Annotated in this window: 55 protein-coding genes, 2 tRNA genes and 2 rRNA genes; 35 read left to right on the forward strand and 24 right to left on the reverse strand. The window is 32.4% G+C overall.

Going from position 1 to position 57671, the window contains the following annotated elements:
* The 4 genes from SHI72_RS18475 to SHI72_RS18490 all read left to right on the forward strand — a co-directional run.
* A 23S ribosomal RNA gene (locus tag SHI72_RS18475) occupies nt 1-109 on the forward strand; the annotation flags it as partial.
* 167 nt (nt 110-276) lie between these two features.
* A 5S ribosomal RNA gene (gene rrf / locus SHI72_RS18480) occupies nt 277-386 on the forward strand.
* Between the two features lie 68 nt (nt 387-454).
* Nucleotides 455-527, forward strand: a tRNA-Phe gene (locus SHI72_RS18485).
* 7 nt (nt 528-534) lie between these two features.
* Nucleotides 535-620, forward strand: a tRNA-Leu gene (locus SHI72_RS18490).
* 487 nt (nt 621-1107) lie between these two features.
* Here the strand turns inward: SHI72_RS18490 and SHI72_RS18495 are convergent.
* Together SHI72_RS18495 and SHI72_RS18500 are read right to left on the reverse strand one after the other, a co-directional pair.
* The gene (locus SHI72_RS18495) at nt 1108-1815 is read right to left on the reverse strand and encodes a LytR/AlgR family response regulator transcription factor (protein ID WP_039117622.1); all 708 of its coding nucleotides are present in this window, start codon (nt 1813-1815) and stop codon (nt 1108-1110) included.
* A gap of 3 nt (nt 1816-1818) precedes the next feature.
* Entirely contained in the window at nt 1819-2859 is a 1041-nt protein-coding gene (locus SHI72_RS18500; RefSeq protein WP_323490983.1) for a histidine kinase, read from the reverse strand.
* A gap of 221 nt (nt 2860-3080) precedes the next feature.
* Between SHI72_RS18500 and SHI72_RS18505 the strand changes: the two genes are divergently transcribed.
* Nucleotides 3081-3878, forward strand: a complete 798-nt coding sequence (locus SHI72_RS18505) for a DUF5694 domain-containing protein (protein WP_323490984.1) — start codon at nt 3081-3083, stop codon at nt 3876-3878.
* 282 nt (nt 3879-4160) lie between these two features.
* Here SHI72_RS18505 and sucC read toward each other — a convergent pair whose 3' ends face one another.
* On the reverse strand, nt 4161-5354 hold the full coding sequence (gene sucC, locus SHI72_RS18510) for an ADP-forming succinate--CoA ligase subunit beta (RefSeq protein ID WP_035622256.1): 1194 nt from the start codon (nt 5352-5354) through the stop codon (nt 4161-4163).
* 415 nt (nt 5355-5769) lie between these two features.
* Between sucC and gltB the strand changes: the two genes are divergently transcribed.
* The 16 genes from gltB to SHI72_RS18590 all read left to right on the forward strand — a co-directional run bounded on the left by gltB (nt 5770) and on the right by SHI72_RS18590 (nt 23190).
* Nucleotides 5770-10284 carry a glutamate synthase large subunit gene (gltB, locus tag SHI72_RS18515; protein WP_323490985.1) on the forward strand — a complete coding sequence of 1505 codons (4515 nt, stop codon included), beginning with the start codon at nt 5770-5772 and terminating at the stop codon, nt 10282-10284.
* Nucleotides 10285-10393: 109 nt separating this feature from the next.
* Nucleotides 10394-11848, forward strand: coding sequence for a glutamate synthase subunit beta (locus SHI72_RS18520; protein WP_039115557.1), 1455 nt, complete (start codon nt 10394-10396; stop codon nt 11846-11848).
* Nucleotides 11849-12315: 467 nt separating this feature from the next.
* Entirely contained in the window at nt 12316-13539 is a 1224-nt protein-coding gene (gene lysA / locus SHI72_RS18525) for a diaminopimelate decarboxylase (RefSeq protein ID WP_039117618.1), read from the forward strand.
* Between the two features lie 387 nt (nt 13540-13926).
* Complete coding sequence (locus SHI72_RS18530; protein WP_323490986.1) at nt 13927-14391, forward strand: hypothetical protein; 465 nt, start codon at nt 13927-13929, stop codon at nt 14389-14391.
* Nucleotides 14392-14449: 58 nt separating this feature from the next.
* Nucleotides 14450-15625, forward strand: a complete 1176-nt coding sequence (locus tag SHI72_RS18535) for a hypothetical protein (protein WP_323490987.1) — start codon at nt 14450-14452, stop codon at nt 15623-15625.
* Nucleotides 15626-15679: 54 nt separating this feature from the next.
* Nucleotides 15680-16342, forward strand: a complete 663-nt coding sequence (locus SHI72_RS18540) for a hypothetical protein (RefSeq protein ID WP_323490988.1) — start codon at nt 15680-15682, stop codon at nt 16340-16342.
* A gap of 83 nt (nt 16343-16425) precedes the next feature.
* Nucleotides 16426-16977 carry a hypothetical protein gene (locus SHI72_RS18545; RefSeq protein WP_323490989.1) on the forward strand — a complete coding sequence of 184 codons (552 nt, stop codon included), beginning with the start codon at nt 16426-16428 and terminating at the stop codon, nt 16975-16977.
* A 59-nt stretch (nt 16978-17036) separates the two neighbouring features.
* Nucleotides 17037-17561 carry a GNAT family N-acetyltransferase gene (locus SHI72_RS18550; protein WP_323490990.1) on the forward strand — a complete coding sequence of 175 codons (525 nt, stop codon included), beginning with the start codon at nt 17037-17039 and terminating at the stop codon, nt 17559-17561.
* A 400-nt stretch (nt 17562-17961) separates the two neighbouring features.
* Nucleotides 17962-18711 (forward strand): hypothetical protein, encoded by a 750-nt coding sequence (locus SHI72_RS18555; protein ID WP_323490991.1) that lies wholly within the window; start codon nt 17962-17964, stop codon nt 18709-18711.
* Nucleotides 18712-18796: 85 nt separating this feature from the next.
* Nucleotides 18797-19141, forward strand: coding sequence for a hypothetical protein (locus tag SHI72_RS18560; protein ID WP_323490992.1), 345 nt, complete (start codon nt 18797-18799; stop codon nt 19139-19141).
* Nucleotides 19142-19444, forward strand: coding sequence for a hypothetical protein (locus SHI72_RS18565; protein WP_323490993.1), 303 nt, complete (start codon nt 19142-19144; stop codon nt 19442-19444).
* 84 nt (nt 19445-19528) lie between these two features.
* Nucleotides 19529-19924, forward strand: a complete 396-nt coding sequence (locus SHI72_RS18570; protein ID WP_323490994.1) for a hypothetical protein — start codon at nt 19529-19531, stop codon at nt 19922-19924.
* 37 nt (nt 19925-19961) lie between these two features.
* Complete coding sequence (locus SHI72_RS18575; RefSeq protein WP_323490995.1) at nt 19962-20588, forward strand: DUF2947 family protein; 627 nt, start codon at nt 19962-19964, stop codon at nt 20586-20588.
* A gap of 192 nt (nt 20589-20780) precedes the next feature.
* Nucleotides 20781-21149, forward strand: coding sequence for a hypothetical protein (locus SHI72_RS18580; protein WP_039115537.1), 369 nt, complete (start codon nt 20781-20783; stop codon nt 21147-21149).
* 197 nt (nt 21150-21346) lie between these two features.
* Nucleotides 21347-21742, forward strand: coding sequence for a VOC family protein (locus tag SHI72_RS18585; protein WP_323490996.1), 396 nt, complete (start codon nt 21347-21349; stop codon nt 21740-21742).
* 266 nt (nt 21743-22008) lie between these two features.
* Entirely contained in the window at nt 22009-23190 is a 1182-nt protein-coding gene (locus SHI72_RS18590) for a hypothetical protein (protein ID WP_039115535.1), read from the forward strand.
* A gap of 62 nt (nt 23191-23252) precedes the next feature.
* On the opposite strand, the gene SHI72_RS18595 is transcribed toward SHI72_RS18590, so the two are convergent.
* The 7 genes from SHI72_RS18595 to SHI72_RS18625 form a co-directional block, all read right to left on the reverse strand.
* A complete protein-coding gene (locus SHI72_RS18595; protein ID WP_323490997.1) occupies nt 23253-24056 on the reverse strand; it encodes a cytochrome c biogenesis protein in 804 nt (267 codons plus the stop codon).
* Nucleotides 24057-24111: 55 nt separating this feature from the next.
* Nucleotides 24112-25359, reverse strand: a complete 1248-nt coding sequence (locus SHI72_RS18600) for a cytochrome c biogenesis protein ResB (protein WP_323490998.1) — start codon at nt 25357-25359, stop codon at nt 24112-24114.
* A gap of 85 nt (nt 25360-25444) precedes the next feature.
* On the reverse strand, nt 25445-26938 hold the full coding sequence (gene nrfA / locus SHI72_RS18605) for an ammonia-forming cytochrome c nitrite reductase (RefSeq protein WP_323491099.1): 1494 nt from the start codon (nt 26936-26938) through the stop codon (nt 25445-25447).
* A gap of 60 nt (nt 26939-26998) precedes the next feature.
* Nucleotides 26999-27619, reverse strand: a complete 621-nt coding sequence (nrfH, locus tag SHI72_RS18610; RefSeq protein WP_086895555.1) for a cytochrome c nitrite reductase small subunit — start codon at nt 27617-27619, stop codon at nt 26999-27001.
* A gap of 364 nt (nt 27620-27983) precedes the next feature.
* Nucleotides 27984-29606, reverse strand: a complete 1623-nt coding sequence (pafA, locus tag SHI72_RS18615; RefSeq protein WP_039115526.1) for an alkaline phosphatase PafA — start codon at nt 29604-29606, stop codon at nt 27984-27986.
* A 125-nt stretch (nt 29607-29731) separates the two neighbouring features.
* Nucleotides 29732-30199: a DUF1456 family protein gene (locus SHI72_RS18620; protein ID WP_039115525.1), complete on the reverse strand. Its 468-nt coding sequence runs from the start codon at nt 30197-30199 to the stop codon at nt 29732-29734.
* A 70-nt stretch (nt 30200-30269) separates the two neighbouring features.
* A complete protein-coding gene (locus SHI72_RS18625; protein ID WP_323491000.1) occupies nt 30270-31280 on the reverse strand; it encodes a dipeptide epimerase in 1011 nt (336 codons plus the stop codon).
* 50 nt (nt 31281-31330) lie between these two features.
* Here SHI72_RS18625 and SHI72_RS18630 point away from each other — a divergent pair, with 50 nt between their 5' ends.
* Nucleotides 31331-31741, forward strand: coding sequence for an excinuclease ABC subunit B (locus SHI72_RS18630; protein WP_323491001.1), 411 nt, complete (start codon nt 31331-31333; stop codon nt 31739-31741).
* Here the strand turns inward: SHI72_RS18630 and uvrB are convergent.
* From uvrB to trmD, 11 genes are all read right to left on the reverse strand, one after another.
* On the reverse strand, nt 31738-33729 hold the full coding sequence (gene uvrB, locus SHI72_RS18635) for an excinuclease ABC subunit UvrB (RefSeq protein ID WP_039115520.1): 1992 nt from the start codon (nt 33727-33729) through the stop codon (nt 31738-31740). The two genes, SHI72_RS18630 and uvrB, sit on opposite strands and share 4 nt — an antisense overlap.
* Nucleotides 33730-33973: 244 nt before the next feature.
* Entirely contained in the window at nt 33974-34912 is a 939-nt protein-coding gene (locus SHI72_RS18640; protein ID WP_323491002.1) for an alpha/beta hydrolase, read from the reverse strand.
* Nucleotides 34913-35041: 129 nt separating this feature from the next.
* Nucleotides 35042-36004 carry a 23S rRNA (adenine(1618)-N(6))-methyltransferase RlmF gene (rlmF, locus tag SHI72_RS18645; RefSeq protein ID WP_323491100.1) on the reverse strand — a complete coding sequence of 321 codons (963 nt, stop codon included), beginning with the start codon at nt 36002-36004 and terminating at the stop codon, nt 35042-35044.
* A 189-nt stretch (nt 36005-36193) separates the two neighbouring features.
* The gene (locus SHI72_RS18650) at nt 36194-36856 is read right to left on the reverse strand and encodes a thiamine diphosphokinase (RefSeq protein ID WP_323491003.1); all 663 of its coding nucleotides are present in this window, start codon (nt 36854-36856) and stop codon (nt 36194-36196) included.
* Between the two features lie 363 nt (nt 36857-37219).
* Nucleotides 37220-37678, reverse strand: coding sequence for a RidA family protein (locus SHI72_RS18655; protein ID WP_323491004.1), 459 nt, complete (start codon nt 37676-37678; stop codon nt 37220-37222).
* Nucleotides 37679-37818: 140 nt separating this feature from the next.
* Entirely contained in the window at nt 37819-38301 is a 483-nt protein-coding gene (locus SHI72_RS18660; RefSeq protein ID WP_323491005.1) for a GyrI-like domain-containing protein, read from the reverse strand.
* Nucleotides 38302-38309: 8 nt separating this feature from the next.
* Nucleotides 38310-39131 carry a DUF4249 domain-containing protein gene (locus tag SHI72_RS18665; protein WP_323491006.1) on the reverse strand — a complete coding sequence of 274 codons (822 nt, stop codon included), beginning with the start codon at nt 39129-39131 and terminating at the stop codon, nt 38310-38312.
* A 36-nt stretch (nt 39132-39167) separates the two neighbouring features.
* On the reverse strand, nt 39168-41549 hold the full coding sequence (locus SHI72_RS18670) for a TonB-dependent receptor (protein WP_323491007.1): 2382 nt from the start codon (nt 41547-41549) through the stop codon (nt 39168-39170).
* A 128-nt stretch (nt 41550-41677) separates the two neighbouring features.
* The gene (locus SHI72_RS18675; protein ID WP_323491008.1) at nt 41678-43906 is read right to left on the reverse strand and encodes an NADP-dependent isocitrate dehydrogenase; all 2229 of its coding nucleotides are present in this window, start codon (nt 43904-43906) and stop codon (nt 41678-41680) included.
* A gap of 278 nt (nt 43907-44184) precedes the next feature.
* Complete coding sequence (gene rplS / locus SHI72_RS18680) at nt 44185-44535, reverse strand: 50S ribosomal protein L19 (RefSeq protein WP_039115571.1); 351 nt, start codon at nt 44533-44535, stop codon at nt 44185-44187.
* A gap of 390 nt (nt 44536-44925) precedes the next feature.
* Nucleotides 44926-45606 (reverse strand): tRNA (guanosine(37)-N1)-methyltransferase TrmD, encoded by a 681-nt coding sequence (trmD, locus tag SHI72_RS18685; RefSeq protein ID WP_035622360.1) that lies wholly within the window; start codon nt 45604-45606, stop codon nt 44926-44928.
* Nucleotides 45607-45996: 390 nt separating this feature from the next.
* On the opposite strand from trmD, the gene SHI72_RS18690 reads away from it, so the two are divergent.
* The 13 genes from SHI72_RS18690 (at nt 45997) to SHI72_RS18750 (ending at nt 55134) form a co-directional block, all read left to right on the forward strand.
* Nucleotides 45997-46128, forward strand: a complete 132-nt coding sequence (locus SHI72_RS18690; RefSeq protein WP_323491009.1) for a hypothetical protein — start codon at nt 45997-45999, stop codon at nt 46126-46128.
* 25 nt (nt 46129-46153) lie between these two features.
* Complete coding sequence (locus SHI72_RS18695; RefSeq protein WP_323491010.1) at nt 46154-46726, forward strand: hypothetical protein; 573 nt, start codon at nt 46154-46156, stop codon at nt 46724-46726.
* Between the two features lie 53 nt (nt 46727-46779).
* A complete protein-coding gene (locus tag SHI72_RS18700) occupies nt 46780-47646 on the forward strand; it encodes an archaemetzincin (protein ID WP_323491011.1) in 867 nt (288 codons plus the stop codon).
* 108 nt (nt 47647-47754) lie between these two features.
* Nucleotides 47755-48609: a class D beta-lactamase gene (gene blaOXA / locus SHI72_RS18705; RefSeq protein WP_323491012.1), complete on the forward strand. Its 855-nt coding sequence runs from the start codon at nt 47755-47757 to the stop codon at nt 48607-48609.
* Between the two features lie 132 nt (nt 48610-48741).
* The gene (locus SHI72_RS18710; RefSeq protein ID WP_323491013.1) at nt 48742-49422 is read left to right on the forward strand and encodes a TIGR02117 family protein; all 681 of its coding nucleotides are present in this window, start codon (nt 48742-48744) and stop codon (nt 49420-49422) included.
* Nucleotides 49423-49452: 30 nt separating this feature from the next.
* Entirely contained in the window at nt 49453-49845 is a 393-nt protein-coding gene (gene yiaA / locus SHI72_RS18715; protein ID WP_035622373.1) for an inner membrane protein YiaA, read from the forward strand.
* Nucleotides 49846-49962: 117 nt separating this feature from the next.
* Entirely contained in the window at nt 49963-50661 is a 699-nt protein-coding gene (locus SHI72_RS18720; RefSeq protein ID WP_039115501.1) for an aspartate/glutamate racemase family protein, read from the forward strand.
* A 13-nt stretch (nt 50662-50674) separates the two neighbouring features.
* The gene (locus SHI72_RS18725) at nt 50675-51211 is read left to right on the forward strand and encodes an NADPH-dependent FMN reductase (protein ID WP_323491016.1); all 537 of its coding nucleotides are present in this window, start codon (nt 50675-50677) and stop codon (nt 51209-51211) included.
* Nucleotides 51212-51230: 19 nt separating this feature from the next.
* Complete coding sequence (locus SHI72_RS18730) at nt 51231-51581, forward strand: cupin domain-containing protein (RefSeq protein WP_323491017.1); 351 nt, start codon at nt 51231-51233, stop codon at nt 51579-51581.
* Between the two features lie 30 nt (nt 51582-51611).
* A complete protein-coding gene (locus SHI72_RS18735) occupies nt 51612-52484 on the forward strand; it encodes a sugar phosphate isomerase/epimerase (RefSeq protein ID WP_323491018.1) in 873 nt (290 codons plus the stop codon).
* A gap of 131 nt (nt 52485-52615) precedes the next feature.
* On the forward strand, nt 52616-53746 hold the full coding sequence (locus tag SHI72_RS18740; RefSeq protein WP_240474767.1) for an MFS transporter: 1131 nt from the start codon (nt 52616-52618) through the stop codon (nt 53744-53746).
* Between the two features lie 60 nt (nt 53747-53806).
* Complete coding sequence (locus tag SHI72_RS18745) at nt 53807-54739, forward strand: peptidylprolyl isomerase (RefSeq protein ID WP_039115497.1); 933 nt, start codon at nt 53807-53809, stop codon at nt 54737-54739.
* Nucleotides 54740-54831: 92 nt separating this feature from the next.
* Nucleotides 54832-55134: a c-type cytochrome gene (locus SHI72_RS18750; protein WP_039115495.1), complete on the forward strand. Its 303-nt coding sequence runs from the start codon at nt 54832-54834 to the stop codon at nt 55132-55134.
* 114 nt (nt 55135-55248) lie between these two features.
* On the opposite strand, the gene SHI72_RS18755 is transcribed toward SHI72_RS18750, so the two are convergent.
* The 3 genes from SHI72_RS18755 to SHI72_RS18765 all read right to left on the reverse strand — a co-directional run bounded on the left by SHI72_RS18755 (nt 55249) and on the right by SHI72_RS18765 (nt 57619).
* The gene (locus SHI72_RS18755; protein WP_039115494.1) at nt 55249-55644 is read right to left on the reverse strand and encodes a GreA/GreB family elongation factor; all 396 of its coding nucleotides are present in this window, start codon (nt 55642-55644) and stop codon (nt 55249-55251) included.
* Nucleotides 55645-56045: 401 nt separating this feature from the next.
* Nucleotides 56046-56600, reverse strand: a complete 555-nt coding sequence (locus SHI72_RS18760; RefSeq protein WP_323491019.1) for a thioredoxin family protein — start codon at nt 56598-56600, stop codon at nt 56046-56048.
* Between the two features lie 125 nt (nt 56601-56725).
* Nucleotides 56726-57619 (reverse strand): alpha/beta hydrolase, encoded by an 894-nt coding sequence (locus SHI72_RS18765; protein WP_323491020.1) that lies wholly within the window; start codon nt 57617-57619, stop codon nt 56726-56728.
* Between the last annotated feature and the right edge of the window lie 52 nt (nt 57620-57671).

Below are 57671 nucleotides of genomic sequence, written 5' to 3' on the forward strand. Positions count from 1 at the left end.
GATGAGATTTCTTTTAAGGATCGTGGGAGATGACCACGTTGATAGGCTATAGATGTAAAGGCAGTAATGTCATAGTCGAGTAGTACTAATAATCCGTAAGCTTATGTACGCTTTTCCCCACGCCTCGGCGTGGGGGAGAAACTTTCTAAAAAATACTTTTTTCTTTATCTCAGTGTGTTAAGATATTTGCTCGACGCAGAGCAGTTGATGGTTAGTAGTTGATAGTTGCTGGAGAAATCCATCAACCGACAACCAAAAACCAACAACTAACAACCTTAAGGTGGTTATTGCGGCGGGGCTCACCTCTTCCCATCCCGAACAGAGTAGTTAAGCCCGCCTGCGCAGATGGTACTGCAGTTATGTGGGAGAGTATGTCGTCGCCTTTCTTTTAAAACCTGTTTTTAACAAAACAGGTTTTTTTCTTAATTTGTTTATATATTTATAAACAAGTATAGGTACCTTAGCTCAGATGGTAGAGCAATGGACTGAAAATCCATGTGTCCCTGGTTCGATCCCTGGAGGTACCACAATAATGCTCGGATGGTGAAATTGGTAGACACGCTGGACTTAAAATCCAGTGAACAGCAATGTTCGTGCGGGTTCAAGTCCCGCTCTGAGTACTAAAACTTCAATTAGCAAATGCTAATTGGAGTTTTTTTTTGGACTCAAACGAAAGTTTTGTTGTTACTGCTGATGAAAATAGGGATCAGGTGCAAAAGTTAGGGGTTAAGCAAAAAGATTAGATAATCTGAATAAGAAGAAATCTATATTTCTTACACTTCTAAATTGCTTTCTAAAAGCTTTTATTTTAGCATTGGAAGAAATTCTATATTTCTAATATCAAAATAGTTCAATATCGTTTGATAATGATTCATTTTGATTTACTTTCTTTCTCGTGCCATTTAGCCAGCTTAGTAAAACTTATTATTTTATCCGTCGTATTTTCAAAAAAAATTGTAGGTGCTTCGGAGTTGTGTCGATTTAAACTCTTTCAGTGTAAGGACAAACTATTTTAAGACAGCCTTTGGTGTTGCTTTTGTAGTTCTTTGCGAAATATAGCAGCTATTAATATATGAAATAGCTTATAGTTTATTTGATTGTAACTGCTTATATTTTATTCTTATCAATTTGTTGAAAGAAAGTATCTTTAAAAGTTGCTCCTATTGGTAATTCATTAGTATTAATGAAAACGGAAAAATTATCTGTAGATTCAATTTGTTTTAATGAGACTACATATGATTTATGTATTTGAATGAAGTTATTTGCCGGGAGGGATTCAATTACATTTTTTAAAGAAGAATGCGTGATAATTTGTTGTTTAGTTGTGTGAATGCAAACATAATTTTGAAGGCTTTCTATGTATAAAATATCGTTTAGGAAAATCTTCTGAAATTTATTTTTCCCATCAGTTTTGATGAATAGAAAATCGGGTGTATTGTTATGATTAGAAACAAGGCTTTTTGATTCAGTATTCAGCTTTGAAACTGCTTGATAAAAACGTTCAAATGAAATTGGTTTTAATAAATAATCAACTGCGTTCAATTCGAATCCTTCTAAAGCAAAATCAGGATAAGCTGTTGTGAAAATAACTTTTATATCTTTTGAAATAATTTTAGAAATTTGTAAACCTGTCAATTGGGGCATTTGAATATCTAAAAAAATAACATCGACAGTTTGTGTGTTTAAAAACTCTAATGCTTTTAGGGAATCATTAAAAACGCCAGTTTTTTCAAGAAAATGAACTTTACTAATATAATTTTCTATAATACGTGTTGCTGGTGGTTCATCATCAACAATAATACATTTAAAAGCCATAAATTATTTTTTTAGTGGTATTTTTAAGTAGGTTTTAAAGATATTATTTTCTTCGGTTTTTTTAAGTATAAATTTACCTTTATACATGTATTCTAGTCTTTTGGTTAGATTGTCAAAGCCTATTCCTGTTGAAGAATAATTCTCACCTTCAACGGTATGATTAAAAGTTGAAATCTCTAAAAAATCTTCTTTTATTTTGATTGTAATAGTTGCTTTTTCTTGCTCAGTATTGAATTTTCCGTGTTTAAAAACATTCTCTACAAAATGAATTAAGGCTGATGAAAGAATTCTTTCATTTGAATAATTTCCCTCAATGGTAAAATCTAAATACAGCTGATCTTCAAATCGCTTTTTCTGTAGATGAATATAGTTCTGTATGAATTGAATTTCTTTTGAAAGTACGGCTTCATCTTTGTCTATTTCTGTAATAACATAACGAAGTAAATCGGAAAGTACTAAAATATCCGAAGCCATTTCATCATCTTTTAAAATTAACTGACTGTAAAAAGAATTCAATGTGTTAAACAAAAAATGAGGACTCACCTGAGCTTTCAATATTTGAAATTCTGCTTTTTTGTTTTCTAAAAGTAATTCCTGATTTTGCTGTTGTGCACTCTGAAATTGCCAAAAAGAATAGCTTAAAGCGCTAAAAATAACAGCAGGTAATCCAAAAAAGAAATTATCTCGAATGTAAAACTTCCATTCTAAATCGCCAATAGCATAGTTGTGTACTCCAATAATATGAAACATAATTACTTCCTGAAAAAAATATCTGACACCAGCGAAAAGTGTTAATGAAAAAGGAATGCTTAAAAAGTAAAAATGAATTTTCGTTTTATTTAAAAACCAATCACAGACTGTGTAAAAATTGATAATATATACCACAAAAACAGAAAGAATAAAAGTCGATGTCATCCAGAAATAAAGTTTGGACTGCTCTATCATTACTAATCGATTATTAATTCCGTAATCCCAAAGACAGTAGGTTAGGAATAATCCTAAGAAAAGAATTACATGGTAGTAAAAAGGTATTTTGAGTTTCATAAATGATAGTTATGAGCTCAAAAATACAATTATGACTTTAAATGGAAATGATGTTTATATGAAATATTGTTTTTTAATGACGAACCTTGAAAAATATTATATGAACATTTTGAAAGCAGAATATCGGCAGTTGGTCAAGTGAAACTTAGTGTTCATCAAAACCGAAAAAAATGCTTCAAATCTGCTCATACATTTGCAATGAATTTAAACACAAAATCATCATGCAAAAAATTATTTTATTACTAGTCCTTATTACGTTTAGCCTATCCTCTGCTCAAACAAAAAAGAAACAAATCTTGTTAATTGGAACTTTTCATTTTGCAAATCCAGGAAATGATATTGCTAAAACAAAAACGTTTAATGTTATGTCTGAAAAAAGTCAAAAAGAGCTTGAAACTATTAGTGACAAAATCAAGAAATTTGGACCGGATAAAATTTTTGTTGAATGGAAATTTACCAAACAAGCCGAATTAGATAAGTTTTACAATAAAAACACAGATAGTCTTTTCAAAAAAGACGCAAACGAAATTACGCAACTGGCGCTTCGTACTGCTAAAAAACTAAATCATAAAAAATTATATGGAATCGATTATCGTAACCGCTTTTCTTATGACAGTTTAATGATAAGCATGGATAAAGCTAATCAAAAGAATTTAAAGGAAAGGACTGCGGAATTGATGAAGAAATTTGAGAATGATCAAAACGAAAGAATCTCAAAAAGTACTTTAACCGAACTTATGTTATACAGTAATGAAAAAGAAGCTGATGAAGATAATTTACAATGGTACTTAGAAGTAGCAAATAGAACAGGAAATCCAGATGATTTTACAGGAGCTTCTTTAGTTGCGAATTGGTATAAACGAAACTTGTATATGTATTCTTTAATCCAAAAGCTAACTGAAAGCAAAGATGATAAAATAATGGTTTTAGTAGGAAGTGGTCATGCTGCAATGTTCAGGCAGTTTATTGTAAATGATCCAACATTTGAACTTGTGGAATTATCAACTGTTCTGAAATAGCTAACTTAGCTGCAAAACACACTAAGGTTTTTGCATAGTAAGGATTTTACAATAAACGCAAAGTTCGCAAAGCTTTATCCATATCGCTTTGCGAACTTTGTGTTTTAATCATTAAGCTAGAATAAAATCTTACCGTGCATAGCGGGTAAATAAAAACCAGCTTGGATTTTACGCAACGTATGCGTACAGCAATACATTTCTATAATACATGTGGTTTTGTAAAACAAAAAATCCCTCCGATGATCGGAAGGATTTTTATATATAGATTGATTTCTTATTTGATTAAGAAAGTGCAGCTTTAACTTGGTCAGCAGCTTCTTGAAATTCTACTGCAGATAAAATCGGCATTCCAGAATTGTCAATTAGTTCTTTTGCAATAGCTGCATTTGTACCTTGTAAACGAACAATGATTGGCACTTTAATAGCATCTCCCATGTTTTTGTAAGCATCTACAACTCCTTGAGCAACACGGTCACAACGAACGATTCCTCCAAAGATGTTAATCAAGATAGCTTTTACGTTAGGATCTTTTAAAATGATACGGAAAGCTGTTTCAACACGTTTAGCGTCAGCAGTACCACCTACGTCAAGGAAGTTTGCAGGTTCGAAACCAGCATACTTAATTAAGTCCATAGTAGCCATTGCTAATCCAGCTCCATTTACCATACATCCTACAGTACCGTCAAGATCTACATAGTTTAATCCTACTTCTTTTGCTTCAACTTCGATTGGGTTCTCCTCACGAATATCACGCATTTCAGCATATTTCTTTTGTCTGTATAAAGCATTATCATCGATATTTACTTTAGCATCTACAGCCATGATTTTATTATCCGATGTTTTTAAAACTGGATTAATTTCAAACATAGAAGCATCAGAACCAATGTAAGCATTGTATAATGAGTCAATGAATTTTACCATTTCTTTAAAAGCATTTCCAGAAAGACCTAAGTTAAAGGCAATTCTTCTTGCTTGAAAACCTTGTAATCCTACAGATGGATCAACTTCTTCTGTAAAGATTAAATGAGGTGTGTGTTCAGCAACTTCTTCGATGTCCATACCACCTTCAGTAGAATACATGATCATGTTACGACCTGTACCTCTATTCAATAAAACAGAAACGTAAAATTCAGAAGTTTCGCTTTCACCAGGATAGTAAACATCTTCAGCAACTAAAATCTTATTTACTTTTTTACCTTCAGCAGAAGTTTGAGGTGTAATCAATTGCATTCCGATGATTTGTTCAGCTATTTCTTCAACTTGTTGCAAGTTTTTAGCTAACTTAACTCCACCACCTTTTCCACGTCCACCTGCGTGAATTTGTGCTTTAATAACGTGCCATCCTGTACCAGTCTCAGCAGTTAATTGTTTTGCAGCAGCTACAGCTTCAACCGCATTATTAGCTACAATTCCGCGTTGGATGCGTACTCCGTAACTAGCTAAAATTTCTTTTCCTTGATATTCGTGTATGTTCATAATATAGAATTTGTCTGGTTCTGAATTAATTTCAGAATAAAAGTGGCACAAAAATAGCAAAAATGAACTTTAAAAAGAAATCTTTTTGGAATAAAAAGCAAGACTTATTTTGGATTGTGATTTCTTTAAAATTAATTAAAAATTTGAGTTAAATAATTGTGTAATGAATGTTAATTCAAAGACACTATATCGTTTGAGATTTAACATAAAACGTTGCTGTTTTTGGCGTGAAATAAGGATTTTGTCAATAAAAATGAAATTCGAATTATGATTTTGTCAATTCGGGGTGGGTTAAATAATATTATTGATAATTTAGGATTGTTTTTCTATTATTAGTATAAAAATGTAAGCGATACGCTTTATTTGATACAGTATGTTTAACGGAATCTTTATTTTTGTAAAAAAAATATCAAGAATGAAAGTTAAAGAACAAGGGCTATATCTGCCCGAATTTGAACACGACAATTGTGGTGCAGGATTTATTTGTAATTTGAATGGTATTAAGTCTAATGACATCATTCATAAAGCATTGGATATCTTAATAAAATTGGAACATCGTGGTGCAGTTAGTTCTGATGGAAGAACTGGAGACGGTGCTGGAATTTTATTTGATATCCCACATGATTTTTTTAAGAAAGTTTGTGAATTTGAAATCCCTGAAACACGAGAGTATGGAGTAGGAATGGTTTTTTTACCTAAAAGTAAAAATCAAGTAGCATTTTGTATTAATGCATTTGAAACAACCATAAAAGAGCAAAACTTAGCTATTTTAGGCTGGAGAGACGTCCCGGTTGATGTAAATAGTCTAGGAGAAATTGCAGCAGAAAAAGAACCGACCGTTAAGCAGGTTTTTGTTAGTAAAAATGGGCAAGAACTAACAGAACAACAATTTAACGCTAAGTTGTTTGCAGCTCGCAAAATAGCAGAACATGCTGTCAGAAATTCTAAGACTTCTGAGAGTCATATGTTTTATTTTTCTAGTTTATCTACAACAACTATTATATATAAAGGTTTGTTGATGCCAGAAGATATCAGCGGATATTATACCGATTTAAAAGATACTGACTTAGTTACACGTTTGGCTCTAGTACACCAACGTTTTTCTACGAATACATTCCCATCTTGGGAGTTGGCGCAGCCTTTTAGATATATGTGTCACAATGGTGAAATCAATACACTTCGCGGAAACATTAGCAGAATGAGAGCCCGTGAAGAATTGATGCAAAGCGATATTTTTGGAGATGATATTAAAAGATTGTTTCCTATTATCTTAGAAGGAAAATCAGATTCAGCTTCTATGGATATGGTGGTAGAACTACTGTTAATGACAGGAAGATCACTGCCTGAAGCAATGATGATGGTTGTACCAGAAGCTTGGGAGAAACACCAAACAATGTCTGAAGATAAAAAAGCATTTTACGAGTATAATGCTTGTATTATGGAGCCTTGGGATGGACCAGCTTCGATTCCATTTACCGATGGAAATGTAATTGGTGCGTTGCTTGACAGAAATGGATTGCGTCCTTCTCGTTATACTTTAACCAAAAGTGGTTTTGTAATCATGTCATCAGAGATTGGTGTCCTTGATGTTAACCCAGAAGATGTAATACAACACGGTCGTTTAGAGCCAGGTAAAATGTTCTTGGTAGATATGAATGAAGGTCGTATTATTGAGGATGACGAGATTAAAAATGCTATCGTAACAAAACGACCATATAAAAAATGGCTTAATGAAAATTTATTGCCATTAGCAAAGGTACCTTATACTAATAATCCAACACCTATCGAGAGTATTGATTTCGAAACGAGACAACGATTATTTGGTTATACAATCGAAGATTTAAAAACAATAATTAACCCTATGGGGTCTAGTGGAGCAGAAGCGATTAGCTCTATGGGTAATGATACACCATTGGCAGTTTTGTCTGAGCAACCACAGTTACTGTATAATTACTTCAAGCAATTATTTGCACAGGTAACCAATCCACCTTTAGATGGTATTCGTGAAGAGATTATCACAGATATCAGTTTAGCGGTAGGAGGCGATTTTAATATTTTTGAAATTGAATCAAAACAATGCAAAAAATTAAAAATCCAGAATCCTGTTATCTCTAAAGAAGATTTAGATAAAATTAAGAACATAGATCATGCTGATTTTAAAACTGCTACTATTTCTACTTTATATAAAATAGAAAAAGGAGTAAATGGTTTAGAGCGTGCTTTAGAAAAATGTGTTCAGGCAACTTTCAAAGCTGTAAATGAAGGACACAATATCATCATTCTTTCTGATAGAGGAGTAAGTAAAGAATTGGCACCAATACCTATGTTATTGGCCTGTTCTTATATTCATCATTCATTGAATATTTTACAAGTTCGTTCTAAATTCGGAATTATAATCGAATCGGCAGAACCTCGTGAGCCACATCATTTTGCATTATTATTTGGTTATGGCGCTAGTGCTATTAATCCTTATATGGTAAATGAAATTATTCATAATCAAGTTGAGCAAGGTTTTATTACTGGAATAAAAGCCGATTATGCAATTGCTAATTATAATAAAGCTATTGCAAAAGGTATTCTTAAGATTATGAATAAAATAGGTATCTCTACATTACACTCGTATAGAGCTGCACAAATTTTTGAAATCTTAGGTTTGAATAAGACATTCTCAACTAAATATTTTCCATACACACCGTCCCGAATTGAAGGAATTGGTTTGATGGAGATTGAAAAAGAAGTTAAGAAAAGATACCAAAAAGCATTTCCAAATTCTAAAATTGCCAATTTATTGCCATTAGAAATTGGAGGTATTTACAGATGGAGAAGATCAGGTGAAAAACACATGTTCAATCCAACTACAATTGCAAAATTACAGCAGGCAGTTCGTTTAAACAGTCCTGAAAGTTACAAAGAATACTCTAATATGGTCAATGAGCAAAGCTCAAACCTTATGACAATTAGAGGAATGTTTGAATTTAATAATTTAGATCCAATTTCTATTGATGAAGTAGAACCTTGGACAGAAATTGTGAAAAAATTCAAAACAGGAGCAATGTCTTATGGATCTATTAGTAGAGAAGCACATGAGAATTTAGCAATTGCAATGAATAGAATTGGCGGAAAAAGTAATTCGGGAGAAGGAGGAGAAGATCCTAAACGTTTCCAGAAAGAAATTAACGGAGATTCTAGAAATAGTGCTATCAAGCAAGTTGCTTCAGGAAGATTTGGTGTATCTATCAATTACCTGACTAATGCTAAAGAGATTCAAATAAAAATGGCTCAAGGTGCAAAACCTGGAGAAGGAGGGCAATTACCAGGTGAAAAAGTAGTGCCTTGGATTGCAGAAACTAGAAATTCAACGCCTTATGTAGGACTTATTTCTCCACCACCTCACCACGATATTTATTCTATCGAAGATTTATCTCAATTAATTTTTGATTTAAAAAATGCTAATCGTGAAGCACGTGTAAACGTAAAATTAGTTTCAGAAGTTGGAGTTGGAACAATCGCTGCTGGTGTTGCAAAAGCAAAAGCCGATGTGATCTTGATTTCTGGTTACGATGGAGGAACTGGTGCTGCACCATTAACATCTTTACAGCATACAGGTATTCCTTGGGAACTTGGTTTGGCGGAAGCACAACAAACTTTAATCTTAAATGATTTAAGAAGTCGTGTAGTATTAGAGTGTGATGGTCAATTAAAAACAGGTCGTGATGTAGCTATTGCAGCTTTATTAGGAGCAGAAGAATTTGGTTTTGCGACAGCACCACTTGTAGCTTCTGGTTGTATCATGATGAGAGCTTGTCACTTAAATACATGTCCAGTTGGTATTGCTACACAGGATCCTGAATTAAGAAAAAATTTCAAAGGAACGCCAGAGCATGTAATCAACTTCATGTATTTTATTGCCGAGGAGTTAAGAGAAATCATGGCACAATTAGGATTCAGAACTTTAAAAGAAATGGTGGGGCAATCACAAAAATTAAATGTGAACAAAGCTATCAAACATTATAAAGCTAATGGGTTGGATTTGTCTTCGATACTTTACAAACCAGAGAAAGCAAAAACAGTTCCAAATCACAATACGACTACACAAGATCACGCATTAGAAAACGTATTGGATTTTGCAATTATAAAAGAAGCTATTCCTTCTATTTATAGAAAAGAAAAAACAAGAGTTACTTTTAAAATTAAGAATACAGACCGTTCAGTTGGTGCAATTTTAAGTAATGAAATTTCAAAAATATATGGTGCTCAAGGATTACCTGAAGATACTATATTAGTTGATTTTGAAGGTTCAGCTGGACAAAGTTTTGGAGCTTTTGCTACAAATGGATTGTCATTTAAAATTCACGGAAACTGTAATGATTATTTAGGAAAAGGACTTTCTGGAGGAAAACTAATTATTAAAGTTCCACCTACTGCTACTTTCAAACCTGAGGAGAATATTATTATTGGTAACGTTGCTCTTTACGGAGCTATTACTGGTGAAGCATACATTAATGGTATGGCCGGAGAACGTTTTTGTGTGAGAAATTCTGGAGCAACAGCAGTTGTAGAAGGAATTGGAGATCACGGTTGCGAATACATGACCGGAGGAACTGTTGTTATTTTGGGTAAAACCGGAAGAAATTTTGCTGCGGGTATGAGTGGTGGTGTTGCTTACGTTTACGACAAGAATAAAAAATTCGATTCTACTTTATGTAACATGGAAATGGTTGCATTCGATCCTATGGAAGAGGATGATTTTATCAAGTTAAGACGTTTGATAAAAAACCATTCGTTGTACACAAATAGCCCATTGGCAAAAAGACTTTTGGCAGACTGGGAAAACGAACAGGAACATTTCATCAAAGTAATGCCAACAGATTATAAAAAGGCATTACAAAGAATAGCAGAAGAAAAGCAAATTGAAGAACTAATAGCTTAATAAAACATCAATTTCAAAAATCAATTTCAATGGCAATGTCTTTCTCATCGTCCTGAGACCTTGGGAGAAGGATTTGGAATTTTAAAAATTGGAATTTAATTAAAATGTCATGGGTAAGATAGGTGGATTTAAAGAATATAATAGAGCAGACGAAAGTAATATTGCTGTTAAGGAACGTGTATCAAACTATAATGAGTTTACGATAACCTTAGAAAAAGATAAGATTAAAGAACAAGGTTCAAGATGTATGGATTGTGGCATTCCGTTTTGCCACAGTGCATGTCCGTTAGGGAATTTAATTCCAGATTTTAACGATATGGTACATCAGGAAGAGTGGGAGAGTGCATTAAAAATTTTGCAATCAACAAATAACTTTCCTGAATTTACAGGTCGTTTATGTCCTGCACCTTGTGAGAAATCATGTGTATTAGGAATTATCAAAGAACCAGTTGCGATTGAGAATATCGAGAAAAATATTATCGAAAGAGGTTTTGCAGAAGGTTGGATTAAACCACAACCTCCAAAAAAGAGAACTGGAAAAACAGTTGCGGTTATTGGTTCTGGTCCTGCAGGTTTAGCAGCAGCACAACAATTAAACAGAGCTGGTCATACCGTTACAGTTTTTGAAAGAGATAATGCAATTGGTGGATTATTGCGTTATGGAATTCCTAATTTTAAATTAGAAAAAGGAATTATCGACAGACGTGTAGTAATATTAGAAGCCGAAGGAATTGTTTTTAAAACCAATGTAAATGTTGGAGTTAATTATAGTATTGAAGAATTAAATGCATTCGATTCGATTGTTTTATGTGGTGGAGCTACAGAAAGAAGAAGCTTGCCAACTAAAGGAATCGAAAGCAAAGGAGTTGTTCAGGCAATGGATTTCTTAACACAGCAAACAAAAGTTTTATTTGGCGAAGAAATTCCTAACCAAGTAAAAGCAACTGGCAAGGATGTAATTGTTATAGGAGGAGGAGATACAGGATCAGATTGTATCGGAACTTCAAATAGACATGGAGCAAAATCGGTTACAAATTTTGAAATTTTGCCAAAACCACCAGTTGGAAGAAGCGAAACAACACCTTGGCCGTTCTGGCCGTTGCAACTTAAAACATCTTCTTCACATGAAGAAGGTTGTGACAGAAACTGGTTAATTAATACCAAAGAGTTTCTAGCAAACGAAAAAGGAGAATTAGTAGGTTTAAAAACGGTAGAAGTTGCTTGGAAAATGACTCCTGGACAACGACCAGAACTTATAGAAAAAGAAGGTTCAGAGAAAATATGGCCATGTGATTTAGCATTATTGGCACTTGGATTTACAGGACCAGAAAAAACATTAAGCGATCAATTAGGATTACAGTTGGATATGAGAAGCAATTACAAAGCGACAAATTATCAAACAAATGTTCCACATATCTTTACAGCTGGAGATATGCGTAGAGGACAATCCTTAATCGTTTGGGCAATCTCCGAAGGTCGTGAGGCTGCGAGAGAAGTAGATTTATATTTAATGGGATCTACAAATTTACCAACAAAAGGAAGCGGAGACTTACCAAGTCTATAAACCAACAAACAACACACTTTTGCTAAGCTGCTAAGGCACTAAGCTACTAAGATTCTAAGTTTTTTACTTGATCACCTTAGTAGCTTAGAATCTTAGCAGCTTTTTTTGCTGCGAATTTCTCTGATTAAAAGGTTTTGTTGGTTTGCTACGATCCGAATAATAGCAAATAGGGGAACCAATTTCACAAATGAGGCTTATTAAACTCGTGCTTAGTAAAATTCCAAAAATAAAAATTAGTGAAAATTCGAGTCATTTGCGGCAAAAAAATATTATGCATTAAACACTCTGTGGCAAAAAACTTAGTATCTTAGATCCTTAGCAGCTTAGTACCTAAACAGCATTTTATATAAATTTAAAATAGCGCACAAAATGTTTGATTTTAAACAAATTGTTATAATTTGTTATTATTTTACATTTTATTGGTGGGTATATAAAAGAGTAATAAATTTGTCAAAAATAGTTTAACAATGCAATCAAAAGATTTACTGCAATTAGCAGACCAATTTGGAAGTCCATTATATGTGTATGATGCTGAAAAAATCCAATCACAATACAACAGGTTAACTAAAGCGTTCTCTAAAGTAGAGAATCTTAGAATTAACTATGCCATGAAGGCTTTGTCCAATGTTGCAATACTTCAGTTGTTAAAGGATATGGGGTCTGGGTTAGACACAGTATCTATTCAGGAAGTATTACTAGGACTTCACGCTGGATATGAGCCTGAAAGAATATTTTATACACCAAACGGAGTTTCTCTTGAAGAAATTGAAGAAGTTGCTGCAATGGGTGTACAAATAAACATCGACAACCTATCTATTCTGGAGCAATTCGGAACCAAATATCCTAATACACCAGTTTGTATTCGTATCAATCCGCACGTAATGGCAGGAGGAAATACTAATATATCTGTAGGACATATCGATAGTAAATTTGGAATTTCTATTCATCAATTGCCGCATTTAGTGCGTATTGTAGAGAATACCAAAATGCATATCGTAGGTATTCATATGCATACAGGATCAGATATTCTGGATATTGAAGTGTTTTTATATGCTGCCGAAATTTTATTCGACGCTGCTAAAAACTTCAAAAACTTAGAATTCCTGGATTTCGGAAGTGGATTTAAAGTACCATACAAAAAAGATGATATCGAAACTGATATTGAAGAATTAGGTAAAAAATTATCAAAAAGATTCAATTCGTTTTGTACAGAATACGGAAAAGATTTAACCTTGATTTTCGAACCAGGTAAATTCCTGGTAAGTGAAGCAGGTTTCTTCCTGGCGAAAGTAAATGTTGTAAAACAAACGACATCTACTGTATTTGCAGGAATCGATAGTGGTTTTAACCACTTGATTCGTCCAATGTTATATGGTTCACAACATCATATCGAAAATATTTCTAATCCTAAAGGAAAAGAGCGTTTCTATTCGGTAGTTGGATATATCTGTGAGACAGATACATTTGCTAATAACCGAAGAATTTCGGAAATTAAAGAAGGTGATATTTTGAGTTTTAGAAATGCAGGAGCATATTGTTTTTCAATGTCTTCTAATTATAATTCAAGATACAAACCAGCCGAAGTTTTATGGATCAAAGGCGAAGGACATTTAATTCGTGCTCATGAAACATTCGAAGATTTATTAAGAAATCAAATCGCGTTGCCACAAGAAGTTGCTGCAACAGTTTAAAATAAAAAAAAAGAATGTCAATTTAAAAGATCCCATTCCCGAAAGGTGAATGGGATTTTTTTTACTCAATATTGTTATTCTAATTGTCAGGCTAAGCGATCCCGAAGCTTCGGGAGAAGTTCACGTAAAGTAACCACAAAGCTTAGAATTGAAATTTAATATTTTGGGCGTGTCCCTCCGGGTCAGGCTTTCGGCTTTATCTTTTGTTCCGTTTCTCTTCACAAAAGGATATCGCCTCTATCCTTCACGCAGTCCTTTTTTCATAAGAAAAATTTAAAATAATTAAAGATTTGTAAGTATTATTTTAATATTTTCGCAAGACAAGTCCAGCGCTTGCAAGACTAAATATATTAGGACTAATTATATAAAACTCAATAGAAAAGAACAATGAAAAAATATTTATTATTTATTAGTATTCTAATTCTGGTTTCTTGTAAGAAGAGTGAAAATATTGAAAAAAACAATACAGGGAATGTGGTTTCACAAGAAGAGAGTAGTACAATTAATAATGCGGTTTCTGACGAGAATGCAGATATTGAAGATAAACAAAATATAGGAGTACCTAAAGAGAGTAGAATAATCAAATCTAAATTTGATACAAAATTACTTTTTGGAATTTGGACTAATGATCCTGAAGGCCCACATGCTGATTTTGATTTAAGTAAAAAATCTTTTTATGTTGTAGATTATGATGGAGATGGAGACATGCCATACCTAATAAATGAAGATTCAATTAAAGTATATTATAATGATTTTATAAGTATTGGAATCATTCAGAATGTAACAAAAGACACTTTAAAAATAGATTGGGACAAAAATGGAATAACTGTTTATTCCAGATGGAAAGGATAAGTAGAGATTTAAAATATTCATCATTATAATTATTAAAACCTAAACCAAAACCAAAAAAATGAAATTTGAATTCAATAATTTTTATCACAGTAGCAAAAAATATTCACACGTATTTTGTTTGTTATTCTTGCTATTTTTTAATTGCAAAACCAAAGAGAGTAATATCCCAAAAATACACAAGAATCCTACATCAGATACCATAGCATCACAAAGTGATGATTCAATAGATCATAGTAGTGAAGACGAAATTGCTGCGAGGAAAAAATATATAGCTTTTCTAACTGATTTTTTAAATCAAAATGCATCGAAACAATCCATTGATACTTTAAATAATAGAGTAGAAGCTGCAATGGAAATTTACGCTAATTACAATGCACTTAAAGATTCAGATTTTATAGATGTAAACGATAAGTTAGTCAGTTTTATCGAGGGTAAAAATGATTTAAAAATACCTGAAAGTTTTTACACTGCAGGGTTAATGGAATCGTATGGCTATTTTAGTATTGCTGATGGACATCCTATAAATCATTTTAAAACAGGAGCGAAATTAGGGAATGTAAATTGTGTAAAATATTTAGCGATAATCTATTTTGAGCGAATCCTAACGAAACACAATGCAACAGAATTATGTGATCCTGTTTGTATGTCTCATCGAGGTAGAAATTATATTGAAGATACTCATTTAGCAAGTTTAAGTAAAAAGGATATCTTAGGATTTACTTCCCCTTCGAATAATGTTTTATTAAAAACAATCAGTGATCACATTAACGCAAAAATGACTGATGAAGAAATATTAAATTATGTTATTCATTTACGAACCCATTCAAACCCTATTTTTAATTTGAATGACATACAAATTAAAGAAGCTTTAGATAATCATAAAGTAGATTCTAAATCATATCAGGGTAGTAAGAGTAATGAGGTGTTTAGAAAAATTTTAGACAATAATTCTAACATTGATATTAGCGACGTTGCAGAGCTCTACACTTTTAATTATCCAGCCTACGATAATGAAGCTGTGTTTTTATTTTGGATTACATTAGATTTTGAGAAAAAAGGAATTGTTACCTACAATCAATTTATGGAGGAATATGATTTACAAGAAAAGTACGGAATCATTGATTTAGGATCTCGAGAATTAATTAACGGTATATTAAAATATTTTATAGATCACGGAGATACTAAAAGTGAAGAATTATTAAAAGAATATGCTAGTATCGATAATTCAAATTAAATGTGTAACAAGGAGTATAAGTATTAAAACATAATTTATTAATAATTACCACCAATGAAAAAAGTATTTTATTTGAGTATCTTATTCTTATCTATTCAAAATTTATGTGCTCAAAATATTATAGATTTCTTTTATTCTATTCCATCACAATACGTAGATAGTCTAAGTTATGTTGAAAGAAAAAATTTGATTAAAAATAAAAGACTAGAAAAATATGATATGCTATACACAGTAGAGTATGATATTAAAAATGGGTATTTGCGGTTGGAACAAAGTTATACAGAAGGACAGTCAGGATATGGGATTTACGAAATAGCATATTGGAATGTGAAAAATAAAAAGCTGATTGCCGTTTCTAGTATTTTGGGAAGTAATGGAGGGTTTCATCAACATAATTTTAAATTTTTTGAATACAAAGACGAAAACTTGACCGAAGCAAGAAATGGTTATTTAAAAAGTTACACTTCAAATTTTGAAGTTTTTATAAATAATCTTGTTACTGAATTCACTAAAAAAAATACTAGTCAATCGGTTAAAGAGGATTTGTCAAGTACTCAATTTACAATAGAGCTACCTCGTAAAGGGAAAAATATAAGTGTGTCTTTTAAAGATAACAATATGAGTGATCCGGATTATTTTAATAAAAATTATGCAAAGCATCTAAACTTCAGGGAGAAGGTATATAAGTGGAATGAAATTAAACAAGTTTTTGAATAATAATATCGGCTGAAGAGAAATCCCGACTTCGTTGCGTATAAAGCTAAATACTAGATAACAAGAAAAAACAGAAAATTAGGAATATGAAAATTAGAATTTTAATAATTGTAGCGCTCATTTTTATCTCTTGTAAAAAAGAAGAAAAAGAACAAAACGATAAAGTTGAAAGTTTAAAAATTGATACAATACAAAAAACTAAAGAAGTAGAAACCAACAATTCTGATACAATTGTAGTTTCTAAAAAGCATAAAGTAAATAAGATTTCTTGCGATTTAGATGGAGATGGATTGAATGAAACGGTTGAAATTGTAAGAAGTACCAAAAATGAGAAAAGCGGTTTAAGAATCATATTCGGAAATGGAAAAAGAACCGACTATTTAGGAATGGGAAATAATATTCTAGAACAAGGTTTTGATGAGATTGATTGGGCTGGAATATTTGAAAAAGCTCCCAAAAATGAATTGTATTGGAATAATGTAAATAACGAAGGCGAAATAATGGCTGACGAAGAAGTTAATGAAGCTGATAAAATAAAATTATTGAATGACGGAATATTTATTCACGCCGAAGAAAGTTGCGGTGGCGGAGTAATTTATTTAAAAGATGGAAAATACGAATGGATTCAGCAAGAGTAAATTGCTATGATAATACTCAAGCCCTAAGTTTATAAAAAAAAAACATAAATCATTTTAATTTGAAGTTAAACACAAATATTTTTATCAAAACAAAACGATTGATCTTAAAACCAATTGAAGAAAAATATATCGATGATATTTATGAAAGCTTTACTAGTGAGGTAACTAAGTTTATGCCTTTTAATCCTAAAGCAAATAAAAATGAGATTATTGATTTTGTTCTTAATTCTAAAAAAGGCTTATTAGAAAAAACAGATATAGTATTTGTTGTTCTTGATATTGATGAAAAATTTACGGGTTGCTGTGGAATTCATAATATAAATCCAGAATCGATAGAGGTTGGTTTGTGGTTAAAAAAAGAATCTCAAGGTCAAGGTTTTGGTACGGAGATAATTACCAAAATAATTGAGTTTATTGAACAAAATTTTAAGGTTGAATACATTTTATATCCTGTAGACGAAGAAAATATCGCTAGCCGAAAAATACCTGAAAAACTTGGATTTATTCCTTTTAAAACTTACAAAAAGCGAAAAACGGATACGATTGATTTAAATATAATTGAATATAGAAAATATTACAGTTAATAGTAATTCTGTATTTAATCCTTGCTTAATCCTATTTCTTCTGAAATGGGATTTTTTTGTTTTATGTTAATTTAATTTACTTGTTAGGGATATTGAACTTAAATATTTAATAATTTGAGCGTCTACCAATGAAAAAGGGGCTATATTCTTTTCTTCGTTTCATTTTGTAAAAGGATGTTACCTTTATGGCTAATACACAATTGTTTTCATGAGAAAAAACGATAGAAATAGGCTCTCACTTGAGGACTTAGAAGACTCAATAAATAAAGTGTTTATTTAATTTTTTGTAAGAAAAAAAAGAATATTTTAGCTTCGTGTAAAAATCAATTTATGATACAAAACCATTCTAGATAGGGGGTATTAAAGTCTTGTTAGTATATATTTTGGGAAACGAAAAAAAATGAAAAAACAATTAATTCTAACATTTGTAATTTTAAGTTTATTTACTCAATGTAAAAAAGAAACTTTAAAAGACTCAAAAATTGAACAGGTTTTGGCAGAGAATAATTATGATTTAGGTGGAAGCCTAATATTTGAATTATATTCAGATAGTACTTATAATTTTACTTCAATTGTAAAAAGCCCAAATTATGAAAAAATAGAAAAGTTCAAGGGTTTTTGTGAAGTAAAAAACGATACTTTATATTTTAAGCCATTTGAATTTGAATATACAAACAGTGAGAAAGCTGTAATAAAAAATAACTTTATTGAATTCATAAGCGACAAAAGTTCTTTTAGAATTGAAATAAAAAAGAACTCTTTAAATACTAAAAGTAAAATAGATTTTACAAATTTTGAAGATTATGCGATTTTCACATACAAGCCAGAAAGTGAAAAATCAGAATATAAGTCTTATGATATTAATCAAAAAGAACTTGAAGAAATAGATAAAATTTTGAGTAAATGTTTTACTGAAAACAAATCTAAACTCAAAAACAAAAATGAATATGTAAAACAATGCGTAATTGTAACAAATATCAATAATGAAAAAGAAGTTTGGGTAAGTTGTTATTGTAAAAACGAATATGATAAGTCAGGTTTCAAATACAGCTTAATTGAAATGAATGATGGTGGAGAATGTAATATTTCAGTAAAAATAAACTTGACAAAAAAACAATATTCAGAATTAAATATTGCAGGTTTAGCGTAGAAAAAAACTGTTAATACTTGCTATAAGGGCTCTCTAGGAGAAGACTCTCAACTTCGTTGAAGTATAACAAAAACTAAAAATGAGTATGGAGAACGCTGAAATATTATTCGAAAATCATTTTAAGATCTATGTTTTGTTTAAAGATAAAATTGTGTTTGAAAGTGAATTAGAAAAGAAAAATATCAAATACTATTGCGACATAGAGAATCAACTAAACTTAGGGAGTGGTATAAGGTATTTTATAAATGAAAATAATCGAGTAAAAGTTGATATAATATTTAAAGAAAATAAAATTATAGCTCATACAGAAACGATAATGGTTTCTGATTATCGAGATGGAAGAAAAGCTACAGCACTTTATTTTAAAGTAGCAGGAATTGTTATCGGGATAATGATTTTGATAATCTTGTTTGAAAAAATGCTAAAATAAATGGAATGTAGAATTTACATAGAAAATGAACTAATTGGAAAAGCTACTTTTGAAATTATTGACAGAAGTATGGGAGTAATTAGTGGTAAATTAATTTGTAACGATAATTATAAAAAATTTAAAAAAACTATTCAAAAGCAAACAGAAGAAATAGGGATTTCAAATTCTGATAATTTTAATTACAAAATAATTACAATTAATAATGTCGAAATTAAGGCTGAAGGTGGAATTGGAATTTCTGATTCGGCTCAATTTAAAGAAATCATAATTGAATCTGCTGGAATAAATTTAGATTCATTATAAGAATAAAAAAAAGTACTGGACGAAGTCCCTGCTCTGCGAAGTCTCACGACTTCGTAGTGACAATAATAATAAAACCTCATCATAATGAAAAACATAATAATTCTATTTTTTCTATTTAGTAATGTTTTAATTGCGCAAGAAAATATATTTCTTGATCCAGATAAAGAGCCAAATTGTGAAGAATTGAAGAACGGAAAATTTGCAAGCATAGGTTATAGTCCAAAAGAATATTATATGATTGTTAAGGACGGAATACAAACTGAATACATTGAAAATGGTCAATATGTTAAATCGAAAATGGAGTTTTTAAATGAGTGTGAATATAAAACCACAATTCTAGAAGTTAAAATACCTAATTATTATGCTAAAGTAGGAGATTTTTTGACGACAAAAATATTACAAACACAATGTGAATACATTAAAGTTAAAAGTACAATGTTTGATAAAGATTATGAATTCGTTTATGTCAAGATGAATTAATCAGATAGTAAGGATCTGCAATTACTAAGAGGTGAACATGAAAAACTTAGAAAAAATAAATCTAGTTAAATTAAAACTAAATATAGGTTTAAGTGCTGCGAAAGAATTAATTGATAAATTTAATGATGTCGATTTGGCTATTGAATCTTGGGAAAAACAAATTGAAGACGAACAAAAAGCTAGTCTAGATAAGAAATATGATTCTCTAGAAAAATTCTATTATTTTGAAAATGAATATTGTTATCCGACTTTAAGTGATTCTGATAAACCAGAAATACAAGCCTTCACAAATAATTATTGTTCCCAACTTTGGAATAAATATATTTCAGAAAGTCAAAAACATCTTATGCTCATAAATAATCCTGACCAATGGAAAATAAAAAATGAGATTAAAAAAGAATACAATTGGCAAAATGACTGGAACGAAACTAATACTGAAGCTTTCAATGAAAATGTTAAGCCATTAATTGATTGGGAGGAAGATGATGAGGTTATGTTTTTTTGGAATAAGTACTCTGGAATAGAATCTAAATGGGGTATAATTTGCAAATATTGGATTTCATTTTTGTACGACGATGAATCAAATATTATTATAAATCCTAAAAATAAAAAAGTAATAATCTTGAGTACAAATGGAAACTTATCTATTGCTGAAAGAGATTAGCTCTCCTCTGGCGCGAGCGTCCCGCTCGTGTCCATAATCTATTTCCCGTTTGTTTATCATATCATTTAGGTGACTTATGGCTCGCGTTAGCAAGATTGGGAACATAGATTTATAACATGAATTATCAAGGTTAACCTAATCTAAGCTTCATTTTTAATTTGTAATTTCGGCAAATTAAAAAAATAACAAAAAATGAAATTACAAATACGCATTCTGATTTATTCCTTATTATTCTTTACCTATAGTTTTTCAACTTCATTTTTACTGACACTGGGCGAAAAATTAAAAGATCATAGATTTATAACTTTAGGCTGTGGTTTTCTTCTTATCAATTTAATTTTCTCTTTTAGGGTATTAAAATGGACTCCTTTACTAAATATAATATGCTCTGCTGTAATTGCATCTTTGGCCTTATATCTAGCATTGAAGTTTGGTGATTTACGTCTGTTTTCAAAATATGACCCTCATGGGATTAAAACGGCATTAATGGTTTACGCCTTTTTATCTATATTGTTTTGGGAAATTGTGTATCAAATAAAAAGTAGAAGGCAATTAAAATAGAACTATATGTTAGATGTACTTCGATGCATCTCTGCAATACATTGTTTTGTAAAACAAACATTATCTTATATCTAATCTGAATCCGTAGAGGTGCGCAATTGTGCATCTCTATTTTTTTAATTTAAAAAGTCATAAATTTAGTGTGCGATTAATTATTTAATAATCGGAATTAAACTCTAATTTTTAAAATGAATCTTATGGAAACTAAAAAAATATGGGCTAATTTGGGAGTAGAAGATTTAGTAAGAACAACCAAATTTTATAGCGATCTAGGCTTTAAACGAAACGGTCACGGTGTATCTGAAGAACTAACAAGTTTTACTTTTGGAGACGATAATTTTATAATTCATTTTTTTATAAAAGATAGATTTAAGTGGGCTGTTGATGCTGAAATGACTGATTTAAAACTTGGAAATGAAATTATATTTTCACTTTCTGCCGAAAGTAAAGATGAAGTAGATCAATGGCTAAAGAACGTTAAAAAAGCAGGAGGAAGAATTTTCGCCGAACCACAAGATTATGGAAAAGGATATTTCTTTGGTTTTTCTGATCCAGATGGACATAAATTTAATGTTTTATATTGGCCAAAATAAAATAGCTTTTTAATTAAATACTGAAAGTCAAATTACTGCAAGGTTGCTAAATTGAAAAAAAGCACCTCTAATTTAGCCCCGATAGGAGCGGTATCCTTTTTCTTGCCATCCTGACGGAGGAAGGATCTCAAGAAAAAGATTTAGCGTACAGCGGGAAGTTAGGTTGTTATGAAAATGAAAGTTTTTGCTTCTTAAATTTTAAATCATGATCCTATTTATCTGAATTGATCTAAAACAGATATATTTGCACTTTAAAAAATTAAGGAATGAAAAAGATTATAATACTTTTTTCAATATCGATTTTGGCGTTTTCTTGTGGTGTAAAAACTACTCAATCGTTGTTAAGTGATGGTGATTATGATGGAGCAATAAATCGTGCTGTTGAGGGATTAAGGAATAAAAAGGATTCTAAGGGGAAACAAGATTATGTTTATTTGCTGGAAGAGGCTTTTGCTAAAGCAAAAGAAAGAGATTTACGCAATCTTGATATGATGGCTAAGGAAGCTAATCCTGCTAATATAGAGCGTGTTTATAACACCTACATTCAATTAAATAATCGTCAGGAGAAAATAAGACCTTTGTTGCCATTACAATTAATGAAGCAAGGAAAAAATGCTTATTTCCCGTTTGATAATTATTCGGAACAAATTGTAAGTAGTAAAAATGCGTTGTCAAAATACTTATATGAAAATGCTTCGGTACTTTTAAAATCTAAAAACAAACTGGATTTTAGAAAAGCGTATGATGATTTTGCTTATTTGGAAAGTATAAATCCCGGATATAAGAATACTAAAAAGCTTATGGATGAGGCTTTGTTTAAAGGAACTGATTTTGTTGATGTTTATGCTAAAAACGAAACGAATATGGTTATCCCAAAACAGCTTCAAAATGATTTGCTAGATTTTAGCACGTATGGTTTAAACGATAAATGGACTGTTTACCATAGCGCCAGACAGAAAAATGTTATTTATGATTATAGTCTAGTACTGAATTTTAGAGAGATATTTATTTCGCCAGAGCAGATTAAAGAAAAGGAGTTTATTAAGGAAAGAGAGATTAAAGATGGTGTAAGAACTCTTTTGGATGGCAGAGGAAGACCAGTTAAGGATAGCTTAGGTCGCGAAATAAAAGTGGATAATTATAGAACGCTTCGAGCAAACATATATGAGTTCAGACAATTTAAATCTTGTCAGGTAACTGCAAAGGTTGATTATATTGATTTAAAAGGAAATCAGTTAATACAATCGTTTCCTATAACGAGCGAGTTTATTTTTGATTATACTTATGCAACTTACAGAGGGGATAGAAATGCTTGTGAGGATAGTTATATTGGCTATTTTAATAAACGTGCTGTGCCATTTCCTAATAACGAGCAAATGGTTTATGATACGGGCGAAGATTTAAAAGCGAAACTCAAGGATATCATCGTTCGGAATAGATTTAGATGATAGGTACTTTATAAAAGTAAAAAAGAGCAGCAACTAAAATATAGTTGCTGCTCTTTTTTTATTTATGTGTTGGAGTAGGTGTGGACACTTTGTGCTGCTGAGGGCATATAGTTTACGCCGAACCAGCAAAGTAATAATACAACAAATGCTAATGCCAGGGTTATTAAAACGGGTTTAATACTATCTGGGTAACGATAACGAATGTGTATATAAATTAAGTATCCCAACCAGGTAAGCATTGCCCAGGTTTCTTTGGGATCCCATGTCCAGTAATGTCCCCAAGCTTCTTTTGCCCATAAAGCACCAAACAATAATCCTAAGGAAAGGAATCCAAAACCTACATATACTAGATTGTTTGCAAGTTGGAGTATAGCATCTTTATAAGTGCCTCTGTAATATTCGTATAATCCATAACATGCTACAATGGATGATGCTGCAAGTAAGGCATAAGAAAAAATGTAAACCAATACATGGGGAACAAACCAAATGCTTTGTAAGGCTGGCATTAGGGCTTTGTTGTAGGTATCTGGATTAAGATAGTTGATGGTTAAAAATACAGTTGCCATAACCAAACTATAATTTAAGAGCCATTTGTATTTCCATCGGGTATAGGTTATTACGCCTATAATGGGTAAGAATACTGCATACCAAAGTCTTGTTTCGCCAAGTGTGCGCATAGGTGGTCGCCCCAAGTGTTGCCATAAGTTATAGGTAAATAGTACCATTGCCAAACCACCTAATGTTGCAAAAAGCAGTATAGGTACTGTTTTATTACGTGTGCTTTTTACAACTTGTAAAAGCATGCAGACTAACCAACAAATAATCGCCACAAGGGCGTAGTGAGAAAAATAGATCCAATAATTCATTTAAAAAATCTTTATTTATATACAATTCCAAACATTCATTTAAGCATATAATTGCTTAAACTACGGTTCCTCTTCCTTTAAATATTAAATAGACTGCTCCAATTATCATCATGAAAATCCCAGAGTAAACAATAGGTAACCAAGGATCACGAACCAATTCTATGACGCTTAATTTGGACCATTTTCCGAATTTTTCATCATAACTTAATTGATACACTTTCCATCCGTTTACTTTATAAGGTTTATTGACTTCGATTACTGTTTTATCATTTTTCTCGTCTTTAACAAAAACATTTACATGCGAACTGTATTTTTTTGCTTCAGGCTGTAACATTACGATTGCTTCTTTATCGTTTAATTGTAAATAGGAATATTCGGTTGCAAAACTTCCGCAGCTAATCCATGCAGTAGTATCTATTGTAGCCGATTTTACTTCGACTAATGCAGCTGGTGTTGCTCCTTCTTCATTTACCTGAAAATAACCATTACCAGTAAACTTGCTATTTTCTATATAATTAATGATTTTAATTTTATAGCCTTTATAGTCATAGCTATCTCCTTTATTAATCATTCTAAGCGCGTTTACTCCTTTTGTTTCAATACTATTGTTTGTAATATTAGCAAATGCAAGTTTTGGGGCAAAGGTTTTCATATCAAAGCTTGTAAGTTCAAATGCAATAGGCATGGGGATCATAACACCTTTTTCGTTTTCGGCTCCCCACACAAGTTGGTTCTCATATAATTTCATTGTGTAGCGTTGTAAATCTCCGCTGCCTAAAATTCCTGCTGTCATTGCTATAAAAAGTCCCAAATGGTTTAATATAAAACCCCAGTTTTTCCATTGCCAAGGAGTCATTCTATTAAGGGTTGCGAGACCAAGTGTAATAAGAAAATACAATTGTGCGATAATAAATGGCCAACTTGTTAATACAAATGAGAATCCGAATAAATCAGGTTTTACTCCTTCGACAAAATTTTGTTGAGGAAGCGTTCCCATGATAACGGCTTGTATTAAAACCAAAGTAATTGCACTAACAGATGCTGGAACTGATCTTAGCCATTTTACCCAAGGATGTGTCCTGCTGGTAAAATGTAGCAAAAGTAACATGCCAATAAATAAACCACCGATGATATAATTTATAGGTGCTCCAATGGCTTTAATACTAGTTCTGGTTGTTATTTGTAATAAATAACCCGTTAGTAATAATCCGGCAGCGATTATAAAAGATTCTTTATAATCCCAAGGATATTGCCAGAGCTTTCTTTTTGGAATTTTATGTTTTTCAAAATTAACTAATCTCATTCTTTTCTTAATTTGGAACTTTTAATTAAAGAGGGTTGTAAGGTTGATAATAACTTATACAAACCCTCTTTATACTTATTGGTTGTCATTTGGCTGGGTTAGAATATAGCAGTTGTTTTTTCTTAGCTTCATCTAGCCATTTAGGTAAAACTGTTTTTTTGAATTCGGTTTTATTGGCTTTCTCTTTGTCCATATCAAGACCTATGAATTTCTGCGCTTTTTCTTTGGTAGAAATATCAGGATATTGCATAGGTGTAGTTTGTCCTAATAAAGCCAATACTTTACTTAATTCAATCCTTGCTTCGGCAGCTTTGTTTAACCCATTTGTAATAACTCTTGCAGTTTCTAATGGTGCATGAAATGACCCTCCGTGAGAAGCTGCTGTAAAGTCCCAACGCCATTGTGATTGACGAATTAATTTCAGGATGCCTTTCATCTGAGCTTCTGTTGCTCCTTTATCCCAAGCTAGTTTTGCTTCTAGATGTGCTTTTACCAATTGGTCTTCTAGTTCAATACGTATTTGATGAATTTTTTGTTGACGCTCGTTTACGTTTGCAACCAATGTTTCTTCTTCTTCTCGGTGACAAACCTGACAAGAATTTGCTACGTTATTAAGTGGAGATTGTATTTTATGATCGGTAAATTTTTGACCTCCTTCGCTTTTATATGGCATATGACAATCTGCGCAAGAAACACCTCTTTGTCCGTGGATTCCCATTTGATGAATTTCATAATCTGGATGCTGTGCTTTAAGAATTGGTGCTTTACTTAATGCATGGACAAAGTCTGTAAAATCGATATCATCATAATATTTCTCCATATCCTCTACAGTCATACCGTTTTTCCATGGGAATTTTACTTTAACCGCGCCTTCTACAGATTTTTTATCAAAATAATATTCTACGTGACATTGTGCACAAACTAATGAGCGCATCTCATTATGTGTTGCTTTGGTAATATCTTTTCCTTGCTCTTTAAAGGCTTCGATTAATGCAGGACGTGTGATTTTTAGATTCATTGTTTTAGAATCGTGACAATCGGCACATCCTATAGGATTTACAATTTCTGGCCCTAAAGATGCCCATGTTTGTTTGTAAAACTCATCTATACCTAGTTTATCCATCATACGGGGTACATCTGGAGATTTACATACCCAACAACTAGATGGTTGAGGTCCGTCTTGAGGTCCTTTAGGCGCTCCTGTTCTTAAGGAATTGTTGATGTCTTCTATGGCATAAAAATGTCCTCGACCTTGATTGTAATCTTTCGCGAAAGCATAACCTGCCCAAAGAACTACCATACGTGGATCTTCATGTAGCATATCTCTCATTTTTCCGCCACCGTACATACTTGTAAAACTGGTATCGGCAGTTTGGTAATAAGTTTGGAACTCACGAGGATAATTTGCTCCCCAAACTTCATTTCTTGATTCAAATTCACCGACAGGAGCTAAAACTTTATTAACAAATAAAGCTTCTGTACGACGTTCCATTACGCTATTAACTAATAAGCCAAGCATAAACACAACTAACATGGTAATGCCAAACATTACCCATCCTAACCATGGTTTGCGTTTTATAATTTCTTTTAGTGGTGCCATAATTATATCTGTATTTAATTGAAAATTTTAATTCTTATTCTATTTTGTTTGATTTGATTCTTTCTTTTTTGCAGTTTTTGTACTATCGGTTTGTTTTTGTAGCCATTCAGGAATAGGAGATTCCAACAAAGGAACTCTGGCATTTGGTACAGACGATAAACTATTTACTCTACCATGAGGAACTTCGCGGTGACAATCCCAGCATAGTTTTCCTTCACCATGTTTTTTGCTTTCCAGAGTTACTCCTGTTGTACTAACATTAGCATTAAGATCACTATGACAACGTTGGCAGTTTTTTTGAACCACATCAGTACCAGCTTCCTTTATATGGATAACTTGTGGCTCTGCTCTCCATGTAAATACGGTTGCATGATAAATACCATCTTTTGCCTTAAAAAAGTATTTATTAAAGGCATTGTTGTGTGGTACATGGCAATCATTGCAATTGGTAACCCTTGCATGGGAGCTATGTTGCCAAGTAGCATAAAAAGGAGTCATTACATGGCAGTTAACACATGTTTTAGGATCGTCTGAGAGGTACGAGACTGCGTTAGATACATATAATAAATAAGCAAATAATCCCATTCCTATACCCACTGCCATTATAACAAAGGGTACCCATTTGCGTGGTGGTAATAAATAATTTAAAATCTTAATCATAATAATATCCCTTAATTGTAGTATTAAAAATATTCAGATATTTGCTACATTATGATGATAATTATCAGATAGTAAATTTTGATGTATATAGAAGTAAATTGTCTTAAAAACAAGGTAATCTAAGGTGTTTTAACAATTTATAAGAATATTGTTTTTTAAGTTTAAGAGATTTAACTGTTGAGGTTGTTTGCAAAGTGTAAAAAGAGTCTATAAATGAATATAAAATAAAGGAGTAAAATGTCTTTAATAGAGGTGTGTGATATAAAAAGTAGCAATTTAGCTGAAGTAATAAAGGGAACTATTGTATAGCAAAAAGGGCTGTATTTATATAAATACAGCCCTTTTTTAGGATTAAGAAAAAAGATTATTTTTTCTCTTTGTCTAAAACTTCTTCCAGAACATTTGCTTCTGTTCCGTTCGGGAACGTTACTTTTATTTTTTGAGCAATTGTTGGTGCAATTTGAGTAATCGTTTTCTTGTTGTATGATTCCCCTTTTTTAATATGCCAACCGTAAAAAATTGCAGGAACATGTGTGTCATATGTATATGGTGTTCCGTGAGAAGTTCCCGTTCCCATATATTCGATATAACCAGGTTTGTCTAATACAATTAAATCCCCGTTTTGAGTTACATCATATCCTTTTACAATAAAGTTTAAGTAGTAATCATTACCTGTAGCATTTAAAATGTCTTCTTCGGTATATACTCTTTTTACGTAATCCTGAGCCATTAAATAATCTTTGAAAGCTTGTTTAACTTTCACGAAATCAAATTTTTTGTTTTTGATTATTTCTTTATTGAAGAATAAGTTGAAGCTAGAATAGTTTAAAACTAAATCCTGACCAAAGGTCTTTACAGAAAAATCAGTTAGATTTTTGCGGATATCTTTAGGGCTAATACTATTTACATTGTATTTACGATCTTTAAGATAATTTACATTTTCTGCTCCAGCATGATCAGCTGTTAAGAAAAGCAGGTAATTATCTTTACCAACAGTTTTATCTAAGTAAGCTAAAAAGTCGGCTATAGTTTGATCTAAACGTAAATAAGTATCTTGTAACTCCATAGAACGTGGTCCTAATAAATGCCCAACGTAATCTGTAGATGAGAAACTAACCGTTAAGAAATCTGTAATATTATCTTTTCCTAATTCTTCTTTTTCGATTGCTTTTTTAGCAAATTCGGCTAACAAGTCATTTCCAAATGGAGTAGAACGAATAACTCCAGCATCATTTTTATCATACATTTCTTTTAAGTTGTATGGAAAAACTGGAGCTGCACTATTGTATAATTTTCCTTCGTAAGGATTGTTGTCTGGTAAACTCTCGTTGTAAGTTGCAACTGGTTTATATAAATCCCAACCTTTGTTTATGTATGGTAAAAAATGTTTTTCGCTATTAAATTGTGTAACCCAATCAGGTAGTTTATCTCCATAAAAAGTACTAGAAATAAATGAACCTGTTTTGCTATACCAAAAAGCCCAATTAGCAAAGTGTCCAGCTGGTAAAATTGCACCACGATCTTTAAGACTTACACCAATTACTTTTCCTTCAAAATTGGTAGCCATTCTTAACTCATCGGTAATAGTTGTGCTCAATAAGTTTTTTGGAGACATTTCGCCTTCTTCCTTTGTACCATCGCCTACAGTTACTACACCAGCATCATCAGTACAGTACATTTGTTTTCCTAATTTTCGGCTAAACCATTCATTACTTACAATTCCGTGTGTTGCAGGAGTTGTTCCTGTGTAAATAGATGCATGTCCAGGAGCAGTGTAAGTAGGCATGTAATTGTAATGCATGTTCTGAAACGTGTATCCATTATTCATAAGCCTTTTGAAACCATTAGGAGTAAAGTCATCTGAGAAGCGATAGAGATATTCCATCTTCATTTGATCCACAACAATTCCAACTACTAGTTTTGGACGCTCTTGTGCATTTATTTGGGTAACGAATACAAATGCTAAAAATAAAATAAGTCTTTTCATGTTTTAATATCTAATTTTAAACAAAAATACAGATTCAAATTCAAAAAGAATTCAGAATTGAGATTGAAAACACAAAAATGGTTTCACTTTAACATAATGGCATAAAAAAAATCCTAAGTGTGAGCTTAGGATTTTTTGTTTTTACCGAAGTTGAATTTTACTTTTTCAACTACTTGTATTTTTGGAGTAGACTTACTATTATTCTTTTTAAAAGGCTTTTTTGCACCAGTTCCAGATTTAGATGGCCTTTGATCTCCTCTGGCACTTTCTTCATCTTTTGGTTTAGCTTTAAATTCTGGTCTTTCCTTTGTACTATCTTTAGCAGGAATTTCTGCTTTGTGTTTAGCTAAAACCTCATTAGGGTTTTTAGGATTTTCTTTTGTTCCTCTTAAATGAATTACCAATCCGTTTAAGAAGTTACGCAATACCTGATCGCCACACTCCATATAGTTCTCATGGTCTTCGGCTCTAAAAAAAGCGCCCAACTCTGATTTTGAAATTCTAAAATCTACCAATTCTAATATTTCAACTATTTGGTCGTCACGGAGCATTAAGGCTACGCGTAGTTTTTTTAGGATATCGTTATTTGTCATCGTTTAATTTTTTACAAAGGTACGTTTTAAAAGTAATTCAATAGTCACTTTCCTTATATTGAAATTACGATTAATATAAGATAACTCCCGTTCCGTTACCTTCGGCATATTTTATTTCTCCATTTTGTATTATAACGCCACTTGCAATATCTTTTTCTAATAGCAAAGCACCGTCCATATCCACATAATCGAGTTCTGGTAATAAATGAGCAATTGCAGAAATTCCAACTGTAGATTCGGTCATACAACCTATCATTGTTTTTAATCCTAATTGTTTTGCTTCATGTAGCATTCGTCGTCCGGGTGTGATACCACCACATTTCATTAATTTTATATTTACACCATGAAAATGATTATGACACTTAGCAATATCACTTTCTATAATACAACTTTCATCGGCTACAATTGGCAAAACCGAATGTTTAAAAACTTCTTGATGTCCTTCCCAATCATCAGCTTTGAGAGGTTGCTCCAGAAATTCGACTCCTAGTTTTTTTAGTTCAATGGCATTTTTAATAGTTTCATCAACATTCCAACCACAATTGGCATCAATCCTAAAAACAGAATTACTGTGTTTTCTTAATTCGGTTACAATGGCAATATCTTCTGGAGTTCCTAACTTAATTTTATAAATCGGCCATGGAAGTTCTTCCATTTTTGAAACCATTTTTTCGATAGAATCAATTCCGATAGTATAATTGGTCAGTGGATTATTTGCGATAGTATAATTCCATAATTGATATAGCTTCTTGCCTTGTTTTCTAGCATACCAATCATTATATGCATTGTCTAATGCGCATAATGCAAATTTATTTTCTTGTAATAATGGATTTATTTTTGCCCAAAATTCTTCGGGAGTTTCATCCTCGATGGCTTCTATTATCGGTCGGATTTTTTCGATATCATTTTCTAGTATCGGAATAGTAATATTATAATATGGATTGGATGTTGCTTCGCCAAAACCTGAAAATCCGTCTTTTTTTAATTCGACAATTACCGTTGGTTGGTAATCAATTGTTTTTCTTGAAATCCTAAATGTGTGTTTTAATTTAAGATCGTATGCTCTGATAATTAATTGCATTTCTGATGTTTTTGTATTTTAAATTTAAAAACAATATTTTAGCTAAAAATATGAATTTGATGGATACGGATGCCGAAAAAATAAGTTTACTTTTAGAAATGATTTCTTTCTCGACTGTTGATGGAGAATTACATAAGAGGGAATTTGATTTTTTGTCGCTAGTTGCTCAGGAATTAAATATTGACGAAGTAACTTTTAAAGATTTGTTTCATCAGGAAGTTCCTCCTGTTGTTATAAAATCAGAGTTTCAGCGCATTCAGCAATTTTATAGATTGGCTTTAATCATGCATTGCGACGGAATATTGCATAGTAAAGAGGCTGCTGCAATACAGCAAATTTCTATCGATATGGGATTGAATCCTATAGCAACTAAACGTATTTTAAATTTAATGAAGAATGCACCGAATGCGATGATTGACCCTGAAATATTATTGAAAATTTTCCAGGAACAACACAATTAAGCCAATTGTTCTTGTAGTTTTTTAATATCGTCACGTAATTTTGCTGCCTGGAGAAAGTCTAATTCTTTAGCTGCTTTCTCCATCGATTTACGCTTTTCACGTATCATTTTCTCTAATTCGGCTTTGGATAAATAAGCAGTATCAGGTTCGGCAGCTACACTTAGGGTATGACCTAATTCATACTCTACCAACGGATTTTTAGTAAAAGCACTATCGATTTTTTTATTTAATGCTTGTGGAGTTATATTATTCTCGAGGTTGTAATTAATTTGTTTTGTACGACGATAATTGGTTTCATCAATGGTTTTTTGCATACTTGCCGTAATTTTATCAGCATACATAATTGCTTTTCCGTTGAGGTTTCTCGCTGCACGACCAATAGTTTGAGTTAAGGATCTATGGCTACGCAAAAATCCTTCTTTATCGGCATCAAGAATTGCTACTAAAGAAACTTCGGGTAAATCCAAACCTTCACGTAGTAAGTTTACTCCAATTAAAACATCAAAAATTCCTTTTCGTAAATCTTGCATGATCTCAATACGTTCCAGGGTATCTACATCGGAGTGAATGTAACGACAACGAATACTTACTTTGGTCAGGTATTTGGCTAGTTCTTCGGCCATTCTTTTGGTTAATGTTGTAACCAAAACACGTTCGTCTAACTCGCAACGAATCTGAATTTCTTCGATTAAATCATCAATTTGATTTAAACTAGGACGGATTTCGATAATTGGATCTAATAATCCTGTTGGTCGAATGACTTGTTCTACAACTACACCATCTGTTTTTTGTAATTCATAATCTGCCGGAGTAGCCGAAACATAAATTACCTGATTTTGCATAGCTTCAAATTCTTCGAATTTTAAAGGACGATTGTCCATTGCCGCAGGTAAACGGAAACCATATTCTACAAGGTTTTCTTTACGGCTTCTATCTCCTCCATACATGGCATGAACCTGAGATATGGTTACGTGACTTTCATCGACTACCATTAAATAATCATCGGGAAAATAATCTAATAAACAGAACGGTCTTGTTCCAGCTTCTCTTCCATCCAGATAACGAGAATAATTTTCGATACCTGAACAATAACCTAACTCGCGAATCATTTCTAAATCAAAATTGGTACGTTCTTCAAGACGTTTGGCTTCAAGATGTTTTCCTATTTCTTTAAAATAATCAACTTGTTTTACCAAGTCTTGCTGTATTTGCCAAATCGCTCCTTGTAATACATCCGGAGATGTTACAAACATATTGGCTGGATAAATAGTTAGTTTATTGTATTTCTCGATTACTTGAGAAGTTTTTATATCAAATGATTCTATTTCTTCGATTTCATCTCCAAAAAAATGAATTCTAAATCCATCATCGGCATAACTAGGATATACCTCAACTGTATCTCCTTTTATCCTAAAACTTCCGGGATTAAAATCGGCTTCGGTTCTGGAATATAAACTTTGTACCAGACTATGTAATAATTTGGTTCTCGAAATAACCTGATCTTTTTCTATCGCAATAACATTCTTTTGAAATTCTACAGGGTTTCCGATACCGTATAAACAAGAAACGGAAGCTACAACTAATATGTCGCGTCGCCCTGAGAGTAGGGAAGATGTTGTGCTTAAACGCATTTTTTCCAACTCTTCGTTTATAGATAAATCTTTCTCGATAAATACTCCAGTTACTGGCATAAATGCTTCTGGCTGGTAATAATCATAGTAAGAAACGAAATATTCTACGGCGTTGTTTGGAAAGAATTGTTTGAATTCTGAATATAATTGTGCTGCTAATGTTTTATTGTGTGCCAAAACCAAAGTTGGCTTTTGTACTTCCTGAATAACATTGGCAACTGTAAATGTTTTTCCTGAACCAGTAACTCCAAGGAGGGTCTGGTATTTTTCGCCATCAATTATACCTTGGGTCAATTTTTCGATTGCTTGCGGTTGATCTCCTTTTGGGCTATAATCTGAGACTACTTGAAAATTCATTTATTTAATTTAGAATTGTTGGGATTGTAAAGTTACAAAGTAAAATCTTAAATTGAAATTTGTGGATTAAAAAAGGTTCTGAGGTTCTGAGTTGCAAAGGTCCAAAGGTTTTTACAAATGTCGAAATTCTGTTCCGACGGTTAGGGATAGAACCCTTTTAATCTTTATTATCTGTGGTGGAGGAATTAACCGCAAAGTTAGCAAAGGTTTACGCAAGGTTCGCAAAGTTTTATGCGTTAAAGAATTACTTTAAAAAGTCAATCATTAATTTGTTTACTTTTTCAGATTGATCGATACTTAAAAAATGTCCTGCATTTTCGATAGTTTCGGTTTTACTATTACTCAATAACTCTTTGGCTCGAATTATACTTTCATCTGAGTTAATTACATCATGATCTCCTATAAGGACCAAAACAGGAATGGTTATTTTTTTTAAATCTTCATCAGAGAATGGTTGCATTTGCAAAAAACTAGTGTTTGATTTTGCATATTTATTAGCTAGATAAAATTGCTTTTTATAAATAGGGTCTATTTTTTCGGGATAATAAGAAAAGGTTTCTAGCGTCTTTTTTAATTTTTTCTCATTTGGAAAAATTTTCAGAAAGAATGCCGATGATGCTTTTCTCATTTTATCGATGTTCTTAAATGTTTGTGCCGGACTTATTAAAACCAGTTTGTTGATTTTACTTTCTTTTTGAGTTGCTAATAATGTAGCAATCCAACCACCACGTGATGCACCAATTACGTCAAAGTTTTTTAGTTTGTAATGAGTAAAAATCTCATTGTACCAAATAACTATTTCTTCACTTGTGAGGGATTTTTTGGGAGCTTGAGATTTTCCTGCTTCAATTAAAAAGTCTATTGCGTAAACCCGATGATTTTTTGATAATGCTTTAATATTGGGAAACCACATTGTTGAGCTGGCGTCCATTCCGTGAAGTAATACTAAATCTTTGCCGTCTTTTGGACCAGTCACAATTATATGAGCTGTACCATAACTGGTTTCGATATTTTCTTCCTGATAAGGAACATCCCAAAGTTTTAATGCAGCATTATAAGAATTGATGTAATCTTTTCTTTCGCTTTTTGTTTTGAAAACATAATTATCAATCTTTTTTTCTTTTGTTGCGCTACAACTTGTGAATAAAAGAATTGCAATAACTTTTAAAAATAATTTCGGCATAGGAGTTACGTTCAATTAAGATTAAAAGTACTAAAAAGCTGATGATTATAGTATCAGCTTTTTAGTTATATCTATCATAATTACAATGTTTTGCGAAATCTTTTGGAATTATGACTTTGATTGGTTTATTTAAAGTTCGCTTTTAAAACTCCATTTACCTTGTTGTGCTTCGGTAAGGAAAGACCATGCTACAATACGACTTGTTTTCTGACCTTGTGCCATATCGATTGTTTTTACAATTGAAGCATTTACTTTATTTAATGTTTTATAGATACTCGACAGGTTTTCTCTTTTAGATACTAGTGTTGTAAACCATAAACATTGCATTGGATATTTGGCACTTTCGTAAATCATTTGCGTTATAAATCCAATTTCTCCTCCATCGCACCATAGTTCGGCATTATGACCTCCGAAGTTTAAAACTGGCGCTGCTTTTCTGTTTGCTTTTGGATTTAGATTTGTTACTTTTCGAACGGCACTTTTATTAGCTTCTTCTGACGAAGAATGAAATGGTGGATTGCAAATCGTGAATGTAAATTTATCTTCGGGTGTAATTATATTTTTGAATATAAAACGTGATTCAGTTTGTTGTTGTAAACTGATAACATCAATTAGCCTAGGATTGGCTTCGATTATTTTGCTGCAATTCTCGATTGCTTTTTCATCAATATCGGTTCCGACAAAACTCCATCCGTAAGCAGCATTTCCTAATATTGGATAGATACAATTGGCACCAACACCTATATCTAAGCCTAAAATGGCTTCTCCTTCTGGAATAACTCCATTATTTGTGGTGGCTAATAAATCGGCCAGGTAATGAATATAATCGACTCTTCCTGGAATGGGTGGGCAAAGATAATTTTTAGGAATATCCCAGTTTTGTATGTCGTAATAATGAATTAATAATGCTTTGTTAAGCGATTTTACAGCTTCGGGATTACTAAAATCAATTGTTTCGATATCATGCTCGTTTATAACGACGTGCTTCTTTAATTCGGGACAATCTGTGATTAGTTGTTCAAAATCATAGCGCAAACGATGCGGGTTTCTAGTATGCAGACTTGTTTTCTCGGGGCTATTTGTAGTTTTCATCATTCTTAATTTCGGTGCAAAGGTACGTAATCCTAATTTGTAAATAAGGGAAGTATTTCTTATGAAATGATTTGGCCTAGCCCTGATGGAAACGGCATCCTTTTTCTGGCTCCTTTAGACAGAAAAAGATATAGTGTACAGCAGGAAATTGCTCCTTATGCTTTTGCTTAATTCAGTAGAGTAAGGAAATTAATCCATGCATTCCATTAGCAATAAATCGCCGTCGGAATGGGTAATTGTAACAATTCCGTCTTTGGCAACGGAATTACTGCTACCTGTTCTATAGCCTATCGTTAAGGTGTCGTTTTGTAACGGATATACCAAATTATCTGAAAAAATACCATTTACAACTCCAATCGGTATGAGCGAAATAGGTGTGTTGGCGGTATACCATTTTTCGAATTTATTAGGTAATAAAAATATTTTGGAATGGTCGTCGAGGATTACAATCTTGAGTAAGTTTCGATAGCGAACTATATTGGTAAGATTTGTAATGGTATGATCGGCTCTTTTTCCTGTTGCCCAAACTACATTTGCAGCAGGAATTTTACGTTCGATTAAGTAATCAAATGCTTTTTCTAAGTCGGTTTTGTCCTGATCCGGTGTATGTACAATCTCTATAGGATATTGAGTTGTTTTATATTTTTCGGGGTCAAATCCGCGATCGAAATCCCCCAAAAGAACATCGACTTTTATTCCTAATTTAACTACGCGCTCTATAGCCGAATCTAATACGATTACCAAAGGCGACCATTCTAATAATTGTCCTAATAACTCGGGATTACAGGCAGCTCCGTTGGCAATGATTAATGCAGGTTCTTGGTCGTCGCGTACGATATGGTGTGAGGACATTTATAGTATGAATTTATAATGTGCTGCAAATGTACGAAAGTAAAAAGTAAATGTTTTTCTACAATTAAGAGATTAAAGGAGTTTTTCACCATATAAGGGATTAAGTTTTTTTCAGCCACAGATTATAAAGATTAAAAGGATTATTTATGTTGTCTAAAAGTTGCAGTGATTTTTTTTACCATATAAGTTATTTAAGGAAATATAAGTTTGTGCAGTTTTCCTTAAATGAGCTTACATAACTTATATGGTTAGCTTTTTTTTCAAAGATTATAGAGATTTGAAATTTGTTTGATCTGCGTGCAAGTCATTCAATCTTGAAAGTATTCTTAATTAAGCTTAATTTCTTAATGGTAGAAAAAAGTTTTATTTTTTTGCCTTGTAAGCTACAGCATCGACTTCTATTTGCATTCCGTCGAGGGCTAATTTTGGAACGGGAATTAATGTGCTTGCTGGAAATGGTTTATTTTTCCATACTTTACTGATTTCTTCATTCCAGATTTTTAATTTCTCTTCTGAATGGTCTACGATCAGAATGGTAATCTTCATGATATTCTCTGCTTTTAGATTGTAACTATCCAGAACTATTATAATATTCTTTAATGCTACTTGAGTTTGTTCTCTAAAACTGTTGCTCAAGATATGTTCTTTGCCTAATCCGCCGCTTTGTCCTGATATAAAAACGAGTTCGCCTGGGGTAGAAACTGATGATGCATGACTAAAACCATATGGTGCTGGATTGAATAATGATTCAGGATTTTTAAAAGTTTGTGCTTTCGCATTAAATGCACAAAGTGAAAATAAGGTAAGAAGTATTTGTTTCATGTCTTGAAATTTGGATTAATTATTGGCAAAGGTTGCTCAATTCTAATTTCTAAACATTTACATATGTTGAGAGGTGGTATTTTTTTTCAGAGTAATGTATAAAAAAATGCTCTCGTAATGGAGAGCATTTTTTATTGGTTTTAGTTTTTATGTTTAATAGGAATCCAAATTTCCTCTTCGGATGTTGGGTCTTCGTGTTTGTATTTTTCTCCCATTACGGCAAAGTGTGGTCTGTTCTCTAATACATATTCGGACTTAGGCAACCAATCGGTAAAAATGTATTGATAGGTTTCGTTGCCATTACTCGCAGGTCCCATATGTATGAAAACTGCATAAAGTCCGTTTGGTATTATGAGAGTTTCCATATTTTGTGGAACGGAAAGAAAATCTGTTACTTCGATACCTGCCCATTTTTCGAATTCATTACTCGGATTGAAATTAAGAAAATGTGTTTCTGGATAAACTTCAATAGAATATAATTCTGAACCGATATTGTTTTTTATCTCTTTTCGGTTTGGCATAAATCCTTGCCATAGCTCTTTTGTTCTATTGGCTGTGAAAGATGTTGTTATTCGTTTTCCAACGATTTTCTTTTCTGTTAAATTTTCTATTCTTGGTTTCATATTAAATATTACTCAATCGTATATTTTTTAGTATCAACTTCTCCAATAGAAAAATAACCTAAAGGATAGTCACTTGCATTGGTTGTGTTTATAACATTCCCTCTTAAAGTTGCTGGTGGAGATTGAAAAGGACCACCACTATTATCACCAGAAATACTAGTTAATATATTCATGTAATTATAATAGCTTTTAGATGTTCCGATGTGACTTATTTCTACTTGATCTCCAGGTTTTAAATCTTCATTGTGTGAAGTACTAAAAAACTCATTTCCGTTAAAGAACCTATCATCGACAGAAGAATAGCTTGACAAGACTTGATTGGAGTAAGTATAATGGTATAAATAATAATTTGTTTCATCAACAGGGTCATTATAATATGCTTTTACTTCGATTTCATCTTTGGAAATACCACCATCATTAGTTTGCACAATTCGAGTGATTGGCGCTACCGATTTTAAAGTTTCAGTCGCAACATATGTATTACCACCACTAATAACCGTTAAGACATAGGTTTCGTTAATTACAGGTTCAAAATTAGTACAAACGTATTTTCCTGTTTGAGGAACTTCTATAAAAGTGAATACTTTATTGGCACTGTTTCTTATAGTAATGGTAGCTCCGGAAACAACAGGAATTACAGGATTGTAATAATCAGTTGTAGTGGTTAATTTTATCATTTGTTGGTTTCCTGTAGTTCCTTTTAGCCAACTAATATCAGCTTCAACGACTAATTTTGGAGGTTGTGTTTTTAAGTCAACTTCAACAACTTCTTCGCAACTTGTAAAAAATAATGCGGAGAAAAACACAATTAATAAGCTTATTTTTTTCATATCAGTATATTTTTATTTCTCTTTGAGAGAAGTGAATTAAAATTTGAAATTATAACTAACAGCAGGAACCATTCCAAAAATAGAAGTCTTAACAGCTTCATTGTATCCTGTATCGCTGTTCTGTCTAAAATTAATAGAAGCTGCATTTTGTCTATTATATAGGTTATAGATACTAAATACCCATTCGCCTTTCCAATTTCTATCTTTGTTAGATCTCGGGGTTAATGTTGCCGAAATGTCTAAGTGATGGTAAGCAGGTAATCTGTTTTCATTTCGTAAACCATAACTAGGAACTTTTACACCACGATATTCATAATATCCAGTTGGATACGTTACAGGTTGTCCTGATTGTAAAGCGAAATTAGCACCAAATGACCATTTTTCGTTTAGCGAATAAGCAGCTGTAACAGCTAGATTATGTAGTTTATCATAAGCTGAATTGTACCATTGTCCGTTATTTATTCCTGGTTCTTCTGGAGTTCTACCAGGAGTTTGTTGTTCTGATTTTGATAAAGTATAAGAAACCCATCCAGTAAGCTTTCCTGCATTCTTTTTAACCATTAACTCTACACCATAAGAACGCATTCTTCCGTTTAAGATAACTTGCTCAATGGCATCATTTGCTATTAAATCGGCACCATCAATATAGTCCAGTCTGTTTTTAATTTTCTTATAGTAGGTTTCTACTTCAAGAGAATAGTCTCCATCTCTAAAGTTTCTAAAATAACCCAAGGCAACCTGATCAGCAAGTTGAGGTTTAATATACTCATCACTTGGCATCCATACATCAAGAGGAGTAGGAGATGAGGTATTGGATATTAATTGTAAATACTGAGCCATTCTGTTATAACTAGCTTTTACAGCCTGATTTTCGTCAATTTGATATCCAATAGAAAAACGAGGTTCTAAATTGTTATAGCTAAACATTGATTTGTTTTTACCATAATACTCCGTTCCTATAGGAGTTGCTTTCTCATAAATTTGTTGAGCAGGGTTAAAAAGAACAGGATTATTGTTTTCGTAAAGATTAAGAGTCGAAGCTCCTAAACGATAAAATAAACTAAAACGAAGTCCGTATGAAAGCGTTAGTTTTTTTGCAATTTGATTTTCAGCTTCAATATAAATAGCTGGTTCAAAAGCATATTTTTTATCTAGTTGATCAGGGTTAACTCCAGAGGTTTCATCTGTTGGTTTAATAGTTCCAGGATTAAATTCATAGTAAATACCATTTAAACCATAATTCAATTTGAATTTATCTGAAATATAATTTTTGAAGTCATATTTAATATTGTAATTCTTGATACCAGAATCCCATTTAAATCCTGCAGTATCCAGATCAAGCCCGTAATAATAATCACTATAAATTAGAGATAGATTAGAAAATAATTTATCAGAGTATAAATGATTCCAACGTAGGTTGAAAGTAGTGTTACCGTAAGTATTAGAAAATATTTTACTTATTTTAAAAACGTCACGTCCAAAATAACCAGATAAATACAAGCTGTTATTGTCATTTAATTTATAACTGAATTTAGCATTCAAATCATAAAAATAAGCAGAGTTGTCTTTCATGTCATCCGTTAGTTTTAAGAATAAATGTGCATAAGAAGCTCTACCACCAATTAAGAATGATCCTTTATCTTTTACTAATGGTCCCTCGGCAAGAAGACGGCTCGAAATTAATCCGATTCCACCATTCATATGGAAATCTTTACTATTTCCATCTTTTTGATAAATATCCAAAACAGAAGATGCTCTACCACCGTAACGAGCAGGAATACCACCTTTGTATAATTTTAAATCTTTAATAGCATCAGGATTAAATACAGAGAAGAAACCAAATACGTGAGAAGAGTTAAAAATAGTAGCTTCATCAAGAAGAATTAAATTCTGATCTGCACCACCACCACGCACGTTAAAACCAGATGCACCTTCGCCAGCATTAGTAACACCAGGAAGTAATAAAATAGATTTTAATACATCGACTTCACCCATAACAACAGGCATTTTCTTTATTGCCGAAATAGAAAGTTTATTTACACTCATCTCGGGAGTACGTGTATTTGCTCTTCCTCTATTATCGGTAATAACTACTTCTTGGAGTTCTTCGCCACCTTCTTTTAATGAGAAATTGTTTTTAACATTTTTCGTTAAAGAAATGGTGTTTTGAAAAGACTGGTAACCAACGTAACTTATTTCTACCTGATACTCTCCCTTTGGAGCAGTAATAGAGTAAAAACCATATTCGTTTGTTGTAGTGCCAATTTTTAATGAAGGGATGTAAATGTTGACTCCGATTAGGGTTTCATTATTTTTAGAGTCAGAAATGGTACCGCTTAAGGTAAATTTTTCTTGCGCGAATGAAGAAAAAGCAATGAGAAATACAATAAGAAACGAGCTAACTTTTTTTGTGATCATTGTTTAAATTTTGAATTCCCTAGTATGACGGTATAAGGTGGGAAATATTACAAAACTAATGTTAAATGTGCGTTAAAAAAAAGACAGCCGTTTCGGGCTGTCTTTAATGAGAGAAATATAATAAGAACTTATATTTTAGCTATTTTAGCCAAGATTGCATTAAATGTTGGACTAGGACGCATTGCTTTACTAGTTAATTCAGGATTTGGTTGGTAATATCCACCAATGTCTTGAGGTTTTCCTTGAGCAGCAATTAATTCAGCATTTATTTTATCTTCATTCTCAGCAAATTCTGCTGCAATAGGAGTGAAGATGGCTTTTAACTCAGCATCTTTATTTTGAGCAGCCAAAGCTTGAGCCCAATAGAAGGCTAAATAAAAATGAGAACCACGGTTATCGATTTGTCCAATCTTACGAGCTGGAGATTTATCGTTTGCAAGGAACTTGTCATTTGCCTCATCAAGAGTTTCAGCAAGAACCATAGCTTTAGAGTTGTTTAATGTTTGACCTAAATGCTCTAATGAAGCACCAAGAGCCAAAAATTCTCCTAATGAATCCCAACGTAAGTAACCTTCTTGAGTAAATTGCTCAACGTGTTTAGGAGCAGAACCTCCAGCACCAGTTTCAAACAAACCACCACCATTCATTAAAGGAACGATAGATAACATTTTGGCAGAAGTACCAACTTCAAGAATTGGGAACAAATCTGTAAGGTAGTCACGTAATACGTTTCCAGTTACAGAGATAGTATCTAACCCTTTAATAATTCTGTCAAGAGTAAAGTTTGTAGCTTCGATAGGGTTCATGATACGAATATCTAAACCAGTAGTTTCATAATCTGTAAGGTATCTTTTTACTTTTTGAATTAATTCTCTATCGTGTGCTCTGTTTTCGTCTAACCAGAAAACAGCAGGAGTATTAGATAAACGAGCTCTGTTTACAGCTAGTTTTACCCAGTCCTGAATAGGAGCATCTTTTGCCTGACACATTCTGAAGATATCTTTATCTTCAACAGCTTGTTCCATTAAGACAGTTCCGTTAGCATCAACAACACGTACAACACCATCAGCTTTCATTTGGAAAGTTTTGTCATGAGATCCGTACTCTTCAGCTTTTTGAGCCATCAAACCTACGTTTGGTACACTTCCCATTGTAGTTGGGTCAAAAGCACCATGTTTTTTACAAAAATCGATTGTTGCAGTATAAACACCAGCATAAGAGCGGTCTGGAATAAGAGCAACAGTATCTTGTTGTTTTCCTTCTTTGTTATACATCTGTCCAGAAGTACGAATCATAGCAGGCATAGAAGCATCTACAATTACATCCGATGGAACGTGTAGGTTAGTAATCCCTTTATCAGAGTTTACCATTGCCAATGCAGGACCGTTAGCAATAGCAGCATCTAGAGCAGCTTCAACTTCGGCTTGTTGAGGAGTTCCTACAATTTTTGCATAAACATCACCCAATCCGTTTCTTGTATCAATATTTAATTCGCTAAATAAAGTAGCGTATTTTTCAAATACATCTTTAAAGTAAACTTCTACAATAGCACCAAAAATAATTGGGTCAGAAACTTTCATCATTGTAGCTTTCAGGTGAACCGAAAGTAATAAGTTTTCTTTTCTTGCTTCTTCGATAGTTGTAGCAACAAAGCTTTTTAAAGCATTTACGTTTAATACAGCACTATCAATAATTTCTCCAGCTTTAAGAGGAGTACTTTCTTTTAAAACAGTAGATGTTCCGTCTTTAGCAACAAATTCAATTTTTACATCAGTAGCATTAGGAACAGTAAGCGATTTTTCACTTCCGTAAAAATCACCATTTGGCATGGATGCTACACGAGTTTTAGAGTCAGCAGACCAAGCGCCCATAGAGTGAGGATTTGCTTTAGCAAAATTCTTCACTGCTCTTGGAGCTCTACGATCAGAGTTACCTTCACGCAAAACTGGGTTTACTGCAGAACCTAATACTTTAGCGTATTTAGCTTTAATTTCTTTTTCAGTATCGTTTTGAGGATCCTCAGGAAAATTTGGAATTTTATACCCATGAGATTGTAACTCAGCAATAGCCGCTTTTAATTGCGGAACCGAAGCCGAGATGTTTGGCAACTTAATAATGTTTGCCTCCGGTTTAGTAGCAAGTTGTCCTAACTCAGCCAAGGCGTCCCCTGTTTTTTGAGAATCGGTCAAGTACTCCGGAAAATTAGATAAAATTCGAGACACCAACGAAATGTCTCTAGTTTCAATAGCAATACCCGCTGTAGCAGTAAATTCTTGTACAATAGGCAAGAAAGAATAAGTCGCTAATAATGGCGCCTCATCAGTTAAGGTGTAAACAATCTTTGAATTCTGTGTCATTTTTTTTCTTTTTTAATATAATCGTATCGCTAGGAACGGCGATGTAAAAGGTATGGTTGGCTCAAAACGAGCGGAGCAAATATAAGAAAAACAGTCCGAAAACGGTTGCGTTTTTCTTAGAATTCCTTAAATTAACAGATTACTATTTAAAGGAGTTATAATTAACAAATCGGTGGTTTTCAAGCCAAAGAATTATTGTTTTGTTATTTTGTTTAGAACAAAAAAAATCCCGATTCACAAATAATGAATCGGGATCTTTATGGTAAAGAGATAAATAATTATCTTCTTTTGTCTCTAATCTTAGCTTTTTTACCAGTAAGTTCTCTGAAGTAGAAAATTCTAGCTCTACGTACAGCACCTTTTTTGTTGATTTCAACTTTTTGTAAAGCAGGTAAGTTAACTGGGAAGATACGCTCAACACCAATAGCACCAGACATTTTACGAATAGTAAAAGTTTCTGTGTTACCAGAACCTCTTCTTTGAATAACAACTCCTTTAAAAAACTGAGTTCTTGTTTTTTCACCCTCTCTAATTTCGTAGAAAACAGTGATAGTATCTCCAGCTGCGAAAACTGGGAAATCTTTTTTTGCAACAAATTCGTCTTTAACGAATTTCATTAAATCTGCCATGATATCTTTAATTATGGTTTTGTGATAGAGCAACATACACGGACTTCGCCAGAGGTTGGTCTAATTTGGCTGCAAAGATAGAAAAAATGTTTAAAGTTTAAACTTTTTCTTCTTTAAACTTTTTCTTCTTAGTTTTTAGTTACTGTGCTCAGTATCAGTTTGCAGTCTGTCAGTCGCAGTTTATCAGTCGCAGTTTATCAGTTGCAGTATTCAGTTAATCAGTTGCAGTTTCCAGTTACAGTATTTAGTCTCCAGGTTATAGTATTTACTCTCAATATTTGAGCAAAAAAATAATTTATAGTATTTACTCTCAATTTTTAATACGCCAGTTTGTAAACTGTAAACCGTAAACTGAGACTGTCACTGAATACTGAGACTGAATACTAAAAACTATTTCTCTTCAAGAAGATCAGGACGTCTATTTTTAGTATGTTCATACGCCATATCTTCCCTCCATTTGTCAATTTTAGCAAAATGACCACTGGTTAAAACATCAGGCACTTTCCATCCCTTATAATCAGCAGGACGAGTATATATAGGACCTGACAATAAATTGTCTTGAAAGCTATCCGTCAAAGCCGAAGTTTCGTCACTTAAAACACCAGGAATCAAACGAATCAAAGCGTCAGATAAAACCAAAGCACCCAATTCGCCACCAGATAAAACATAATCACCAATCGAAATTTCTTTAGTAATAAAATGATCACGCACACGCTGATCTACACCTTTATAATGACCACATAAAATGATAATGTTTTCAAGCATCGACATCGTATTAGCCATCTTCTGGTTTAGCGTTTCCCCGTCAGGCGACATATAAATAATCTCGTCGTATTCTCTTTCGCTTTTTAAATGCGTGATGCAAGCATCAATAGGCTGAACAGTCATAACCATTCCGGCACCACCACCAAAAGGATAATCATCAACACTCTTCTGTTTATTGGTTGTATAATCGCGTAAATTATGAAAATGAACTTCAACAATTCCCTTGTCAATAGCACGTTTCATAATCGAAGCTTCAAACGGGCTTCGCAATAACTCAGGTAAAACAGTAATAATATCTATGCGCATTTTTTCTTTTCAAAAGGTTTAAGGCTGCAAAGATACAAAGTAAATATTTGAGAAATTTAAAGATTAAAGAATATAGAATCAAGATTTAGAGAAACAAGAGAAGAGATTTAAAAGAATTAAACAAATTACCTAATCAGCATTTCCCAATTAAACGATTAACCAAATCAATAATTAAACTTTTTTAAATCAACAATTCACAATTAAAATAAGGAGCTATTTCCTGCTGTCCGCTATATCTTTTTCTTGAGATCCTTCCTCCGTCAGGATGACAAGAAAAAGGATGCCGCTTCCATCAGGGCTAGACCTATCAGGAATCATGATTTTTGAACGGATATATTGTTTTTAATTGTATTTTCGATTGAAGAAAAGAGACTTATATTAAAAATAAAAATGAATAGCGATTACACAAAAGATTATATAGCGTTATCTAATGAATTCAGAAAATCTAATGCCTCAACAGAAAGTGTCGAGAAGCTTTATGATTTACTTTACGAATTAGCAAACCCAAACAGAACAAAATGATATAGTTCTCTCTAATATTTATAGTTTGTTAGGATTTCATAAGTCAGCTTATGAAGTTTTTAAGACAGTTGCCGATTTAACTAATAGAAAAGTTGCAACCAAAATGTATGTGATGGAACAAAAGGCCAAATCACATAAAGATAATTTCATCATAAAAGATATTAGAAAATATCGGAAAAAGAAAATACAACCCAAACTAGAGCTGAGCGATTTTGTAGCATCAAAGAATCATAAAAACCAATTTGGAATCGTTAATAAAGGAATTATCATATTTAATAAAATAATTAAAGAAGACACAATTTTAATTCAGATCCCTAGCGAACATATTGAAGATTACTCAGGTAAAATCATCCATTATATTAATTGGTTAAATGATTGTAAGACAGATTTAATTGATTTTTATAATAGCGAATACAATGAAGACAAAGCAAATGAAGATTGGTACGATACGTTAGTAATTTATAGCACAAGAATAATAATAGAAGAATCAGGAATCATTTTTTGTTCCATTTCGGGAGGAGATGATTTCTATCAAGATCATTTGTTGGATATAGAAATAACGAACGATGTAATAACGTCGATGAATTATAATGGGTAAAAAAATATTCAAAAACAAGTTTACACTAGTTAAAAATTTAAGTTAGAACTCTTATGAAATACCTATCACTTTTAATACTTTTATTTTTCTATTCTTGTAATGTAAATAAGGAAGATCAATACTTTGATGATATAGCAGATAATGATGTAAAATTATCAAGACCAGTTGAAGGGGAATGGCTCTTTACGCATAAAGAAAAAGGACAGAGCTTTGAGCAATTTATAAATTCTAGGCACGTAATTCCAACAAATAATTCTAATATTATTTATATAAGACCAATTGGAGATTTTAATGCCTTACAAAAGAAACAAATTGAATTAGTTAGAGAATATCTTGAGATTTTCTTTCAATTAAAAACCAAAACATTAGAGAAACTTTCTAATGATATAATTCCTAGTTCAGCCAGACGAATTGGACATGAAGATAATGAACAGTTCTTAGCAGGTTATATTTTAGACAGCGTACTTAAAAAAGAAAAGCCATTAAATAGAATTGCTTTAATGGCATTAACAGAAGTAGATTTATATCCTAAACCCGAGTGGAATTATGTTTTTGGATTAGCATCTTACAGAGATAAAATAGGAGTGAGTTCAATTTATAGATTACAAGATGAGGTATTAACGCCAACTAATTTTGATTTATGTTTATCTCGATTACTTAAAACCTGTTCCCATGAAATAGGGCATATGTTTGGATTGTATCATTGTATTGAAGCGGATTGTGTAATGAATGGAACGATTAGTTTGCCAGAAACAGACAACAGTACAATTAGGCTATGTTCATCTTGTCAAAGAAAATTAAATTCGAGTATAAAATATGATAATAAGAAAAGATTAATCGAATTAGAAAAATATTTTGAGCATGTTAAACTCAACGATGCAACTCAATTAATGAAGAAAGATCTTGAAAAGATTCAATAAAAATAAATCAAATTCCCTTTGCTAGCGTGAGCGTCCCGCTCGTGTCTATTCCAGCATCGTAAAAATAATAATAAGTTAACAATTAAAAAATCACAAAAACTGCCCAAAATGAAAACTCCCGCACTAATCCTATCTCTTTTTTTATTGATAAACCTAACCGTAAGTTGTCAATCTAAAAACAAAGAAACTAAGACCGAAACTAACAAAGAAACAGGAAAAGACAAAGAAGTCATTGTGGCTGAATTTGGTAAAATCTTAGATAGCTTAAAAGTAAAAGGTTCAATATTAATTTATGATCTTAATAAAAAGACCTATTATTCCAATGATTTTGCTTGGGGTAAAGAAGGACATATTCCGGCATCGACATTCAAAATTCCTAATTCGATTATTGCGCTAGAGACTGGCGTGGTAAAAAGCGATTCGACAGTTTTTAAATGGAATGGAGAAAAACGATGGATGAAAGCTTGGGAGCAGGATTTAACACTCAAGCAAGCCTTTCGAGTTTCGTGTGTTCCTTGTTATCAGGAAATCGCAAGAAAAGTTGGTGTAAAACGAATGAAAGCCTATCTAAAAAAGCTCGATTACAATACAATGGTTTTTGATACCTTGACGATTGATAATTTTTGGTTAGAAGGAAAATCTAGAATATCTCAATTCCAACAAATTGATTTCTTAAAAAGATTGTATTTATCTGAATTGCCTATTTCTAAAAGAACCGAATCGATAATGAAAGACATCATGGAAGTTGAAAAAACGAATGATTATGTTTTAAGAGGAAAAACAGGTTTGTCTAATACTAACGAAATCAAAAATGGTTGGTTTGTAGGTTATCTTGAAAACAAGAATGGAGTTTACTTTTTCGCAACAAATATAGAACCAAGTAAAGAGACTAATCAGGATGATTTTATAGCAATCCGACTTAATGCAACAAAAGCGGCATTAAAAAATCTTCAAAAGAGATAAGTTTTTGGTCTTCTTTTTGCTAAATATTCAGGATTAACGAGTGAATTATTATTTAAAAATATTTTTGTTTTATTAAATATAATACTACTATTTTAGCAAAAAATTAGAAAATTAACTAACCGCATAAACACATTGAAAAAAGTCTTTAAAATTATTGGTAAAATACTACTTGCATTCGTAGCATTTATTTTACTGTATATCGTCCTTGCTTATTCTATTTCGAAAATTACAGTCGAAAGAGAACCAAACACCAAAGAAGAAGTTACTATTTATATCATGACAAATGGTGTTCACACAGACATTGTAGTTCCAACCCGTAATGAATTTATGGACTGGAGCAAAGAGGTAAAGTATGAGAACACAATTTCTAAAGATACAACCTATCAATACCTGGCGATGGGTTGGGGAGACAAAGGGTTTTATCTGGAAACTCCAAACTGGTCAGACCTTAGAGCATCTACAGCTCTTAAAGCCGCATCTGGATTGAGCAATACAGCAATACATGCAACCTATTTTTCGAATATAAAGGAAAACGAAAGCTGCAAAAAAATCATAATCAGTAAAGAGCAATACGTTCGCTTGGCAGATTATATAAAAAACAGTTTCAAGAAAGATGAAAAAGGGCAATTTATACATATAAAAACAGACCAGAACTACGGAAAAAGAGATGCTTTTTATGAAGCAACCGGAAGTTATAGTTTGCTTCATACATGCAATACTTGGGCAAACAATGCATTAAAAGTAAGCGGGCAAAAATGCTGCTTTTGGACACCAATAGACTCAGCTATTTTTGCAAAATACAGTAATGAATAAATTAACTCAACTATAAATTAAAATCAAAAAATGGTACAAAAAACGTCGAATGCGTTTGTCGCAGCTTCATGGATTGCTATGGGAGCAGGAATTATTGGTTATTTAGTAGGACTTGCCAGAGCCGAAATGTTATTAAATGAAAAAGGATATTATTTTACAGTTTTAATGTTCGGATTGTTTGCAGTAATCTCATTACAAAAAAGTGTGCGAGATAGATTAGAAGGCTTTCCAGTGACCGATATTTACTACGGAATTTGTTGGTTTGGAACAATTTTGTCAATTGCATTATTAACGATTGGACTTTGGAACGCTACTATTTTACCTAGCGAAAAAGGATTTTATGCTTTTGCATTTTTATTAGGGATTTTTGGTGCAATTGCAGTTCAAAAAAACACCAGAGATAATTTAGCAATTAAGGAATAAAAAAAATACTTTTACAATAGCGGTTTCAAACGATTTGAGTCTTAGACTTATTTTTTAATCGTTTGAAACCGTTTTGCTTTGGCGATAAGCTATAATTAGATAAATAAATATGTAGTCATGAAAAAAATTGGGCTTGTTGGTGGTATTAGTTGGGTTTCGACAATAGATTATTATCGTTTTATAAACGAAGGAATAAATGAAAAACTTGGTGGACTTAATTTTGCAGAGTGCATAATTTATTCCTTGAACTTTGATGATTTTCAAAGAAACAATACTGCCAATAATTGGGACTTAACATTTGAACTGATTACTAATGCTTGCAAAAGCTTAGAGAAAAGTGGGGCAGAAGCAATTGTTTTGTGTGCTAATACAGCACATGCCGTTGTAGAAAGAGTTGAAAAAGAAATCTCTTTACCTATTATTCATGTTGCAACAGCTACAGCAAACGAAATAAATAAGAAAGGATTAAAAAAAGTAGGTTTGTTGGGGACAAAATTTACTATGGAAATGGATTTTTACAAAGATAAACTTGCCGAACATAACATCGAGACGATCGTTCCTTTTCTTCAGGATGAACGAGATTATATTCAGCACACATTAAAAGAAGAATTGGGAAGAGGAATAATCAATGAGCAAACCAAAAGAGCTTATATTATGGTCATCAATAAATTAATAGAAAATGGTGCTGAAGGAATTATTCTTGGTTGTACCGAAATTCCAATGATTATAAGTCAGGATGATATCTCCGTTCCAGTTTTTGATACAACAAAAATTCATTCGGCTGCAGCTGTAAAATTTGCTTTATCATTGGATTAAATATTAAATGATGATGGATAAAAAGAAAAAAATCTTTGCTGTATCTGGAAGTACGAGAAAGAATTCAAGCAATTTTAAAATTTTGAAATTTATTTCGGAACATATTAATGATCAATTTGAAATTGAGATATTCGAAGACTTAGAGAGTATTCCTCATTTTAATCCAGATTTAGATAATGAGAACGTTCCAGAGATTATAACCGTTTTTAGAAATAAAATTACAGCAGCAGCTGGAGTAATAATTTGTACGCCAGAATATGTTTTTAGTTTGCCTGGGAGTTTAAAGAATGCATTAGAATGGTGTGTCTCGACAACTGTTTTCTCGAATAAAAAAGTGGGTTTAATAACAGCTTCAGCGTCTGGAGAAAAGGGACAAGAACAATTAAGCTTAATCATGAAAACTATCGAAGCTAAGTTTGATAATGATACACAACTTTTGATACAGGGAATTCGAGGAAAATTAGATTCAGATGGAAATATTATTGATGAAAAGACGTTAGTTAGTCTTTTGACATTCATCAGAAGTTTTGAAAAACAAGTAGAAGAGTAGGACCAAAAATATAGACATTATGCAAAGTTTAGGAGCAAGTGAAAAATTTCTCTTTAATGATGAAATTGAGTGGGAAATTGTCGGTAAAGGAATTAAACGTAAGATAATGGCATACGACGACAAAATAATGTTAGTTAATGTTCAGTTTGAAAAAGGAGGCATTGGAGTTTTACACGAACATTATCATTCGCAGGTAACCTATGTCGTAAGCGGAAAATTTGAAGTAACCATTGATAACGAAACAAAAACATTAAAAGGAGGAGATAGTTTTTATATTCCGCCGCATGCAATACATGGAGTTGTTTGTTTGGAAAGTGGTCTTTTAACAGATGTTTTTAGTCCGATTCGTGAAGATTTTTTGAAAAAATAAAATAGTTTAATTCAAAGTATTTATCTAAATATGGTTTCAAGAAGAAAATTTATAATCAATACGAGTATGGCAGCGGCTACGGTTTGTTTAGTTCCGTCATTGGCATTTGCATCTAATAAAAAAACAATTGGATTGCAGTTGTATACTTTAAGGGATGAATTGCCAAAAGATGTAAAAGGAATTCTAGAGAAAGTAGCACTAGCAGGGTATACCGAAGTTGAATTATATGGATTTTCTATTAAAGATAAATTTTGGGGATTAGAACCTCAGGAATTAAAGAAAATATTAGACGAAAATAAATTAAAAGCAGTAAGTGGACATTACGGATTAGGAACGTATTTGTCTGACGGAAATACAACCGAACTCGAAGCAGCGATAAAAGCTGCCAAAGTTTTAAAGAGTGAATATATTACCATTCCTTGGCTCGATGAAAGTTTGCGGAAGAATGCCAACGATTACATAAAAATTGCTTCATTATTAAATAAAGCAGGTGAAATGTGTAAAGCGGCAGGTTTAAAATTAGCCTATCATAATCATGATTTTGAGTTTAAAAAACTAGGAGATATAACAGGTTATGAAATTCTGCTAAAAGAGACAGATAAAAATTTAGTCTTTTTTGAAATGGATTTATATTGGATTGCATATTCAAAAATTAATCCCGTAGAATTGTTTAAACAAAATCCGGGACGTTTTATGATGTGGCATGTAAAAGACATGGATAAAAATACTAAGACTTTAAATACAGAGATAGGTTCTGGTGTTATTGATTTCAAATTTATTTTTGCAGAAGCGAAACTTTCGGGTATGAAATATTTTTTTGTAGAACAAGAAACAAACTATAAACCAAATGCTATTGAGTCTATAAAAACCAGCTGTGAGTTTATAGCAAAAAAGCTAGTTTAGACTATTAGTTTACAAAAGATTACAGTGCAGTTGAGGTTTGTTAGGAAAAAATTATACTTTTTTTTAAGTTTTGATAAAAAGGAGAATGGTATTTTTGCAAAATGAATTTATCCAAAACTAGTGTCATGTTTATGGCAGTTTGCACTGGACTTATAGTTGCAAACCTTTATTATTGTCAGCCCTTAATTGTTTTAATTGCCAACGAATTTAAGATTCCTGAAGCCGATGCAGGAACAATAACCTATCTTACTCAAGCAGGTTACGCTATCGGACTTTTCTTTATGGTGCCACTTGGCGACAAAATCGAACGTAAAAAACAGATTTTGATTACCACTCTTGCAACTGTAATTGCATTAGTAATTGCGGCTACTGCCCAAAGTTTTTTTGTATTAGAAATAGCCTCACTTCTTATCGGAATCACATCTATAGTTCCTCAGTTAATTTTGCCCTTGGCAGCTTCGTTAAGTGAACCTAGCCAGCGTGGTAAAGTGGTGGGAACCATTATGAGTGGTTTGCTTGTCGGGATTTTATTATCAAGAACTTTAAGCGGTATTATAGGCGATATTTGGGGTTGGAGATCCATGTTTTGGATTGCTGCCGGAATATGTTTGCTTATGTTTTTTGTTATGCAAAAACAATTCCCATACAATAAACCAGTATTTCATGGTTCATACGGGCAATTATTACAGTCACTTTTTACACTTATAAAAACACAACCATTATTAAGAGAAGCAACATTAATCAATGCATTTTGTTTTGCACAATTTGGTGCTTTCTGGACAACAATGGTATTATTGCTATCAGATTCTCCTTTTAATTTTAGTAGTTCTACAATCGGGCTTTTTGGTATTGTAGGAGCCACAGGTGCTTTGGCAGCTCCATTGGTAGGGAAGTTAGGAGATAAAGGAAGCTCAAGAATTGCAGTAGGTTATGGTTGTTTATTAATGTTAATAAGCTTTATTATTTTCTATTTTTCAGGAAGTAGCATTGTTGGAATCATTATAGGAATTGTTTGTATAGATATAGGAATTCAAGGCGTACACATTTCAAATCAAACAAGAGTATATTCGTTATTACCAGAAGCAAGAAATAGATTAAATACAGTATTTATGTCATTTAGCTTTTTAGGAACAGCGGCAGGTTCAGCTTACGGATTGTTTTTATGGAAACTAGGAGGTTGGCACGCAGTAACTATAGGATGTGCAGTTTTGTCACTATTATCATTAACAGTTTACGGACTTACATATAAATCTAAAAAATAGAAAGGATAAACGAATATCAAATTAATTCGTAAATTTGCTCATCAATAAAAAAAATATACAATGGAAAACGGAATATACGCTAAATTCAACACTAGTAAAGGTTCGATTTTAGTAAAATTAGCTCACGATTTAACACCTGGAACAGTTGGTAACTTCGTAGGATTAGCTGAAGGAAATTTAGAGAATAAAATTAAACCACAAGGAAATAAATTTTATGATGGATTAAAATTTCATAGAGTAATTCCTGATTTTATGATTCAAGGTGGTTGTCCACAAGGAACTGGAACAGGTGGTCCTGGTTATAAATTTGATGATGAATTTCACCCAAGTTTAAAACATGATCGCCCAGGAGTTTTGGCAATGGCAAATTCTGGACCTGGTACAAATGGTTCTCAATTTTACATTACTCACGTTCCTACAAGCTGGTTAGACGGAAAACATACTGTTTTTGGTCATGTTGTAGAAGGTCAGGATATCGTTGATGCAATTGCACAAGGAGATGATTTGACTAATATAGAAATTGTAAGAGTAGGTGAAGAAGCTGAAAAATGGAATGCTATCGAAGCTTTTATTGCTTTTAAAGGAGAACGTAACAAACGTGATGCTGCTATGAAAGCTGAAGCAGAAGCTGCTATAGAAAAACTTGCTGCAGGTTTCGAAAAAACTGAAAGTGGTTTACGTTACCAATTTATCCAAAGAGGTGATGGTAAACAAGCTGAGAGCGGAAAAACTGTTGCAGTTCACTACGAAGGTTCATTAGATAACGGTAAAGTATTTGATTCTTCTTACCCAAGAAAAAAACCAATCGAATTTAGATTAGGTCAAGGTCAGGTTATCGAAGGTTGGGATGAAGGTATTGCTTTATTGAAAGTTGGAGACAAAGCACGTTTTGTAATTCCATCTCATTTAGGATATGGTCCAGCAGGAGCAGGAGGAGTTATTCCACCAAACGCAAACTTAATTTTCGACGTTGAATTAATGGACGTTAAATAATAAAAAATATTCAAAATTATATTTTGTAATATGAGAATCCCAAAGCGAGAGTTTTGGGATTTTTTTTATATTTACTACAAAAAAAACTAAAAATGAAATCAAGAATTTTAACCGTAGCGGCTCTAGCTGTAATAGTATTTTCGTGTGCTGCCAAAAAGGATGCTCCTAAAGTTGTGGAGACAGCAGAACCTGTAAAAATGATAGAATTAACTCCGGCAGTAGCTACAGGACAAAATCTTTATGATAACAATTGTGGTAAATGCCATAAATTATTCAAAGCAACAGATTTTACAAAAGAAGATTGGAAACCTATTTTAGTTCGTATGCAAAAGAAAGCACATCTTGATGATGCACAAATGGCATCGGTTTCAGATTATATCACTTCTCAGTTGTAAAAGTATTTATATATAATCAATATTGTAAAACTATTCGGTGAGATATCTGGATAGTTTTTTTGTTTTAAATCAGGCATAAAAAAACACCTTCACGAGTGAGGTGTTTAAAAATTATTAATTGCTTACAGGTAGTACGTTAGATACAGCAATTATTTTTAAAGTCTTTATTCCAGCAGGTAGTTCCCAATCAACTTCGTCATTTTCTTTAAAGCCAATTATAGCTACACTTAAAGGTGCCAGGATAGAAATTCTTCCTTCTTTTACGTCAGCGTGTGAAGGTAGAACAATCTGAATTTTCATTTGTTTTTTTGCCTTAACATCTTCAATCGTAACATGCGAATTAATTCTTATAATCGATTCGTCTAGAGTATCGCCTTTGCTAATAACAGCTCGGTCTAATTCTTGAGCAAGTTGTCCAGCTTCTTTAGAATTTGTAGAGTTTTTACTCTTTAGTATCAATTCCCTTAAGAGTTGATAATCTGTTGAACAGAAAGTGGGTGTTGGTTTCATATCTATTATATTATTTTTATTAGAATGAGATTTTTGTTTTAGGCAATCTCAAAAGCCTTGTATTTGTTTTAATTTAAAATACAGGATTAATGTTTATTGTAAATCTGAAAAATGTAAAAATGTAAAAGGCGTGGAAAAAGTAAATTTTAATACAAAGGAAAATCCTATTGTAAATAAAATAAATAATTAAATTTTAAAATGTAATCCTCCGCCTGAAAGAAGAAATTGAAATAGACGGAGGCCTAATTTACGAAGGCCTTGGTGTGCGAATTTAATACAACGACACGTGGTTTTCTTGTAGAAGAAAACAACAACGAAATGATTGTCAATTGTATAATGCTCAACATGAGATGAATTATTGTGATTTGCAAAGTTAATCAATCTTTTTTAATGATTGGTTTTTATTTCCATTTAATATTGCAACCGATGCTTGGCTTCTGCGGATTTTTGATATTTCGGTTATAAATTAGGGAGTCTATGGCGTTTCTTAAATCGCTTCCGCTAAGAGTAATTCCGTTACCAGGTCTTGAATCGTCTAGTTGTCCACGATAGAACAATTTATCCTGATTATCAAATAAGAAAAAATCTGGAGTACAAGCAGCGTCAAAAGCTTTGGCAACTTCTTGGGTTTCATCATATAGATATGGGAAATCTATTTTATGAGTAAAAGCAAACTCAGTCATAAACTCAGGACCATCTTGAGGATATGCATTGGCATCATTGCTAGAAATAGCTATAACTCCTACTCCTTGCACACGATAGTCATTGGCAATCATAACAACCTCCTCGATTACATGAAGCACAAATGGGCAATGATTACATATAAACATAACAAGAGTTCCCTTTGTGCCTTTTAAATCATTATAAGAGTATTCAAAATTAGAATTGGTATCTTTTAATTTAAATTGAGGTGCCAAAGTGCCCAATGGTAACATATTTGAAAGAGTTCGTGCCATTTTGTAGAAAATTTAGTATTCAAATTTAACTTTAAAATTCTGCATAAGAGGGCATAACTATCAAAAAAATATCCAAAGAAGCTTTTATTTGTTAGTATTTAGCTCTTTGGATATTTATGTGTAATTTATGAATTTAAAAAACTTAATAAATCGGCATTTAGTTTATCTTTTTCCGTATAAAATAATCCGTGAGGTGCGCCTTCATAAATAATATAAGTAGTATTATTAATTGATTCGGCTGCTTTTTTTGACGTAAGTTCAATAGGAACTATTTTGTCGGCATCACCATGAATAATTAAAGTAGGTACATTTATAGAGTCAAGTTCATCTCTAAAATCAGTTGTAGAAAACGATTCAGCACATTTTAAGGTGGCTCTCGGAGAAGCAAAGGAACATAACATCTTGTAATAATCTAATAAGGAATTACTTAATGGACGGTTGATAATTGTTATCCCAAAAAAAGTTTTTCCAAAATTATCTAGAAATTCTATTCTGTCCTCTTTGATTGCGCTTGCCGTTGCTTCACTTTTTTCTTTCGGACGACCTTCAGGATTATCATCGGTTTTTGGCAGATAAGGTATAATCGAAGAAATTAAAGCAGCTTTAGTTACTCCTTTTCCGCCGTGACGACTAAAATAACGTACTACTTCGCCACCACCCATAGAAAAACCTACAAGAGTTGCATCTTCCAATTCCAGTTGTTCGATAATTTCTTTTAAATCATCAGTCAGGGTATCATAATCATATCCGTCCCAAGGCTGCGAAGATTTACCAAATCCTCTACGATCATAGGCAATTACCCGACAATTGTTTTGAACTAAAAAGTCTATTTGGTATTCCCACATTTCATTAGAAAGGGGCCAACCATGAATAAGAATAACGGGTTTTCCTTGCCCATAATCTTTTACATATAGTTTTACATTTGATGCGGTTTCTATATATTTGTCTGTAGATGGTTGAGTTAAGTTAAACTGAGAATCTCTAAGAGATTGGCTAGGGCTAATTTGAATATTTTCCATTTTTATATTTTTTAAATTAGAGCTTGTTATTTGATTTTAGTAAAAGTAAAAG

It is taken from the genome of Flavobacterium sp. PL02 (genome assembly GCF_035013205.1).
Taxonomy (GTDB): domain Bacteria; phylum Bacteroidota; class Bacteroidia; order Flavobacteriales; family Flavobacteriaceae; genus Flavobacterium.

Excerpts from the sequence above, each read along its gene's own strand:
- SHI72_RS18755 (WP_039115494.1), bottom strand. The coding sequence starts at position 55,644 with ATGAAACCAACACCCACTTTCTGTTCAACAGATTATCAACTCTTAAGG.
- SHI72_RS18535 (WP_323490987.1), top strand. The coding sequence starts at position 14,450 with ATGAAATTTGAATTCAATAATTTTTATCACAGTAGCAAAAAATATTCA.
- rplS (WP_039115571.1), bottom strand. The coding sequence starts at position 44,535 with ATGGCAGATTTAATGAAATTCGTTAAAGACGAATTTGTTGCAAAAAAA.
- SHI72_RS18720 (WP_039115501.1), top strand. The coding sequence starts at position 49,963 with ATGAAAAAAATTGGGCTTGTTGGTGGTATTAGTTGGGTTTCGACAATA.
- SHI72_RS18595 (WP_323490997.1), bottom strand. The coding sequence starts at position 24,056 with ATGAATTATTGGATCTATTTTTCTCACTACGCCCTTGTGGCGATTATT.
- SHI72_RS18625 (WP_323491000.1), bottom strand. The coding sequence starts at position 31,280 with ATGCAATTAATTATCAGAGCATACGATCTTAAATTAAAACACACATTT.
- SHI72_RS18660 (WP_323491005.1), bottom strand. The coding sequence starts at position 38,301 with ATGAAACCAAGAATAGAAAATTTAACAGAAAAGAAAATCGTTGGAAAA.
- SHI72_RS18585 (WP_323490996.1), top strand. The coding sequence starts at position 21,347 with ATGGAAACTAAAAAAATATGGGCTAATTTGGGAGTAGAAGATTTAGTA.
- SHI72_RS18620 (WP_039115525.1), bottom strand. The coding sequence starts at position 30,199 with ATGACAAATAACGATATCCTAAAAAAACTACGCGTAGCCTTAATGCTC.
- SHI72_RS18495 (WP_039117622.1), bottom strand. The coding sequence starts at position 1,815 with ATGGCTTTTAAATGTATTATTGTTGATGATGAACCACCAGCAACACGT.
- SHI72_RS18640 (WP_323491002.1), bottom strand. The coding sequence starts at position 34,912 with ATGCCGAAATTATTTTTAAAAGTTATTGCAATTCTTTTATTCACAAGT.
- SHI72_RS18560 (WP_323490992.1), top strand. The coding sequence starts at position 18,797 with ATGGAGAACGCTGAAATATTATTCGAAAATCATTTTAAGATCTATGTT.
- sucC (WP_035622256.1), bottom strand. The coding sequence starts at position 5,354 with ATGAACATACACGAATATCAAGGAAAAGAAATTTTAGCTAGTTACGGA.
- nrfH (WP_086895555.1), bottom strand. The coding sequence starts at position 27,619 with ATGATTAAGATTTTAAATTATTTATTACCACCACGCAAATGGGTACCC.
- SHI72_RS18505 (WP_323490984.1), top strand. The coding sequence starts at position 3,081 with ATGCAAAAAATTATTTTATTACTAGTCCTTATTACGTTTAGCCTATCC.
- SHI72_RS18730 (WP_323491017.1), top strand. The coding sequence starts at position 51,231 with ATGCAAAGTTTAGGAGCAAGTGAAAAATTTCTCTTTAATGATGAAATT.
- pafA (WP_039115526.1), bottom strand. The coding sequence starts at position 29,606 with ATGAAAAGACTTATTTTATTTTTAGCATTTGTATTCGTTACCCAAATA.
- SHI72_RS18545 (WP_323490989.1), top strand. The coding sequence starts at position 16,426 with ATGAAAATTAGAATTTTAATAATTGTAGCGCTCATTTTTATCTCTTGT.
- SHI72_RS18575 (WP_323490995.1), top strand. The coding sequence starts at position 19,962 with ATGAAAAACTTAGAAAAAATAAATCTAGTTAAATTAAAACTAAATATA.
- SHI72_RS18565 (WP_323490993.1), top strand. The coding sequence starts at position 19,142 with ATGGAATGTAGAATTTACATAGAAAATGAACTAATTGGAAAAGCTACT.
- SHI72_RS18665 (WP_323491006.1), bottom strand. The coding sequence starts at position 39,131 with ATGAAAAAAATAAGCTTATTAATTGTGTTTTTCTCCGCATTATTTTTT.
- SHI72_RS18765 (WP_323491020.1), bottom strand. The coding sequence starts at position 57,619 with ATGGAAAATATTCAAATTAGCCCTAGCCAATCTCTTAGAGATTCTCAG.
- SHI72_RS18530 (WP_323490986.1), top strand. The coding sequence starts at position 13,927 with ATGAAAAAATATTTATTATTTATTAGTATTCTAATTCTGGTTTCTTGT.
- SHI72_RS18740 (WP_240474767.1), top strand. The coding sequence starts at position 52,616 with ATGGCAGTTTGCACTGGACTTATAGTTGCAAACCTTTATTATTGTCAG.
- SHI72_RS18750 (WP_039115495.1), top strand. The coding sequence starts at position 54,832 with ATGAAATCAAGAATTTTAACCGTAGCGGCTCTAGCTGTAATAGTATTT.
- SHI72_RS18580 (WP_039115537.1), top strand. The coding sequence starts at position 20,781 with ATGAAATTACAAATACGCATTCTGATTTATTCCTTATTATTCTTTACC.
- SHI72_RS18690 (WP_323491009.1), top strand. The coding sequence starts at position 45,997 with ATGAATAGCGATTACACAAAAGATTATATAGCGTTATCTAATGAATTC.
- lysA (WP_039117618.1), top strand. The coding sequence starts at position 12,316 with ATGCAATCAAAAGATTTACTGCAATTAGCAGACCAATTTGGAAGTCCA.
- SHI72_RS18555 (WP_323490991.1), top strand. The coding sequence starts at position 17,962 with ATGAAAAAACAATTAATTCTAACATTTGTAATTTTAAGTTTATTTACT.
- SHI72_RS18735 (WP_323491018.1), top strand. The coding sequence starts at position 51,612 with ATGGTTTCAAGAAGAAAATTTATAATCAATACGAGTATGGCAGCGGCT.
- blaOXA (WP_323491012.1), top strand. The coding sequence starts at position 47,755 with ATGAAAACTCCCGCACTAATCCTATCTCTTTTTTTATTGATAAACCTA.
- SHI72_RS18725 (WP_323491016.1), top strand. The coding sequence starts at position 50,675 with ATGGATAAAAAGAAAAAAATCTTTGCTGTATCTGGAAGTACGAGAAAG.
- SHI72_RS18670 (WP_323491007.1), bottom strand. The coding sequence starts at position 41,549 with ATGATCACAAAAAAAGTTAGCTCGTTTCTTATTGTATTTCTCATTGCT.
- SHI72_RS18675 (WP_323491008.1), bottom strand. The coding sequence starts at position 43,906 with ATGACACAGAATTCAAAGATTGTTTACACCTTAACTGATGAGGCGCCA.
- uvrB (WP_039115520.1), bottom strand. The coding sequence starts at position 33,729 with ATGAATTTTCAAGTAGTCTCAGATTATAGCCCAAAAGGAGATCAACCG.
- SHI72_RS18600 (WP_323490998.1), bottom strand. The coding sequence starts at position 25,359 with ATGAGATTAGTTAATTTTGAAAAACATAAAATTCCAAAAAGAAAGCTC.
- SHI72_RS18700 (WP_323491011.1), top strand. The coding sequence starts at position 46,780 with ATGAAATACCTATCACTTTTAATACTTTTATTTTTCTATTCTTGTAAT.
- SHI72_RS18520 (WP_039115557.1), top strand. The coding sequence starts at position 10,394 with ATGGGTAAGATAGGTGGATTTAAAGAATATAATAGAGCAGACGAAAGT.
- SHI72_RS18570 (WP_323490994.1), top strand. The coding sequence starts at position 19,529 with ATGAAAAACATAATAATTCTATTTTTTCTATTTAGTAATGTTTTAATT.
- SHI72_RS18630 (WP_323491001.1), top strand. The coding sequence starts at position 31,331 with ATGAATTTGATGGATACGGATGCCGAAAAAATAAGTTTACTTTTAGAA.
- SHI72_RS18540 (WP_323490988.1), top strand. The coding sequence starts at position 15,680 with ATGAAAAAAGTATTTTATTTGAGTATCTTATTCTTATCTATTCAAAAT.
- SHI72_RS18655 (WP_323491004.1), bottom strand. The coding sequence starts at position 37,678 with ATGAAACAAATACTTCTTACCTTATTTTCACTTTGTGCATTTAATGCG.
- SHI72_RS18590 (WP_039115535.1), top strand. The coding sequence starts at position 22,009 with ATGAAAAAGATTATAATACTTTTTTCAATATCGATTTTGGCGTTTTCT.
- gltB (WP_323490985.1), top strand. The coding sequence starts at position 5,770 with ATGAAAGTTAAAGAACAAGGGCTATATCTGCCCGAATTTGAACACGAC.
- SHI72_RS18745 (WP_039115497.1), top strand. The coding sequence starts at position 53,807 with ATGGAAAACGGAATATACGCTAAATTCAACACTAGTAAAGGTTCGATT.
- SHI72_RS18500 (WP_323490983.1), bottom strand. The coding sequence starts at position 2,859 with ATGAAACTCAAAATACCTTTTTACTACCATGTAATTCTTTTCTTAGGA.
- trmD (WP_035622360.1), bottom strand. The coding sequence starts at position 45,606 with ATGCGCATAGATATTATTACTGTTTTACCTGAGTTATTGCGAAGCCCG.
- SHI72_RS18650 (WP_323491003.1), bottom strand. The coding sequence starts at position 36,856 with ATGTCCTCACACCATATCGTACGCGACGACCAAGAACCTGCATTAATC.
- SHI72_RS18760 (WP_323491019.1), bottom strand. The coding sequence starts at position 56,600 with ATGGCACGAACTCTTTCAAATATGTTACCATTGGGCACTTTGGCACCT.
- rlmF (WP_323491100.1), bottom strand. The coding sequence starts at position 36,004 with ATGAAAACTACAAATAGCCCCGAGAAAACAAGTCTGCATACTAGAAAC.
- yiaA (WP_035622373.1), top strand. The coding sequence starts at position 49,453 with ATGGTACAAAAAACGTCGAATGCGTTTGTCGCAGCTTCATGGATTGCT.